Origin of the sequence: Flavobacterium suaedae (assembly GCF_014642915.1) — a bacterium.
Taxonomy (GTDB): Bacteria; Bacteroidota; Bacteroidia; order Flavobacteriales; family Flavobacteriaceae; genus Flavobacterium; species Flavobacterium suaedae.
Genome location: NZ_BMJE01000002.1, coordinates 230,687 through 288,357 on the forward strand (window position 1 = coordinate 230,687; position 57,671 = coordinate 288,357).

54 protein-coding genes and 1 tRNA gene (2 of these 55 running past the window's edge) are annotated in these 57,671 nt (G+C 35.3%); 24 read left to right on the top strand and 31 right to left on the bottom strand.

What is annotated here, in order from left to right; genetic code table 11:
• Positions 1-162 carry the end of a hypothetical protein gene (locus tag IEW45_RS04000; RefSeq protein WP_188619940.1) on the top strand. The gene continues 696 nt to the left of window position 1, outside the view, so 162 of the gene's 858 nt are visible here — the last part of the coding sequence; the start codon falls outside the window, past its left edge; it ends in the stop codon at positions 160-162.
• 45 nt (positions 163-207) lie between these two features.
• On the top strand, positions 208-522 hold the full coding sequence (locus IEW45_RS04005; RefSeq protein ID WP_188619941.1) for a hypothetical protein: 315 nt from the start codon (positions 208-210) through the stop codon (positions 520-522).
• Positions 523-1,140: 618 nt separating this feature from the next.
• On the opposite strand, the gene IEW45_RS04010 is transcribed toward IEW45_RS04005, so the two are convergent.
• Positions 1,141-1,213 (bottom strand) — tRNA-Phe (locus tag IEW45_RS04010).
• A gap of 119 nt (positions 1,214-1,332) precedes the next feature.
• On the opposite strand from IEW45_RS04010, the gene IEW45_RS04015 reads away from it, so the two are divergent.
• The 7 genes from IEW45_RS04015 to IEW45_RS04045 all read left to right on the top strand — a co-directional run bounded on the left by IEW45_RS04015 (position 1,333) and on the right by IEW45_RS04045 (position 8,960).
• On the top strand, positions 1,333-2,070 hold the full coding sequence (locus IEW45_RS04015) for a type III pantothenate kinase (protein WP_188619942.1): 738 nt from the start codon (positions 1,333-1,335) through the stop codon (positions 2,068-2,070).
• Positions 2,067-3,329 (top strand): BamG family beta-barrel-assembly machinery protein, encoded by a 1,263-nt coding sequence (bamG, locus tag IEW45_RS04020; protein ID WP_188619943.1) that lies wholly within the window; start codon positions 2,067-2,069, stop codon positions 3,327-3,329. Before IEW45_RS04015 ends, bamG begins: the two co-directional genes overlap by 4 nt.
• A gap of 11 nt (positions 3,330-3,340) precedes the next feature.
• A complete protein-coding gene (locus IEW45_RS04025; RefSeq protein ID WP_188619944.1) occupies positions 3,341-4,708 on the top strand; it encodes a hypothetical protein in 1,368 nt (455 codons plus the stop codon).
• Between the two features lie 2 nt (positions 4,709-4,710).
• The gene (gene lptC / locus IEW45_RS04030) at positions 4,711-5,259 is read left to right on the top strand and encodes an LPS export ABC transporter periplasmic protein LptC (protein WP_188619945.1); all 549 of its coding nucleotides are present in this window, start codon (positions 4,711-4,713) and stop codon (positions 5,257-5,259) included.
• 16 nt (positions 5,260-5,275) lie between these two features.
• Positions 5,276-5,467 carry a hypothetical protein gene (locus IEW45_RS04035; protein WP_188619946.1) on the top strand — a complete coding sequence of 64 codons (192 nt, stop codon included), beginning with the start codon at positions 5,276-5,278 and terminating at the stop codon, positions 5,465-5,467.
• 33 nt (positions 5,468-5,500) lie between these two features.
• Complete coding sequence (locus IEW45_RS04040) at positions 5,501-6,769, top strand: hemolysin family protein (protein ID WP_188619947.1); 1,269 nt, start codon at positions 5,501-5,503, stop codon at positions 6,767-6,769.
• A gap of 91 nt (positions 6,770-6,860) precedes the next feature.
• A complete protein-coding gene (locus IEW45_RS04045) occupies positions 6,861-8,960 on the top strand; it encodes a peptidylprolyl isomerase (RefSeq protein ID WP_188619948.1) in 2,100 nt (699 codons plus the stop codon).
• Between the two features lie 79 nt (positions 8,961-9,039).
• Here the strand turns inward: IEW45_RS04045 and IEW45_RS04050 are convergent, their stop codons facing one another.
• Together IEW45_RS04050 and IEW45_RS04055 are read right to left on the bottom strand one after the other, a co-directional pair.
• Positions 9,040-9,945: a GYDIA family GHMP kinase gene (locus IEW45_RS04050; RefSeq protein ID WP_188619949.1), complete on the bottom strand. Its 906-nt coding sequence runs from the start codon at positions 9,943-9,945 to the stop codon at positions 9,040-9,042.
• A complete protein-coding gene (locus tag IEW45_RS04055) occupies positions 9,946-11,289 on the bottom strand; it encodes a hydroxymethylglutaryl-CoA reductase, degradative (RefSeq protein WP_188619950.1) in 1,344 nt (447 codons plus the stop codon).
• A gap of 163 nt (positions 11,290-11,452) precedes the next feature.
• On the opposite strand from IEW45_RS04055, the gene IEW45_RS04060 reads away from it, so the two are divergent.
• From IEW45_RS04060 to IEW45_RS04075, 4 genes are read left to right on the top strand one after another with little or no spacing between them, the layout of a single operon-like run.
• Positions 11,453-13,624 (top strand): S9 family peptidase, encoded by a 2,172-nt coding sequence (locus IEW45_RS04060; protein WP_188619951.1) that lies wholly within the window; start codon positions 11,453-11,455, stop codon positions 13,622-13,624.
• 4 nt (positions 13,625-13,628) lie between these two features.
• Entirely contained in the window at positions 13,629-15,458 is a 1,830-nt protein-coding gene (locus IEW45_RS04065) for a peptide MFS transporter (protein ID WP_188619952.1), read from the top strand.
• Between the two features lie 26 nt (positions 15,459-15,484).
• Positions 15,485-17,242 (top strand): peptide MFS transporter, encoded by a 1,758-nt coding sequence (locus IEW45_RS04070; RefSeq protein WP_188619953.1) that lies wholly within the window; start codon positions 15,485-15,487, stop codon positions 17,240-17,242.
• A gap of 55 nt (positions 17,243-17,297) precedes the next feature.
• The gene (locus IEW45_RS04075) at positions 17,298-17,762 is read left to right on the top strand and encodes a thioredoxin family protein (RefSeq protein ID WP_188619954.1); all 465 of its coding nucleotides are present in this window, start codon (positions 17,298-17,300) and stop codon (positions 17,760-17,762) included.
• Positions 17,763-17,770: 8 nt separating this feature from the next.
• Here the strand turns inward: IEW45_RS04075 and IEW45_RS04080 are convergent, their stop codons facing one another.
• The 7 genes from IEW45_RS04080 to surE all read right to left on the bottom strand — a co-directional run bounded on the left by IEW45_RS04080 (position 17,771) and on the right by surE (position 24,535).
• A complete protein-coding gene (locus IEW45_RS04080; protein ID WP_188619955.1) occupies positions 17,771-19,783 on the bottom strand; it encodes a ComEC/Rec2 family competence protein in 2,013 nt (670 codons plus the stop codon).
• A gap of 61 nt (positions 19,784-19,844) precedes the next feature.
• Entirely contained in the window at positions 19,845-20,453 is a 609-nt protein-coding gene (locus IEW45_RS04085) for a hypothetical protein (protein WP_188619956.1), read from the bottom strand.
• Between the two features lie 30 nt (positions 20,454-20,483).
• Entirely contained in the window at positions 20,484-21,155 is a 672-nt protein-coding gene (locus IEW45_RS14805) for a C40 family peptidase (protein ID WP_229665889.1), read from the bottom strand.
• Between the two features lie 61 nt (positions 21,156-21,216).
• Entirely contained in the window at positions 21,217-22,332 is a 1,116-nt protein-coding gene (lpxB, locus tag IEW45_RS04095; RefSeq protein ID WP_188619957.1) for a lipid-A-disaccharide synthase, read from the bottom strand.
• A 118-nt stretch (positions 22,333-22,450) separates the two neighbouring features.
• On the bottom strand, positions 22,451-22,987 hold the full coding sequence (locus IEW45_RS04100) for a DUF5004 domain-containing protein (RefSeq protein ID WP_188619958.1): 537 nt from the start codon (positions 22,985-22,987) through the stop codon (positions 22,451-22,453).
• Between the two features lie 164 nt (positions 22,988-23,151).
• Complete coding sequence (locus IEW45_RS04105) at positions 23,152-23,679, bottom strand: lipocalin family protein (RefSeq protein WP_188619959.1); 528 nt, start codon at positions 23,677-23,679, stop codon at positions 23,152-23,154.
• A 79-nt stretch (positions 23,680-23,758) separates the two neighbouring features.
• Complete coding sequence (gene surE, locus IEW45_RS04110) at positions 23,759-24,535, bottom strand: 5'/3'-nucleotidase SurE (RefSeq protein WP_188619960.1); 777 nt, start codon at positions 24,533-24,535, stop codon at positions 23,759-23,761.
• Between the two features lie 135 nt (positions 24,536-24,670).
• Here surE and IEW45_RS04115 point away from each other — a divergent pair, with 135 nt between their 5' ends.
• From IEW45_RS04115 to IEW45_RS04125, 3 genes are read left to right on the top strand one after another with little or no spacing between them, the layout of a single operon-like run.
• Positions 24,671-26,887 carry a carboxy terminal-processing peptidase gene (locus tag IEW45_RS04115; RefSeq protein WP_188619961.1) on the top strand — a complete coding sequence of 739 codons (2,217 nt, stop codon included), beginning with the start codon at positions 24,671-24,673 and terminating at the stop codon, positions 26,885-26,887.
• A gap of 4 nt (positions 26,888-26,891) precedes the next feature.
• A complete protein-coding gene (locus IEW45_RS04120; RefSeq protein WP_188619962.1) occupies positions 26,892-28,004 on the top strand; it encodes an ABC transporter permease in 1,113 nt (370 codons plus the stop codon).
• 19 nt (positions 28,005-28,023) lie between these two features.
• Positions 28,024-28,488: a hypothetical protein gene (locus IEW45_RS04125; RefSeq protein ID WP_188619963.1), complete on the top strand. Its 465-nt coding sequence runs from the start codon at positions 28,024-28,026 to the stop codon at positions 28,486-28,488.
• A gap of 1 nt (position 28,489) precedes the next feature.
• Here the strand turns inward: IEW45_RS04125 and rodA are convergent, their stop codons facing one another.
• The 6 genes from rodA to purH are packed head-to-tail and all read right to left on the bottom strand — an operon-like array spanning position 28,490 to position 35,553.
• On the bottom strand, positions 28,490-29,746 hold the full coding sequence (gene rodA / locus IEW45_RS04130; RefSeq protein WP_188619964.1) for a rod shape-determining protein RodA: 1,257 nt from the start codon (positions 29,744-29,746) through the stop codon (positions 28,490-28,492).
• Complete coding sequence (mrdA, locus tag IEW45_RS04135) at positions 29,747-31,606, bottom strand: penicillin-binding protein 2 (RefSeq protein WP_188619965.1); 1,860 nt, start codon at positions 31,604-31,606, stop codon at positions 29,747-29,749.
• Positions 31,603-32,109 (bottom strand): rod shape-determining protein MreD, encoded by a 507-nt coding sequence (mreD, locus tag IEW45_RS04140; protein WP_188619966.1) that lies wholly within the window; start codon positions 32,107-32,109, stop codon positions 31,603-31,605. The genes mrdA and mreD overlap by 4 nt, the downstream gene beginning before the upstream one ends.
• A complete protein-coding gene (mreC, locus tag IEW45_RS04145) occupies positions 32,102-32,929 on the bottom strand; it encodes a rod shape-determining protein MreC (RefSeq protein WP_188619967.1) in 828 nt (275 codons plus the stop codon). Before mreC ends, mreD begins: the two co-directional genes overlap by 8 nt.
• Positions 32,930-32,939: 10 nt before the next feature.
• A complete protein-coding gene (locus IEW45_RS04150) occupies positions 32,940-33,968 on the bottom strand; it encodes a rod shape-determining protein (RefSeq protein ID WP_188619968.1) in 1,029 nt (342 codons plus the stop codon).
• 58 nt (positions 33,969-34,026) lie between these two features.
• Positions 34,027-35,553 carry a bifunctional phosphoribosylaminoimidazolecarboxamide formyltransferase/IMP cyclohydrolase gene (purH, locus tag IEW45_RS04155; RefSeq protein ID WP_188619969.1) on the bottom strand — a complete coding sequence of 509 codons (1,527 nt, stop codon included), beginning with the start codon at positions 35,551-35,553 and terminating at the stop codon, positions 34,027-34,029.
• Positions 35,554-35,732: 179 nt separating this feature from the next.
• Here purH and IEW45_RS04160 point away from each other — a divergent pair, with 179 nt between their 5' ends.
• Entirely contained in the window at positions 35,733-36,986 is a 1,254-nt protein-coding gene (locus tag IEW45_RS04160; protein ID WP_188619970.1) for an ABC transporter permease, read from the top strand.
• Between the two features lie 76 nt (positions 36,987-37,062).
• On the opposite strand, the gene accD is transcribed toward IEW45_RS04160, so the two are convergent.
• From accD to tamL, 3 genes are all read right to left on the bottom strand, one after another.
• A complete protein-coding gene (gene accD, locus IEW45_RS04165) occupies positions 37,063-37,917 on the bottom strand; it encodes an acetyl-CoA carboxylase, carboxyltransferase subunit beta (RefSeq protein ID WP_188619971.1) in 855 nt (284 codons plus the stop codon).
• A 72-nt stretch (positions 37,918-37,989) separates the two neighbouring features.
• Positions 37,990-39,057, bottom strand: a complete 1,068-nt coding sequence (gene fbaA, locus IEW45_RS04170) for a class II fructose-bisphosphate aldolase (protein ID WP_188619972.1) — start codon at positions 39,055-39,057, stop codon at positions 37,990-37,992.
• 48 nt (positions 39,058-39,105) lie between these two features.
• A complete protein-coding gene (tamL, locus tag IEW45_RS04175) occupies positions 39,106-41,631 on the bottom strand; it encodes a translocation and assembly module lipoprotein TamL (protein WP_308421026.1) in 2,526 nt (841 codons plus the stop codon).
• 84 nt (positions 41,632-41,715) lie between these two features.
• On the opposite strand from tamL, the gene IEW45_RS04180 reads away from it, so the two are divergent.
• Complete coding sequence (locus IEW45_RS04180; RefSeq protein ID WP_188619974.1) at positions 41,716-42,453, top strand: TrmH family RNA methyltransferase; 738 nt, start codon at positions 41,716-41,718, stop codon at positions 42,451-42,453.
• Positions 42,454-42,483: 30 nt separating this feature from the next.
• On the opposite strand, the gene porT is transcribed toward IEW45_RS04180, so the two are convergent.
• The 12 genes from porT to IEW45_RS04240 all read right to left on the bottom strand — a co-directional run bounded on the left by porT (position 42,484) and on the right by IEW45_RS04240 (position 50,561).
• Complete coding sequence (gene porT / locus IEW45_RS04185; RefSeq protein WP_188619975.1) at positions 42,484-43,191, bottom strand: type IX secretion/gliding motility protein PorT/SprT; 708 nt, start codon at positions 43,189-43,191, stop codon at positions 42,484-42,486.
• Position 43,192: 1 nt separating this feature from the next.
• The gene (gene ubiE, locus IEW45_RS04190) at positions 43,193-43,924 is read right to left on the bottom strand and encodes a bifunctional demethylmenaquinone methyltransferase/2-methoxy-6-polyprenyl-1,4-benzoquinol methylase UbiE (protein WP_188619976.1); all 732 of its coding nucleotides are present in this window, start codon (positions 43,922-43,924) and stop codon (positions 43,193-43,195) included.
• Positions 43,925-44,005: 81 nt separating this feature from the next.
• Complete coding sequence (locus IEW45_RS04195) at positions 44,006-44,614, bottom strand: alpha-ketoglutarate-dependent dioxygenase AlkB family protein (RefSeq protein WP_188619977.1); 609 nt, start codon at positions 44,612-44,614, stop codon at positions 44,006-44,008.
• A gap of 4 nt (positions 44,615-44,618) precedes the next feature.
• On the bottom strand, positions 44,619-44,870 hold the full coding sequence (locus tag IEW45_RS04200; protein ID WP_188619978.1) for a DUF7660 family protein: 252 nt from the start codon (positions 44,868-44,870) through the stop codon (positions 44,619-44,621).
• Between the two features lie 3 nt (positions 44,871-44,873).
• Positions 44,874-45,581 (bottom strand): hypothetical protein, encoded by a 708-nt coding sequence (locus tag IEW45_RS04205; protein WP_188619979.1) that lies wholly within the window; start codon positions 45,579-45,581, stop codon positions 44,874-44,876.
• 43 nt (positions 45,582-45,624) lie between these two features.
• Complete coding sequence (locus IEW45_RS04210; RefSeq protein ID WP_188619980.1) at positions 45,625-46,236, bottom strand: hypothetical protein; 612 nt, start codon at positions 46,234-46,236, stop codon at positions 45,625-45,627.
• Positions 46,237-46,241: 5 nt separating this feature from the next.
• Positions 46,242-46,730: a dihydrofolate reductase gene (locus IEW45_RS04215; RefSeq protein WP_188619981.1), complete on the bottom strand. Its 489-nt coding sequence runs from the start codon at positions 46,728-46,730 to the stop codon at positions 46,242-46,244.
• The gene (locus IEW45_RS04220) at positions 46,727-47,095 is read right to left on the bottom strand and encodes a 2TM domain-containing protein (RefSeq protein ID WP_188619982.1); all 369 of its coding nucleotides are present in this window, start codon (positions 47,093-47,095) and stop codon (positions 46,727-46,729) included. The genes IEW45_RS04215 and IEW45_RS04220 overlap by 4 nt, the downstream gene beginning before the upstream one ends.
• Before the next feature lie 33 nt (positions 47,096-47,128).
• Positions 47,129-47,953, bottom strand: a complete 825-nt coding sequence (locus tag IEW45_RS04225) for a thymidylate synthase (protein ID WP_188619983.1) — start codon at positions 47,951-47,953, stop codon at positions 47,129-47,131.
• Positions 47,954-48,033: 80 nt separating this feature from the next.
• Entirely contained in the window at positions 48,034-48,654 is a 621-nt protein-coding gene (locus IEW45_RS04230) for a bifunctional nuclease family protein (RefSeq protein WP_188619984.1), read from the bottom strand.
• A gap of 97 nt (positions 48,655-48,751) precedes the next feature.
• On the bottom strand, positions 48,752-49,720 hold the full coding sequence (locus IEW45_RS04235) for an electron transfer flavoprotein subunit alpha/FixB family protein (RefSeq protein ID WP_188619985.1): 969 nt from the start codon (positions 49,718-49,720) through the stop codon (positions 48,752-48,754).
• 94 nt (positions 49,721-49,814) lie between these two features.
• Positions 49,815-50,561: an electron transfer flavoprotein subunit beta/FixA family protein gene (locus tag IEW45_RS04240; RefSeq protein ID WP_188619986.1), complete on the bottom strand. Its 747-nt coding sequence runs from the start codon at positions 50,559-50,561 to the stop codon at positions 49,815-49,817.
• Positions 50,562-50,894: 333 nt separating this feature from the next.
• Here IEW45_RS04240 and IEW45_RS04245 point away from each other — a divergent pair, with 333 nt between their 5' ends.
• From IEW45_RS04245 to IEW45_RS04270, 6 genes are all read left to right on the top strand, one after another.
• Positions 50,895-51,911: a pyruvate dehydrogenase complex E1 component subunit beta gene (locus IEW45_RS04245; RefSeq protein WP_262891427.1), complete on the top strand. Its 1,017-nt coding sequence runs from the start codon at positions 50,895-50,897 to the stop codon at positions 51,909-51,911.
• Positions 51,912-51,981: 70 nt separating this feature from the next.
• Positions 51,982-54,477, top strand: a complete 2,496-nt coding sequence (locus tag IEW45_RS04250) for a DUF5686 and carboxypeptidase-like regulatory domain-containing protein (RefSeq protein WP_188619988.1) — start codon at positions 51,982-51,984, stop codon at positions 54,475-54,477.
• A gap of 43 nt (positions 54,478-54,520) precedes the next feature.
• Positions 54,521-55,024, top strand: a complete 504-nt coding sequence (locus IEW45_RS04255; RefSeq protein ID WP_188619989.1) for a hypothetical protein — start codon at positions 54,521-54,523, stop codon at positions 55,022-55,024.
• Positions 55,025-55,122: 98 nt separating this feature from the next.
• Complete coding sequence (locus tag IEW45_RS04260) at positions 55,123-55,686, top strand: hypothetical protein (RefSeq protein WP_188619990.1); 564 nt, start codon at positions 55,123-55,125, stop codon at positions 55,684-55,686.
• A 239-nt stretch (positions 55,687-55,925) separates the two neighbouring features.
• Positions 55,926-56,456: an inorganic diphosphatase gene (locus tag IEW45_RS04265; protein ID WP_188619991.1), complete on the top strand. Its 531-nt coding sequence runs from the start codon at positions 55,926-55,928 to the stop codon at positions 56,454-56,456.
• 114 nt (positions 56,457-56,570) lie between these two features.
• Positions 56,571-57,671 carry the start of a sodium-translocating pyrophosphatase gene (locus tag IEW45_RS04270; RefSeq protein WP_188619992.1) on the top strand. The gene runs 1,326 nt beyond the window's last position, so only the first 1,101 of its 2,427 coding nucleotides appear in the window; the start codon lies at positions 56,571-56,573; its stop codon lies off the right edge, out of view.

Below are 57,671 nucleotides of genomic sequence, written 5' to 3' on the forward strand. Positions count from 1 at the left end.
ATTCAACTGAATAATCGATCTGTGAAATTAAGTATAGATAAAGATATTAAACAGTTGAGAATCTTATATAGCGCCTTGTTATGTACTCTTGAAAAATTTAAAGAAACAAAAGAACAATTAGATGAATTAATATCCAAGCAAATAGATTATGACAAGTATTAAATTTATGGTAAAGCTGGATTTATAGGGAAATCTTTTTTATATGATTTGGACAATGGAGCGTCAATTATAGACACCAGAACAGATATAGACACCAGAACAGAAGAAAGAGACTTTCAGGGAACGAGATTTGAAATTGGATGGACATATCAACTAAAGTCCTATAATTTCTTTGGAATAAATATATCAAAAGATTATACAGATAATTCTAGCTTATTAACGTCAACTACCTTCAAATTCAAGACAGTAGACGACACGGTAACGCCTAATTTAGAAACTTCCGACGAAATAACTGTTTTGGCAGATCCCCATGACCGTTATAATAAATACCAAATAAGTACTAAACTACAGAACTACTCATAGGCGAGACCATTGTATGCATTTTAAAATTCACTCACAATAGCAATATTTGAAATTTTTACAATCTAAAATGCAATTCAAAAATTAAAACTTAGCTATCTCAATTCTTCATTCTAACTGAAATACTAACTTTAGCATATGGTATTCAATGAAAGTACTTAAAAGAGTGTTTGAGGGGGGGGGACACGTAATTCTATCAGTATTGGAATTGGAAAAGATTGAGTGGGTAAACTATAAGAATTGAAACCTAAATCTATTCTACTGCTCAAGAAGCGCAAAAGGTAAATTACTGGTGACCTCATTCTGTATTTCCTTAAAACTCATGAGCATCATTTTCTTTTTCAAGCTTTTTGGTGATTCTTTTCTAAAAAAATCATAATAACAATGCCTGACCTTGGATAGGGGCAAGTATTTAGCTTTATACTGATTTGAGAGTTGAAAATGAAATAATACTAAGCTTATAAAAATATCTATTTACAAATGTCAAGCATGTTTTTTTAACAAAGTTAAATGAGTTCAAAATGAACCATTTAAGTCCAGTTTTTTGAAACGTATTTTCCGACGTAAAAAACAAAACCCTTTGATAACTTATTTGTTTTCAAAGGGTTATTTGAATTAAAGTGGTACCTCCAGGAATCGAACCAGGGACACATGGATTTTCAGTCCATTGCTCTACCAACTGAGCTAAGGTACCGTATAACTGGCAAGTGTTATGCCGTTATTGCGGGTGCAAATATAGAACCATTTTTATATTATCCAAAACAAAAAATAAAAAAAATCAATTCGTACTTTTGCAATTCTAATTGTTTATAAATGCTATTAGCTATTGATGTCGGCAATACAAAAATTAAACTTGCTGTTTTTGAGGGAGATGTCCTGATTTTAAAATCAGCATTTGAAAAAATAGAAGCCGAAAAAAAAATAAAAAAAATTTTTCAAGATTATCCCGAGGTTACTAATTCTGTACTTTCTTCAGTAGGGGAAGAGGATGTTCAGTTGTTACAATGGTTAGAAAACCATAGTAATTTGTCCGTCATAAACCATACATCACTATTTCCTTTTGTAAATAAATATGTTACCCCTGCTACTTTAGGTATAGACAGGATGGTGCTTGCTGCGGGTGCAGTATTGACTTACCCCAAACAAAGCCGATTAATTATTGACGCGGGAACTTGTGTTACGTATGATTTTGTTGATGCCGAAAACACCTATTTTGGAGGCGCTATATCGCCCGGATTACGCTTGCGTTATGAAAGTTTACATAATTTTACAGCAAATCTTCCGTTGTTATACCCTGAAACCCCTGAGCGTTTTATTGGTGACTCTACCAAAAGTTCAATACACTCGGGTGTGGTAAACGGTTTACTGTATGAAGTAGAAGGCTTTATAGCAACGTGTAAAGAGCAGTATCCTGATTTAAAAATAATATTAACAGGAGGTGATGCTGAATTTTTGGCTAAAAGTTTAAAAAGCACCATATTTGCCAATTGTAATTTTCTGTTAGAAAGTCTTAACAAACTATATTTATATACTATACAAAATCAAAAATGATTAAACGATTTATTGTAAGCATCTGTTTGCTTTTCTCTGTTGTACTATTTGCTCAAAAAAATAGCGCTTCTCCTTACTCTTATTACGGTATTGGCGATGTAACGTTTAAAGGAACTGTAGAAAACAGGTCTATGGCAGGTTTAGGAATAATTCCTGATAGTGTTCATATCAATCTACAAAACCCGGCATCATACAGTTCGCTTGTTTTTACAGCATTATCAATAGGGGGTAGTACATCTTCTACTACTTTAAAAACTTCAGCAGGTGAAGATGATGCCAGCAGAACAACATTGGATTACTTAGCGGTGGGTGTGCCTGTAAGCGATAAGTTTGGTGTAGCTGTTGGTCTTGTGCCATATAGTGCAGTAGGTTATAAAGTAGAAAGTACTACGGTTGAAGATGGTTTTGAGAAGTTTAGACAGTTTGAAGGAGATGGCGGTTTAAACAGGGTTTTTGCAGGTGTGGGTTATGATGTAAACTCTAAACTGAGTATTGGTGCAGATGTACAGTATAATTTTGGTAATATAGAAACAAAATCTATTACAGGGTTGCCAGGAATATCATTACAATATCCAACCAGAGAGTTAAATGCAGCTGATTACAGTGGTTTTTCATTCAACTTCGGGGCAACCTACCAAACAAAAATCAAGGAAAAGTATGATTGGTATACCAGCGCTACTTATACTCCTCAGGCTAATTTAAGCAGTACAATAGATAGAAATATTGCAATTGTAACATTTACCAATTCGGGTAGTGAGATTATAGTTGATCAGATAGACATTACGGGCGAAGACGGAGATGTTAAATTACCATCTAAATTTAGTGTGGGTACAGGTCTTGGTAAAAAAACAAGATGGTTTGTTGGTACAGAATATACTTTTCAGGAAAGTAATGAGTTGGGTAACAGGTTTGATAATGTAACGAATGTTGAGTACGAAGGTTCTCATAAAATGGCTTTAGGCGGTTATTTTACACCGCAGTACCGTTCTTACAATAGTTACTTTAAAAGAGTAACGTATAGGGCAGGTTTACGATATGAAAAAACAGGTTTGGTAATTAACGGAGAGTCTATTAATGATTATGCTTTATCATTAGGTTTTGGTTTCCCTGTTAACTATCTTTCTTCTAATATAAATCTCGGTATAGAATTTGGACAAAGAGGTACTACCAGTTCAGGTCTTGTTCAGGAAAACTACCTAAATTTCTCTGTAGGACTTTCATTAAATGACCGCTGGTTTGTGAAGAGGAGGTATAACTAAAAGTAAATACTATGAAAAAGATATTGGCTTTTTTAGCAATCGCAGCAAATGCTGTGCTTTATACAGCGAGCGCTCAAACGGACGAATGCGAACAGAAGTTTGAAGCATATGAACTTAATATAAAATCACGTTTGTATGATAATGCAGAAAGTCAATTAGAAAATTTAGTTAAACAGTGTGCTAAATACAGTCCTGAAATTTATACCTATGGCGAAGAGCTGTATTTATATAGAATAGAGTCTGCAAGAACTAAAGATGGTAAAAGTGAAAATATTACTGCGCTTTTACAGCTTTTTGATGATTACGAAAAAAACTTTCCTGGAAACGGTAGTGTGGTAAGGAAAGCTATGTTGCTTAAAAAGTATGACCTTGCTAAAGACGATGAGGTGTATAAAATGCTGGATGGTTTTTACAAAACACATAAAGATAAGTTTGTTGATTATGATGCGCTACAAACTTATTTCATGCTATATCTTGAAAAATATGAATCAGGAAAAGGTACTATTACTATCCAAGATTTTATTGAAAAATATGCAGGTATAGCAGCACAGGTTTCTTATGCAAAAACTAAACTTTTAGAAGAGAAAGCAATACTTTTACAAAAGCAGCAATCAGAAATACTTACTGATAAAGAAAAGCAAACAGTTGAAAAGGCTGATAGGGTTGCAGATGCTTTAGATGCTGTTGCAGATAATATCAAAATATTAGCTTCTAAATATTTTTCTTGCACTGCACTTTCAGAATATTACAGCAAGGACTTTGATAAAAATAAAGAGAATGTAGCATGGTTACAAGCTGCTGCAACAGTGCTTTATGATAATAAATGCTATGATAGCGGAGTACTATATAAAATAGCCTCTGCCGCTTATAAACTAAAACAAGGTGCAGAGCAGGCATACATGATGGGTATGCTTGAAGTGAAAAACGGTAAGATTGAAGAAAGTATTCCTCACTTTGAGAAATCAGCTGCTATGCAGGCAGATGAAAGAGTAAAGGCAGATGAATACTACCATCTTGCTACATTGCTTAAAAATACTGATAAGACAAGAGCCAAACAGTATGCTTTAAAAGCAGCCGAAACCAATAAAAATTTTGGTAAGCCTTATATACTGTTAGCGAATATGTATTCTTCAGTAATAAAAAACGAGTGTAACCTTAATGATTTTGAGCGTAAAGCACTTTTGTTCCTTGCAATAGAAACTTTAAATAAAGCGGAGGTAGCAGAACCGAAGTATAAAGCTACCGTAACCGCTTTAAAAGAAGAGTATAGCCAAAACCTGCCAAGTAAAGATGAAGCTAAGGCAGCAGGATATAAAAAAGGTAAAGAAATTAAATATGGTTGCTGGATAAACGAAACTGTAAAACTACCAAAGCTATAGTAATGAAACGATTGTTTACCGGTTGCGTACTTATATTTGCAATGCTTTCGGCATTATTAGCTTGCGATAGTAGTTTTAAAGATGTGCAGCGAATTAATACTGTAGCATTTGCACCAGTTTCCAGTGCTGAGGATATTAATTTAAAATATACTGATTCCGGAAGGGTAAAGGCTATTTTAGTAAGCCCGCTAATGAAAGATTTTAGTAATCTGGAATATGGGTTTAACGAATTTCCTGACGGTATAAATGTTACACTTATTGATGATGACGGTAAAAAGAGTTATATTGTAGCAGATTATGCTATTACTTACGCTGAAACTGATATAATTGATTTGCAGGGGAATGTTAAGATAACGTCTGATAACGGGACGGTATTAGAAACAAGCCAGTTATATTACGACCAAAAAAATGAGTGGTTTTATACTGAAGAATATTTTAAATTAACCGATCCTGAAGGCGGTTATATTGAAGGTCCGGGCGTCGATTTCAGTAAAGATTTCAGTATTGTAAATGCACAGCAAAATACCGGAGAGATTAATAATGTAGAGTAGGAGAAATAAAATAAAAATGAAATACTTTAAAATAACAGCATACCTATACTTAATAGCTTCTGCATTTTTTGTTTACAGAGGTGTTGAAACTTTAATGGCAGAAGAAGAATGGCAAAAATCTATTATTTGGTTTTTAATAGCGGGTTTAAGTTTATTCTCATTCTTTTTTAGGTTAAACAGAGCTAAAAAGTTTGGCGATAAAAAATAAGCTGTAAAAAAGTAACACTACACATATCACACTATGGAAGTTGCGATAATTATAATCTGTCTTCTGCTTTCGGCTTTTTTTTCCGGTATGGAGATAGCTTATGTATCCTCAAATAAAGTCTATTTGGGTGTAGAGCGCCAGCAAACAGCCTTAACTTCCAAAATACTTTCAAAACTTACCGAAAACCCTGTGCAATTTGTTACCTCCATGCTTATAGGTAACAGTATAGTTTTGGTTATATACAGTTATTACATGAGTAATGTTGTAATGCGGTATATAGCCTATTTAGGGTGGAGTATTCCTTCTTTTTACAATACGCTGTTGCAAATAGTAATATCATTATTCGTAATACTTATAACAGCCAAGTTTCTTCCTAAAGTTTTTTTTCAGGTATATGCCAATACACTAATTAAGTTTTTTGCTATTCCTGCATACATTTTTCATTTCATTTTTTACTGGGTTTCCTATTTTGTAATAGCGATTACTGATTTTATTTTAGTAAAAGTACTTCGTACAAAAGGCGGTTCAGAACAGCCATATTTTACAAGGGGTGAGCTAGGTAACTATATCACGGAGCAAATGGATGGTATAGACAGTCAGGAAGAGATGGATTCTGAAATACAGATATTTCAAAATGCGTTAGAATTCTCTGATTTGAAAGCCCGAGAAGTTATGACACCGCGTACCGAAATAGCTGCGGTAGATTTAAATGATACTATAGAAGAGCTTAAAGAACTTTTTGTAGAAACAGGTTATTCTAAAATTATAGTATATAAAGAAACATTAGACAATGTTATCGGTTATGTGCATTCTTTCGAGCTTTTTAAAAGGTCAGGTAGTACTATAAAAGAAATGATGCTGCCTATTGAGTATGCGCCTGAAACCATTTACATAAAAGAATTACTTAATATTTTAACCCGAAAGCATAAAAGTATAGCAGTAATATTAGATGAGTACGGAGGGACTTCGGGTATTATAACAGTTGAAGATATAATAGAAGAGCTTTTCGGAGAGATAGAAGATGAACATGACGACGAAGGAGAACTTGTAGAGAAGGATTTAGGTGATTGTAAATACCTTTTTTCAGCAAGATTGGATGTAGAATATGTAAATGAAAAATACGGATTAAACCTACCCGAGAGTGATTCTTATGCTACACTTGGCGGGTTTGTGGTTCATAATACGAAAGAAATACCAAAGCAAGGCGGTAAGATAAAAGCCGAGGGGTATGAAATTACCATTGAGGAAGCATCTAACAAAAAAATTGAAATTATAAAAATTACACCCTTGCAGGAGAAGTAAAAAAACTTTAGAAAATATAACACACTACTTTTATTATTAAAGAGATAATTGTATTTTCGCCCACTGAAATGAAATTTTAACAACAAAAAAAATGGCGGTTTTATCGAAAATTAGGCAGCGTTCATTACTACTGATACTTGTTATCGGGTTCTGTTTACTTGCATTTATAATAGGTGATATTATAAATAGCGGAGGCTTTGGAGTAACTAAAAACATAGGTAGTGTAAATGGTACCGATATACCTGCAAGAGAATTCTTAGAGAAAGTAAGTAATGCTCAGCAAAGACAACAACGATTAACGCCTACACAGGCTGCTAATATTATTTGGAACCAGGAAGTAGAGAGGATTCTGTACGAAGAGCATATTGAAGATACAGGATTAAGAGTGGGAGAAAACCATGTGTACAACATGTATGGACAAAGCCCTCAGTTCCAAAACGAACTTGGTCAGTTTGACAGAGCAAAACTTAATAAGTTTTTTGTAGATACTAAAAACAATGACCCTGCACTATGGCAGCAAATTCAAAATAATATACCTGCTGTAGAAGATGCTGCTAAAAAGCAACTTTATATTACAATGGTAAAAGCAGGTTTTGTAGCTACAGAGTTTGATGGAGAGTCAAAATATAAGCTAGAGAACGATAAAGTTTCTTTTGATTATGTTTATGTACCATATACTACAGTAAATGATGATGAGGTTGAAGTTTCTGACGAGGAAATTAAATCATACATGCAAAAGCACGAAGATGAGTACAAAGCAGACGCATCTCGTGATATTGAGTATGTTCTTGTAGAAAACAAAGCATCAAAAGAAGATGAAGCTAACATCAGAGAAGATGTTAACCAAATGCTTTCTTCAAGAGTTGTGTATAATGAGCAGACAAAAGCTAACGATACTTTACCTGGTTTTAAAGGGGTAAGTAAAGAGAAAATCAAAAGTTTTGTAGACAATAATTCAGAAATTGCTTTTGATACTACTTATGTAGTTAAAAAGAATCTTCCTGTAGATTATGCAGAGCAAATATTTAATTTGCAAGAAGGAGAAGTATTTGGTCCTTACAAAGACGGTGAGTACTACAAGTTAACAAGAGTAGTAAACAGAAGACCGGGTGCAAATGCAAAAGTGAGTCATATACTTATTGCTTATGACGGAAGCCAGACACCAAAAGAGGTAAACAGAACTAAGGAAGAAGCAGAAGCGAAAGCTAATGAATTACTTAAAAAAGTAAACGCTAACCCTGATTCTTTTGCTGATTTAGCTAAAGAAAACAGTGATGATACAGGTTCTGTAAACAACGGTGGCGTGTATGATGATGTTTACAAAGGGCAAATGGTTCCTGAGTTTGATAAATTTGTATTTGATAATCCTGTAGGTAAAACAGGAGTTGTAGAAACTGATTACGGTTTCCACGTAATAAAAGTTCTTGATAAGTACGAAGGTGTACAGGTTGCTACTATAGCTAAAAAGATACAGCCATCTGAAGATACAGTAGATGATTTATTTACTAAAGCGACTAAGCTGGAAATGGATGCCGGTTCTGAAACTGAAAAATCTTTTGAAGACTTAGCTAAAGAAGCTGATTTAGAAATTGCGGTTGCTGAAAACTTAGGCAAGAATGAAGAAAACATTCGTGGTTTAGGAGCGCAAAGAACAATTGTAAAATGGGCTTTTGCTGAAGATACTGAAGTAGGAGATGTTAAGAAATATGACGTTTCTCAAGGATATGTAATAGCAAGATTAAAAGCTAAGAGTGAAGACGGATTTATGTCTGTTGAATCTGCAAAAGATAAAGTGCTTCCTATCTTAAGAAATGAAAAGAAAGCAGCTAAGATTAAAGAGAAAATGCAAGGTGATACACTTGAAGCTGTTGCTCAAAAAGCAGGTTCAAGCATCGCTAAAGCACAAGATATAGCATTAGCACGTCCTTTAGTACCAAAAGTTGGTAACGAGGCTAAAGTGGTAGGTAGAGCATTTGCATTAGGAGAAGGTAATACTTCAGGCCTTATAGAAGGCAATACAGGTGTGTTTATGATTAAAACTACAGGTATTACTAAAGCAAAAGAATTACCTAACTATAATGCAATGGTAGCAAGTATTCGTTCTAAAGACAGAGCGGGTGTTCAAAACAGACTTACTACAGCGCTTAAAGAAGATGCTGATATAGAAGATAACAGATCTGAGTTTAACTAATCAGTTGCTGTACAGATAAAAAAAGACCTGCTAAACAGCAGGTCTTTTTTTATGCTTATTTTTTTTATGATAAAGAATATTATAATATCATTTCGCTATACGGTACTATAGTAGTGTAACCTTTGTCTTTAAAGTATTGTATTGGGTTACTTTCTGTAACTGCCATTATAAAGTCGCCACCCCAAGCACCAAGACTTTTTAGTGTGCCTTCAAAGTCAGGGAAAAGCCGCTCTTTTACAGTTGGTGTGTCTAATACTGACGACATTAAAGCCTCATGCTGTCCTAACAGTTCTCTGAAACTGTTTAAGTTGTTAGCAGTGATAATAGCTTTTGTTATACTGCTTATTTCAGCAATAAAAGAACCCTCATTTTTTGCTTTTTGCCTGTATGTTTCAATAGCACTACGGCTGTTTTGCTTTTCATTTAAATAAACAAAATATAATTTACCAGTAAATGCAGGGTTGAAGTTTATAGATTTAACTATGGGTTTTTTATCTTCTATGTGGTATAAAATAGGAGTATTGTTTTGCGCGCAGGCAATATCATAACCACTACCGCCAAAGCTATCCCATAGTAGTTGGAAAGCATCAATTTTAAACCATTGGGCAATATTGTTTATTAATGTTGAAGAGGTACCTAACCCCCAGTTGCGGGGAAAAGTAAGTGTAGTGGTAACCTTATACCCTTGTTTTAATAGTTCAGGGTTTGCTGTATGGGCAGTATGCAGTATTTCAACAAGTTTTTTGGTTATAGCATTATCTCCAATATAGTTGTTGTTTTTTATTTGCGCTATTGCTATGGTATCTTCAAACCAAATGCTTTCATCAGCATCAAAACTTGTCCAGTGTAGTATTTCTTCTTCCGAAGTCTCTACATGCAAATATTGTCCTGTTTTTGTAGGTAATGCAAAACTTTTTGCACCATCAAGAACAGCATATTCTCCGGTTATTAATAGCTTTCCGTTACTGTAAAAACACTTCTTCAACTATTGTACTGTTTGTTTTTCGGAATTCTCTTTTCTAAGCTCTTCTATATAGTTTACCGCAGCAGCATGACTTACCGTGTTGGTCTCAAAATGCTTAACGGCTTTAAGTTTTTCTGTTTCTGTAGCTTTTAGCTGATTCAGGATGTTCATCAGGTGCATTTTCATGTGTCCCTTTTGTATTCCTGTAGTAGTAAGCGAGCGTAGTGCTGCGAAGTTTTGTGCCAGTCCGGCTACTGCAACAATCTGCATTAATTCTTTCGCTGATGGCTTTCCTAACATTTCCAGTGATAGTTTAACCATAGGGTGTAAAGAGGTAAGTCCGCCAACTGTACCCAATGCGAGTGGCACGTCTATCCAAAACCTGAAAATGCCATTTTCTACAGTAGCATGCGACAGGCTGGAATAACTTCCGTCTTTCGAAGCATAGGCATGAACACCTGCTTCTACAGCACGGAAATCGTTACCCGTAGCAATCACTACGGCATCAATACCATTCATTATACCCTTGTTGTGGGTAACGGCTCTGTAGGGCTCCTTTTCGGCTATGGTAACCGCTGTTATAAATTTTTCAGCAAAATCTTCCGGTGAGATATTTTTATCTTCATTCAAATCTTCAACAGGGCAGGATACTTCGGCTCTAACAATACAATTTGGTACGTAGTTAGAAAGTATACTCATTACTACCTGTATTTGCTTTTCTTCTTCTGTAAAAGCAGTATGTTGCTCGGCTTCGCTTTTTAATATCTCAGCAAACTTTTCCAAGCAGGAGTTTATAAAGTTAGCCCCCATACTGTCTATAGTATTAAAGGTGGCATGAAGCTGATAGTAATTGTCTAAAGCATCGGTTTTGTCACGTAAAACTATATCACGAATACCCCCGCCACGTTTTTCCATGTTTTGGGTAAGGGTTGATACCCCTTCAATAAGTTTGTTTTTTACAGCAGTAAAAAAGCTTTCAAGTTTACTTTTGTCACCTTTGTAAATAAAGTGTACCTGTCCTATTTTTTCAGTATCAAGTACTGTAGTTTTAAAACCGCCACGTGCTGACCAAAACTTTGCTGCTTTTGATGCCGCAGCTACAACAGAACTTTCTTCTATTGCCATTGGTATAGTAAAATTCTTACCGTTAATGTTGAAGTTTGGTGCTATACCCAGCGGTAAATAGAAGTTCGTGATGGTATTTTCAATAAACTCATCATGCAGTTTTTGTAAATCTGCATCAGAATTCCAATATTTCTTAATCAGGTTTGTGGCTTCTTCGGGGTTAGCGAAGTATTCTTTGGCAATCCATTCAATCTTTTCTTGTTTGTTTAATTTGGAAAACCCCGCGACTGCTTTACTCATTTTCAGAATATTAATATAGTAGTGCTGCAAAGATAGCGCATTACGCCTGTATTTACTAAAAATAATGCATCAGTACTTTAACAGGATAATTTCATTTAACAAAAAAAACACCCGATAATTCATAAATTTTTATTAAAATTGGGGGTTTTTTACCTTATACGAAATGATTAGCATTAAAAGAGTACTTTTTTTATTATTACTTATAGCCACGCCGGCTTTAGCACAACGAAATATTACACTTGAAGAAATATGGAGTGGAGCTTTCCGCACTCAGGGAATGTATGAATTGCATTCTATGGAAAACTCTAATCAATATACCGTACTCGATGTAAATTGGGCTACAGGAAATTCTAGCGTGGATTTATACGATTTTAAAACGCTGGAGAAAGTAAGTACACTGATTAGTTCTAAAGATTTTGCTGAACTTAATTCGATTGATGCATTTACATTTAGCCCTGATGAAAAGAAAATGCTTATCGCTACGAATACTCAGCCGATATACCGTCATTCTTTTTTTGCAGAATATTATATTTACGATATTGCAACAAAATCATTAAAAAGTGTAGCTGATATTCCAATTCAGGAGCCTGTGTTTTCAGCAGATAATTCAAAGGTTGCTTATGCTCATGCTAACAACTTATACTACTATGATGTAGCAACAGGTAACACCCAAGCTATAACAAAGGACGGAGAACGTAATGCTATTATAAATGGTATAACCGACTGGGTTTACGAAGAGGAATTTGCTTTTGTGAGAGCTTTTGACTGGAATAAAGCAGGCGATAAAATAGCCTACATTCGTTTTGATGAGCGCGAAGTGCCTGAGTTTACCATGGAGTATTATAATATGGGGCTATACCCATATCCGTACACTTTTAAGTACCCTAAGGCAGGTGAAAATAACTCGAAAGTTTCATTACATATTTACGATGTAAAAACAGGAACTACTAAACAAATAGCACTTAACAGCTTTAACCCGTATTACATTCCGCGTATAAAATGGACTAATGATGCACAGACTTTAAGTGTGCAGTTAATGAACAGACACCAAAATAATTTAGACTTAGTATTTGTAGATGCAAATACTGGTAAAACAACAGGCGTACTTAACGAAACAGACAAAGCGTATATTAATATAACCGATAACCTTACTTTTTTAAAGGATAATAGCTTTATATGGACAAGTGAGAAAGATGGATATAATCACATATACCACTATAACGAAAAAGGTAAACTGATAAAGCAAATAACAGAGGGCAACTGGGAAGTAACAGCGTTTTACGGTTTTGATGACAGAACAGGAAATGTATTTTACCAGTCCGTAGAAAATGGTTCTATAAACAGAGATGTTTACAGTATTAATATTAACGGAAAACGAAAAACCCGCCTAACACCAAATGAGGGAACTAATGAAGCTACTTTCAGCCCTGATTTTGATTACTTCATAAATTCATATTCCAGTGCAACTACACCTCCGGTTTATACACTTCATGAATCGAAAAAAGGAAAACTGGTAAAAACTATAAAAAATAATCAAGGTCTTGCTAATAAATTAGATAAATATAACCTGCCTAAAAAAAAGTTTACGGTTATAACTACACCAAAAGGGCATGAATTAAATGCATGGATGATTAAGCCTGCTGACTTTGACCCGAATAAAAAATATCCGGTATTTATGTATCAATACAGTGGTCCGGGTTCTCAGGAGGTAAGTAACCAATGGCATAGCTATAATGACTATTGGTTTATGATGCTGGCGCAGCAAGGTTATATAGTAGCATGTGTAGACGGTAGGGGTACAGGTTTTAAAGGCGCTGCATTTAAAAAAGTAACTTACAAGGAACTTGGAAAATATGAAGTAGAAGACCAAATAGACGCTGCGAAAGTAATTGGTGGATATGATTATGTTGATGAATCGCGAATTGGTATCTTTGGCTGGAGTTTCGGAGGCTTTATGTCATCTAACTGTATATTGAAAGGTAACGACGTGTTTAAAATGGCTATTGCTGTAGCTCCTGTAACCAACTGGCGTTTTTATGACACTGTTTATACAGAGCGTTATATGCAAACACCGCAGGAGAATGCATCAGGTTATGATGAAAACTCACCAATAAACCATGTAAAAAAGCTAAAAGGTGATTACTTGTTAGTGCATGGTTCTGCCGATGATAACGTACATTTACAAAATACAATGCTAATGGTAGAAGCATTAGTACAGGCAAACAAACAATTTGACTGGGCTATTTACCCTGATAAAAACCATGGAATATATGGCGGAGCTACAAGGCTGCAACTATATACTAAAATGACAAACTTTATAAAAGAGAAGCTATAATTATATGTCTACAATTACAAAACAACCACATCAAAAAGAACTTTTCGGACATCCTGCGGGATTATTTATATTATTTTTTACCGAAATGTGGGAGCGTTTTTCCTACTACGGAATGCGTGGTATATTAACCCTTTATATTGCTACTTCCGCTACTGCTGTAGATCCTGGATTAGGCTGGACTAACAAAGATGCACTTTGGCTTTACGGCTGGTATACTATGCTGGTTTATGTTGCATCGATACCCGGAGGGTGGATTGCAGATAAGTTTTTAGGACAGAAAAAAACCGTAATGCTTGGCGGTATCCTTTTATGTATTGGTCATGGGGTGCTTGCAATACCGGAAAGTTGGGCGTTTTTTACAGGTCTGCTTCTTATTATTTTAGGTGTTGGGGGCTTAAAACCCAATATTTCTACTATGGTAGGAGGCTTATATAAAGAGGGTGATATTCGCAGGGATAACGGTTTTACTATTTTTTATATAGGTATTAATATTGGGGCATTTTTGGCAAGTATATCAGTTGGACTGGTTGCTTATAAATATGGCTGGCATTACGGCTTTGGGCTTGCCGGTATTGGTATGCTATTAGGGCAAATTGTATATATATGGGGTCTTCGCTACTTAAAAGGTGTTGGTGAATTTTCCGGAGGTGCAGAAGTTTCTGAAGCTGAACGTGAAGCTGCTAAACGTCCGTTAAGTAAAATAGAGAAGGACAGAATAGTGGTATTACTAATATCATTCCTTATAGTAGTAGTATTTTGGGGTGCTTTTGAACAGGCAGGAGGGTTAATGAACCTTTATACTGATGCTAAAGTTAACCGTACTATTGGTTTGAGTTGGCTGGAAGAAATTCCCGCCGCAGTATTCCAGTCACTTAATGCAGGTTACATCATTATTTTCGGAACTGTAGTAGGTGGTTTTTGGTTATGGATGAAGAAGAAAGGTAAAGAAGCTTCATCTTTATATAAAATGGCTATAGGTACTATAATTATGGGGCTTGGTTATGTGTTTATGATGTTTGCCTCTAAAGAAGCCAGTGCTGAAGTATTTGGTAAGGCAGCTATGGGTTGGGTGTTTTTAGCTTATCTTTTCCATACTATAGGAGAGCTTTGTACTTCTCCTGTAGCATTATCATTTATAACTAAATTGGCACCGTTAAAATATGCTTCTATTATGATGGGGGTTTATTTTGCTGCTACAGGATTTGGTAACAAGTTAGCAGGAAGTATTGGTGAATCTTCGCAGTTAGAGCCTTTTGGAGGTAAAATGGTAGTTTCTAAGCAAGAGGTAATACCATTTATGAGTAAAGACTCTATTCCGGTAAAAAACGCTAAAAAAGAGATTGATACTATCTATGACTATCCTATTAACTTAGATAAAAACTTTAGTATTAAGAGTGAGGTTTACCTTGCAGATAGTAAAATAGAATTTGACAGAATTGATACCGGTGAGAATCTAAATAATTTATTTCAACTATCCCAAGGAGAAGATTCTAATACTGCTGAACTTAAAAAAGTACTAGAAGAAAACAATGTGACTAAAAATAACCCTTATCATGCAAGATTAGTATTTGAGAAAGACAAAGATGCTGCTCAAAAAACAGAGAATATGGGAGATGGTGAAAATTACGGTGTTTCATTTGTTTTGGAAGAGCAACAAAGTGAACAGGAGTATAAAACTTTTATGTGGCTTACTGTATTTACGGTTGCCTTTGGTCTTTTACTACTGTTGTTCCTTAAAAAGCTTAAGAAGCTTACACATGGAGCTGAAGATAAAGAGCGCGAACTGACACTAGAGGATAATAAAGGACCTGAACTTGAAAAATTTCAGGAGTAATAATAAATTATAGAAACTAATACATAATGGCTACAACAGCATCGAACGACTTTTTTAAATCTAATGTTTTAGGACATCCTGCAGGTTTATTTGTTTTATTTTTTACAGAAATGTGGGAGCGCTTTTCGTTTTACGGAATGCGAGTATTATTAGTAAACTTTTTAACATTTTCTATAATAGGGGATAATCCCGGTTGGGGTTGGCCAACAGAAAATGCTACAGCACTATATGGTACCTATGCTATGTTATTATACATAACACCAATTTTTGGTGGTATTTTAGCTGATAGATATATTGGTTATCGTTGGGCAGTTGTTATAGGTTCTATTATAATGACGCTGGGGCATGCCAGCATGGCAATTGAAACACCACTTTTCCTTTATATTGGCTTGGCTTTGCTTGTTATCGGGACAGGTTTCTTTAAGCCAAATATGACATCTATACTTTCTGAAATGTATAAGGATCGCCCAGAGAAAAAAGATGGTGCTTACACTATTTTCTACATGGGTGTAAATGCAGGTGCTTTCTTTGGAATGATGCTTTGTGGTTACTTGGCTGAATTTGTTGGCTGGAGTTATGGTTTTGGTCTTGCAGGTGTATTTATGCTTTTAGGAACTTTACAATTTTGGTTTGCTAAACCATTATTTGGGAAAATAGGAGAAGTGCCAAATAAAGCAGAGAGACTGGCCGCTGAAGAGGCTGCTAAAGTTTCTAAAAATGAAGAAGAGAAGAGGAATCCTTTTACTCTTGTTGATAAGATTTTAATAGTTGTTACTACTGTAGTTGGCTTAATGTATGCCTTTAACGACCCTCTTTCTAAAATAGGGGATATAAATATTTTCCCTTTTGAAGTTAATGGAGTGGCTGGTCAAAATGTAGTTGTACTAGGTGCATTAATATTGTTTTTAATATTAGTGATATCTCGTATTGTACGTTATACCAAAGTTATCAGAGACAGAATGATAGCGGTTGTTATTTTTGCTTTCTTTACTGTTTTCTTCTGGATGTCTTTTGAACAGGGAGCATCATCTTTAGTGCTTTTTGCCAGAGATAATGTAGATAGAAGCTTAGAAGGTGATTCACTTACCATTTTTAATATTGTCAATACTATATTAACGGTTGTACCGCTAATAATAATAACTTATGTTTTAATATTATTGGCCAAGCAAACATGGAAAAAAATATCTGCATCTAATGTTGTTTTAGCCGTTTGTTTCTTGGGAGTATGGGCATTAGTTATCTGGATGCTATATCAGTATTTTACAGCAGATGAATCAGAAATAACAGTATCTTGGTTTAGTATATTAAATTCATTCTTTATAATTGCTTTTGCATCTTCTGTATCAAAAGTATGGGATAGTAAATATAATCCAAGTGCTGCCGTTAAATATGGTTTAGGACTTATAATTATGGCAATAGGTTTTGGTTTACTTGCTTTTGGTTCTCACGGTGTTGTAGAAGGAGTAAAAGTAAGTATGGTATGGCTGGTACTGGCTTACTTGTTCCATACACTTGGTGAATTGTGCTTATCACCTGTAGGTCTTTCATATGTTTCTAAACTGGTTCCTGCAAGGATGATAGCCTTTATGTTTGGGATGTGGTATTTAGCAATTGCTATAGGTAATAAACTTGCAGCTATTTTAGGAGGAGAAATAGAGAATATTACAAAAGAGTATTCATTATCAACGTTTTTCCTTATTTTTACTATTGTACCTACGGCAGCCGGAATTGTAGTAATGCTCTTAAATCCATTGCTTAAAAAGTTAATGCATGGGGTAAGATAATTTTTCGGCATTGTTTTTGAAAAACAGGTTAACACTAATATTTTAATATATGAATATGAAAAAAATACTATTAACACTACTTATAGCTTTTAGTGCAGTAGCAGTACAGGCTCAGGAAATAAAGTGGATGACTCTTGATGAGGCATTAGAAGCACAGCAAAAAAATCCTAAGCCTATTTTTATGGATGTATATACTGATTGGTGCGGACCTTGTAAAATGCTTGACAAAAACACCTTTCATGATAAAGATGTAGTTGACTACATTAGTAAAAACTTTTATGCTGTAAAATTTAATGCAGAAGGTAATGAAAGTGTTACATATAAGGGGAAGAAATATTCTAATCCTAACTATGTGGCAAACAGGAGAGGTAGAAACTCGGTACACGAGTTTACATATTTCCTTAAAGTGAGAGCTTATCCTTCAATGATGATTTTTGACAGTAAGGGCAATGTGAAAGAACCTATTATTGGCTACCATAAACCTGAGGAGTTACTTGCAGCTCTTAAATCTAAAGTATAAAGAATTTTTTATTCAACTTTATAGAATCCCTTTTCGGCAGTAGCATGAAAAGGGATTCTCTTTTTTCTGCAAGTAGCTTTCCATCGCTGTACATAGCTTTTGTAGTTAGAAGCGTCAGCTATTACTGCTTTTGGTTTTAGCTCGTTCATAACTAAATCTAAATTTATTTTAGGAGAATGAGTTAGTAGCAGAATATCAGGACGCATCGTTTTACTGTAAGCCCCCAAACTATCAATTATTAGTATTTTCTTCTGGTTGTACCAAAGCATATTCTTTAGAGGAGCTAAAGTAGTACTATCAATAAAACTACTTTTACTATATGTGCTGATATTATAGTTTTTTTCCGGAGCACTATCATTGGTGTAAAATATAACCCTATTACTATTTTTATATGCTATAAGGTTACTATTCCAATCGTTAAAAACTATAAACTCACTTTTAGATTTGGTATACCATTTAGTGCCGATGTAAACACACTGAAATAGAATAACGCTCCCTAATAGCGCCATACTTTGCTTATAGTTCTTTTTAAACAACCAAAGTATAGTTGTTATAATAATCAGGTAAAGGGAAACCATAAGCGGGGCAGTAAAAGAAATTTCTTTAACTACAAAATCTTGAAAAGAAGCTACCCACTTAATAAAGTTATTCATTATACCGATAATAAGCTTTAGTATGTGTCCTGTTAATAGGGCTAAGTCAGTATAAACGAAATTTAAAACTAATGTTAGTATACCCATAATTAGTAATACTGTTACCAGTGGTATTACCACAATATTAGCAATCGGGAATAGTAGCGGGAACTGATTAAAATAGTATAGGCTTAACGGTAATACGCCAAGTTGTGCTACAAATGATATTGCAACAATATCGATAAAATAATTTACTGCTTTATATTTAGAGATTCTTATTTTTTTGTAGAGCGGTTGCATCCATACTATTGCAAAAACGGCTGCATAACTAAGTTGAAAACCTACATCGAAAAGAAAGTTAGGCTTAGCAAGTAATAGCACTAGCATAGAAACAGCTATGGTATTAAATATATTGGTGTTCCTGTTAAAGTACAGCCCAATACTAACAAAGCTAAGCATTACAACAGCCCTAACGGTGGAAGCAGCTAACCCTGTTATAATAGCAAAACTCCAGAGAAAGACAATTGTAATTAATAATTGTAATAACTTTCCTTTCTTCTTTAATCTGTTTAAAGGCTTTAAAATAATGCTGAGGAAGTAAAATAATATACCAATATGCAATCCTGATATCGCCAGTATATGTATTACACCTGCATCTATATAATTTGTTCTGAGTTCTTCGTTTATATCCTGACGTTGCCCTAATAATAATGCCTTTATAATATTCATAGTTTCTGCACTGAAACCATGTTTGCCAAAACTCCTGATAAGGGAACGCCGCAACTCACCTTTATAAAAGTCAAAGTTTTTAATTTGCTCTAACTTTACATAATTACCTTTTAATTTAACTTGATGAAAAACATTCTGCTTAGCCATATAGGTAGCATAATCAAACTGATTAGGGTTTAGTGCTTTTGTAACCGGTTTTGGTTTTTCAATTAAAGCTAATGCATCACCAGGATATAGCAAACTGTTATCATCATCCAGTGCTATTGTAAGTAATAGCTTGCCCGTAGCAGGTTCGCTATTTACAGTTTGTATTTTAAAGAAGTACTTTTCGTTATAATCGTTAGGTTTTAACCTCTCTGAAATATACCCTTTAATAACCGGGATACTATCATTTTTAGCTAGTAAATACGAGTAATGGCTAGGGTTGTTTGGTGCATAGTGTAGCGAAAAAGAGAGCATGCCTAAGCAGAATGCAAATAACCATGATAGTATAGCAAAAAATGGTTTTTGTACTAATGATTTAAGTGAAAAGAAATAGCTGGCCACAGTAAAAATAAAAGCAAAAATTGTAAGCCCTACAACCAATGGCTGATTTAGCATAGAGTGATACGCTATACAAATGCCGAGCACAAAAAATAGCGTAATTCGTATTATAATCATTAGCTATAGTTGGATGTTTGCTATAGCCAAATATAATAACCGTTATATTAAGATAGTATTATTATTCGCCTTCTGTTCTGCTGAAGCTTAAGTCCAGAATAACAACTTTATTGATATCGTTTAAGTTTAATACTGATAATGTCCGCTTTCTTAACTTTTTCCCTAAAAAAGTAGCGTATGAGATATAGATGTCATACTTTTTAGAGTTGGTGTTGTCTACATTGTTAGAGTGTATTAATGCTGCTTGCTCATCATTATTTATAAAGTTTTGAAACGCTATAAGTTCAGTGTCATTTTTTAATACTACATAATCTTCAACTGTACCATTCTTAATTTCATTCACATTGGCTTCAGTATCTTCAAAACAGTCTAAATCATATACAACACCATTTTCTCTGTTTTTAATAAAAGTGCGCGGTACAGAAAATTCATTGATAGCTTTTTGGGCAGTTTCAATAGAATTTTCTCCTGTATTTTTAATAACAAAGACCTCGATAGGGTATTTGTCCGATTCTAAAAAAGGTTCATAGTACTTTAATACTTCAGTAGTGTCACGTACTTTTATTTCCCCTTTCCCAATGCCATAATACATTCGTGCTAATGTTTGGCATGAATTGAAGCAAAGAAGAATAGCTATTAGCAGTGATGCTAAATAAAATAGTTTTTTCATGCAGAAATTATTAGTTGGAGTGGGTGAGGGTTAGTTAGTAACAACCCTGTTAGCTTGCACAAAGCTCTTTCTGTAATAAGGTTCGTTAAGGGAAGATATTGTAACGCCAAGCTGTAGTGAAGCATGAATAAACTTAATGTCACCTTCAGGGCTTACTTCAGTAACCAGCCCTACATGATTTATTCGTCTTCTTCTCGGGTTGTTATCAAAAAACAGTAAATCGCCTTCCTGAACTTCACTAAGTTTTATTTTTTTACCTGCTTTAGCCATTTCGTAAGATGTTCGGGGTAGCGTTATATCACAGGCTTTAAAACTGGTATATACCAGCCCGCTACAGTCCATTCCTTTTTTAGTGGTACCACCTGTTTTATACTTAACACCCTCATACTTCATAGCTTTATTTACTACCTCAGTATTAAAGCCGCTATTACTAAAATCAGAAACGTAATCATTATCATTACCGTAATCTACACCTTCAATTTCAATTATTTCATCTCCTATAATACGGTCGCCCGGAGCATCATCGTCATATTCCTCATAGCTCACTTCAATATCTTTTTGTTCCTCAAAAGAGCTTTCTTTTGAATAGGAGTAGGTGCCGTTTTCTATAGCCTCTTTTTTAGAGGTTACAATTGCAGATTTTTTTGATGAGCAGGATGCTAATGTAAATACAGCAAGAAATATATATATAAACTTTTGCAAAGTGATAAGTGTTTTCAGTTCAATAAAAGCAAATATAAATATTTTTAAAATCCGATATAATTTACGTTGTTAAATGTTTAATTATTAACTGAGCAGTTTTAGCACTTGCACCTTCGCCACCCAATTTACTTTCAAGTAAAGTATATTCTTTAATTAGGTTTTCTCGGTGTTTAATGTCTAGTATTTTTTGTAGCTCTTTTTTAAGGTTCTTATAGTTAAGTTCGCCTTGTATAAGTTCCTTAACTACCTCTTTATCCATAATAAGGTTAACGAGCGAGATGTATTTAAGTGTAATAATACGCTTAGCAATTTGGTAAGAAATCCAGCTGCCTTTATAACAAACAACTTCCGGTACTTTAAACAGTGCTGTTTCCAGTGTGGCAGTTCCTGAGGTTACAAGCGCTGCGTGAGCAATACTTAAAAGGTCGTATGTTTTATTACTTACAAAATGAACATTCTTTTTATCGAGAAAAGTTTCGTAAAACTCATATTCCTGACTTGGTGCACCGGCAATGACAAACTGATAATCAGGAAAATCATCTACTACCGAAAGCATTATAGACAGCATTTTAGTAATTTCCTGTTTACGGCTTCCCGGTAGTAAAGCTATAACAGGTTTGCTGTCAAGGTTATTCTCTTTTTTGAAAAGCTCTTTGTCAGTTTCAGGCCTGTTATGTATGGCATCAATTAGCGGGTGACCAACAAATTCTACCGGGTATAGGTGTTTTTTTTCGTAGAACTCTTTTTCAAAAGGCAGTATAATATACATTTTGTCAACATCCCGTTTTATAGCCTTAATACGGTTTTCTTTCCATGCCCAAATTTGTGGAGAGATGTAGTAATGCGTTTTAATACCTTGTTCTTTAGCCCATTTGGCAATGCGCATATTAAAACCGGGATAGTCAATAAAAATTATAGCATCAGGTTTAAACGAAAGTATGTCCTGCTTACAAAACTTAATATTATTAAGTATAGTGCGCAGGTTTTGTACTACCTCCGCAAACCCCATAAAGGCTAAGTCACGGTAATGTTTTACTAATTTCCCGCCGGCTTGTTGCATAAGGTCGCCACCCCAAAAGCGAATTTCAGCCTGTGGGTCTTGTTTGTAAAGTTCCTTCATTAGGTTAGAACCATGCAAATCGCCAGATGCTTCACCTGCTATAATGTAATACTTCATACCATTTAATTATTACCCAAAAATAGTGTTTATTTTTCGTTGTATATAAAAAGAAAAGCCTGCACAATTTTGTGCAGGCTTTTTTTAACTATTATTTATTTTCAGATATGAACTGAAATTATTGTTTTGTGAAAACAAGGCTTGCTCCTACAAAAGAATAAGTAACCTCACCATTTTCTTCAACAGGTACATCAACAAATTCAGGTAGTGTTAATGTAAGTGTATTGTTTGATAATGCTAACGGAATACTTTCGGTACCTCCTTCGCCGTCGCTTCCTGTTATTGTAACGGTATTTCCTGATACAGCGTAAGTCCCTACTTCAGGAGTTGCTTCTACACAGTCAATACTGTATTCGTAAGAATCTTCAGTACCTATTACTAAATCCAAATCAATTTCAAGTTCTTCAATATTAATAGTTGCTACATTATTAGAGCTAAACACAAAGCTGGAATTACTATAGCATCCGCTTTCTGAAATCATGTCAGTAGAAACTGTGCCATCATTGTTAAGGTCTGCTCCTTCGTTTAAAGTAAATGCTGTAAGTTTCCAGGTTCCTTCAATTGATGCAGAACCTCCGTTAGTTTCGCTACTGTCGTCATCTGAACAAGAAATGCCCATTAAAGCTACAGCAGCAAGTGCAATAAATTTTTTCATAATGATAAATTAAAATGTTATTTATGTTAGTTAAATGTAAAACTAATGTAAAATTTCAATTAAAAAAACATTCTTGCAACTATGTTGTTAGTTTTTAACTGAATAAAAAAATCCTGTACTATATAGTACAGGATTTATAAATTATGATTATTCTTAGGTCTTAATTACTGTTTTGTAAAAACAAGTGTTGCTCCTACAAATGAGTACGCTATATCATCGTCATTATCTGAGATAGGTAAGTCAGAAAGTTCAGGGACAACCACTGTTAAAGTGTTGCCTGATATTGTAAAGTCAAGCGTTTCTGTACTGCCGTCTTCATATTGAAAAGTTAAAGAGGTATTGTCGCCCGAAACAGTATAAATGGTTTCCTGGGCTGTAGACCCAAGGCACTCTACTGTAATATCATAATCGTTAGTACCTTCAATTTGCTCTATCTCAATGTCAATTTCCTCAAAGTTAACAGTCGCAGTATCATCATTGTTAAATGTTATAGTAGAGTTACCAAAACATTCAGATTCAGCAATCATGTCAGTTGTTGCTTCACCATCGCCATTAATATCAAGTCCCTGATTTAATTCAAAAGAAGTAAGCATCCATGTGCCTTCTACAGAAGTAGTTACTTCATTAGTATCATCATCAGAACAGGAAAAAACCAACATGGCTAGTGCAGCCATAGCAATAAACTTTTTCATAAGCATTTTTATTTTTTGTTTAACTCAAATATAATCAAAAAATAACAAATTTAAAATGTTAGGCTTTATCGCAAGGTTTCTAACTGTTAAGTTTCCAAGAGTTTAATTGTTGCATAGCGTGGTAAGCAGTAAGGTCATACTGTACCGGTACTACAGATACATACCCATGCGCAAGAGCCCACTCATCAGTATCTTCACCATCGTCCATATTAACAAATTCACCTGTCAGCCAGTAATATTCTCTTCCGTGTGGGTTAGTGCGTTTGTCAAAACGTTCTTCCCACATAGCATTTGCCTGTCGGCATATTTTTATTCCTTTTATATCTTTTTCTGGTAGTTTAGGCAGGTTTACGTTTAGTATTACACCTTTTGGTAAACCTTGTTCCAGTACTTGTTTTGCAATTTTTTTAATAAAAGGTTTGCTTGGTTCAAAGTCTGCATTCCAATCATAATCCAGTAAGGAGAAACCAATAGCAGGTATACCTTCCATTCCGGCTTCTACAGCAGCACTCATAGTACCTGAATATATTACATTAATTGATGAATTAGAACCATGGTTAACCCCGGATACACATAAATCAGGTTTACGCTTCAAAATTTCCTTAACTGCAAACTTTACGCTGTCTACAGGTGTGCCGGAGCAGCTATATTCCTGTTCAACATCATCATCTATATTAACCTTGTTTATGTAAAGAGTATTATATATAGTTATAGAATGTCCTGTTGCAGATTGAGGACTATCAGGAGCTACAACAACTACATCGCCTATTTCTTTCATTACGCTTATTAAAGCACGTATTCCGGGAGCTGATATACCGTCGTCATTGGTTACCAGTATAAGTGGTTTTTTCTTCATGTAATAGTTATTTCAAAATAAGTATTGTAAATTTACATTTGCTAAAATACACAAATCCTGATTCCTTACGTTAATAAGAGGTAAGTACAGTGTTAAAGAACAATTTTTGGCACAGTTTTTTATACAAACAACTACATGAATGCTATTCTAAGATTTATGAAAAGAAACTATAAAATATTAATGTTAGTCACTGTGTTGGCAGTGGCACTGTGGAGTTTTATACCAAAAACACAGTCGGCAGAGTCAGACCCGGAAAAAGATAAATTACTAGTTGAACTTATAGCTTTTGTTATTGAAAAAGGACATTACAGTCCTGCCGATATAGATGATGAGTTTTCAAAAGGTGTTTATAAAAGTTATTTAGAAAGTTTAGATCCTTCTAAAAGATTCTTTACAAAATCGGATATTGAAGAATTTTCTAAATATGAGGATAAAATAGACGACATGATTTTAAACAAAGATCTGTCATTCTTTGATTTAACTCATGAAAGGTTAATGGAAAGAATAAAGGAGTCTGAAGGCTTTTACAAAGAACTGCTTTCAGAGCCTTTTGATTTTACAGTAAACGAGCAGTTTAATACAGATTACGAGCATAAAGATTATCCTCTTGATGACGCTGACCTTAAAAAGCGCTGGGAAAAGCAATTAAAACTTTCAGTACTTTCTTCAGTTATTGATAAGCAAAAGTTGCAGGACTCTGATAAGAAAGAGGAAGACAAAAAAACGGAAGCTAAGAAAGAGGAGAAAAAGACCTTTGAAGAACTTGAAAAAGAAGCACGTGAAGCAACTAAAAGTTCACTGGATGAGTATTTTGAGTTTATAGAAGACCTTGAGCGTGATGAATGGTTTACTATATATCTTAATGCAATAGCAGAACGTTTTGACCCACATACTTTTTATTTTGCCCCTGATGATAAGGATAAGTTTGACAGTAGCATGCGTGGTTCTATAGAAGGAATAGGTGCAAGACTGCAAAAGAAAAGTGATTATGTAGAAATATCTGAACTTATACCGGGAGGTCCTGCATGGAGAGGTAAAGAACTGGAACCGGGCGATATTATTATGAAAGTAGCACAAGGTGATGAGCAACCTGTTGATATAGCCGGTATGCGCCTTACCAATGTGGTTAAAAAAATAAAAGGACCAAAGGGGACAGAGGTTCGCCTTACAGTTAAAAAAGTAGATGGTACTATTGATGTTATCTCAATAATTCGTGAGGTAGTTGAAATTGAAGAAACATACGCAAAATCAAGTATAGTAAATAAAAACGGTAAGAAATACGGTATTATTAACTTGCCTAAATTCTACATAGATTTTGAAAATAAAGACAACCGTAACGCTGCAAGCGATGTAGAAAAAGAAGTTGAAAGACTAAAAGAGCAAGGCGTTGAAGGTATTATAATAGACCTTAGAAATAACGGTGGTGGTTCTTTACGAACTGTTGTAGATATGACAGGACTGTTTATTAAAAAAGGACCGGTTGTACAGGTACGTTCTCGTGCTAACAGCATGAGCAGAGAGGGCAGAGTAGAGGTGCTTAGTGATACAGACTCAAAAGTACAGTGGGAAGGACCACTTGTAGTATTAATAAATAACTTCTCCGCTTCTGCTTCCGAGATATTTGCTGCGGCAATTCAGGATTATAACAGAGGGTTAATATTGGGCAGTAAGCACAGTTACGGTAAGGGTACGGTACAAAACGTTATAGACCTTAACCAGTTTGTAAGAAGTAATTCTTTAGGTGACTTGGGTGCGCTTAAAACTACTACACAGAAGTTTTACCGAATAAATGGAGGTTCAACACAGCGCGAAGGTGTAACCAGTGATGTTATAATGCCGGATAAATATTCATATATAGATATAGGCGAAAGAGATATAGATAATGCGATGCCTTGGGATAAAATAGAGCAGGCAGACTATAAAGTTTTTGATTATGACTTTAAGCCTGTTGTAGAAAGAAGTAACAACAGAATAGCAAACAACAAAGAATTTAAGCTGATAGATGAGAATGCTAAATGGATAGATGAGCAGCAGGATGATAACGTATTTGAACTTAACATTGACAGATTCAAGGCAGAGTTAAATAAAAACGAAGAGGTAACCAAGAAGTTTAAAGCTCTTAAAGATTACCAGAACGATTACAAGTTTGAACCACTTCCTTATGAGAAGAAAATTTTTGAAAAAGATCCTTCACTGGCAGAGAAAAAAGAAAGATGGTTTGAAAGCCTTTCTAAAGATGTTTATGTGGAAGAGGCACTTAATATACTTGATGATATGCAGGGAGTAATGGGCGATAACAGCAAGCGTTCTGCAAATCTTGATAAAAAGGGAAAAGTTATTAAAACAAAATAATTGAATGGATAGCTCCAATCAATCACTTACAGGCTTAGCGCTCCAAAAGTTTAAAAAGAACTTTTGGGGCGTTTTAAGTTTCTGGTTTATTGTATTGCTTATAGTTATAGCCATATTTGCTTATGTTTTTACCCCTGATAAAACTAAAAATGCAAATTGGGGAGACCTTGCGTTAAGTTCTAAGCCCCCCGGTTTTGAAGTCACCATGCTAACACTCCCTAATACTATGGAGGTAAAATCTGATTGGACAGATTATTTTACAGGGAAAGAATATACAACTCCTAAAGTGCCAATATTGTCTTATAGAGTAACCAAAGACAGTATTACTTACAGTGAATATAACGATGAGCCTTCTATGGCGGTTAGTAAAACCATACCACTGTCAGCATATAAGGATAGCACTATAAACAAGCAGATAATAGAGAGTAACTATATAAAACAGCAATGTTTTATTTTAGGAACGGATAGTCAGGGGCGCGATATGCTAAGCAGACTTATTGTTGGTTCAAGGGTTTCCTTATCTATTGGTTTTGTAGCGGTATTTATTTCATTAGTAGTTGGAATATTCCTTGGTGCAATAGCGGGATATTTCGGCGGAAAAGTAGATGCTTTTGTAATGTGGTTGGTAAATATTGTTTGGTCTATACCTACGCTGTTATTAGTTATCGCCATCACCTTAGCTTTGCAAAAAGGCTTTTGGCAGGTGTTTGTTGCGGTAGGTTTAACTATGTGGGTAGAAGTAGCCCGTGTAGTAAGAGGACAGGTAAAAAGCCTGAAACAAATGCAGTTTGTTACAGCAACAAAAGCATTAGGGTATAGCAATGCCCGAATAATATTCAATCATATATTACCTAATATAATGGCGCCTGTTATTGTAATTTCGGCAGCTAATTTTGCTTCTGCAATATTGGTAGAAAGCGGGCTTAGTTTTCTGGGCTTAGGGGCGCAACCACCCGTACCCAGTTGGGGAGGAATGATAAAAGACCATTATAACTATATAATATTGGGTAAGCCGTATTTAGCTATTGTTCCCGGTATTGCAATGCTGTTATTGGTTATGGCTTTTATGATGGTCGGTAATGCGCTACGCGATGCACTTGATGTAAAAGCTACTTAATGTTATATAAAAATAATTTATGAGACTTCTTATTGTTTTTCTTTTGCTTTTTAAGGTGGGTGATAATTCCAGATTAATAAATGGAAAAGGTTTTTCGGGTTATATTTTTAATAAAGACCATTTTATCTTGATGAATATTGAGAATGAAAAAGGGAGGTATACTCCTTCAGATGATGATATATATTTAGTTGAAAACATTATAAAGAATAGTATTGAAAAAGCTAATGTAGATCTTTTAAATCAAGGAGAGGGTTGTCCAATAATACATAAAAGACTTAAAAAGTATACCAGACAGTACTTTGGATTTGAAAACACAAAAGGAGAAAAGATTATTTATGTAAACTTTGTTTGGAAAGATAAAAAAGATGAACGTTTAAGTAAAGATATAGTTATAGTTAAAGATGGTTGCAGTTACTATTGGAGCATAAAAGTTAATATTAGTCAAGCTATTTTATATGACTTACAAATTAACGGTAGAGCCTAACTTACCAAACATTTACTTTATTAGCATCCAGTTTTACAAAAATAAACAAGAGTATTGTAAATGCGAATAAACTGGAACCACCGTATGAAAAGAAGGGAAGCGGTACACCAATAGTAGGGAACAGTTTAATAAGCATAGTTATATTTACAAAAAAGTGCATGAATAATATGGCAGCCACACAGTAACCGTATATCCTGCTAAAAATAGATCTTTGGCGTTCTGCTAAGTATAAAATGCGTAATAATAATAAGACAAAGATTATAATTACTGTTGCAGCACCAAGAAAACCCCATTCTTCACCTACTGTAGTAAAAATATAATCAGTATGTTGCTCGGGTACAAAGCCGCCTTTTGTTTGTGTACCTTCTAAGTAGCCTTTTCCTGTCCACCCACCCGAGCCTATTGCAATAAGTGACTGGTTTAGGTTATAACCCTCTGCCTGTTGATTTACTTCGTCATTAAAAAGAACATCAATTCTTTCTTTTTGGTGCGGTTGTAAAATATTGTCATACACAAAACTTGTAGAGTAGGTAAAAGCCGAAATAGCGGTAAAAATCAGGATGTAATTTATATATTTTCGCTTTCTGGGATTACTTAGTAAAAAGTGAATAAGCATAGATACAAAAACAATTAATACAACTATTTCCCAGTTTATAACTCTTGAGGCAATAAAAACAGCGATAGCTATAAAGCCTGCTCCTAAATACCATCCGGGAAGTCCTTCGCGGTACATTACAAAAAGTAGTACAGCAAATATCATAGCACTACCGGCATCAGGCTGCATTAAAATAAGTAATACAGGTAAGCCTATAATACCAAAGGCAGTAACCTGTTTTTGAATGCCGTTGAGGTCTGTTTGTATATCGCTTATGTATTTAGCAAGCAGTAATGAGGTAGCTATTTTAGCAAACTCCGAAGGTTGCAAACCAAAGCTGCCGAAGGAGTACCAGTTGGTTTGTCCTTTAATAGTCTTACCAAATACAAAAAGTCCTGCAAGGAGTAGTATTGCCAGTATGTAAAATATTAAAGCATATTTTTCGTAAAATTTAGCATCTACAGCTATAACCATAAAAATTAATGGTATACATACTATTATAAATAATAATTGCTTACCATATATCTGGTTTAAATCCAGGAAAGAAGTGGTTTCTTCCGGTAACGAAGCAGAGTAAATAGTCATCCATCCCAGTATTACTAATACAGCATACAGTAATATGGTTATCCAGTCTATATGACTACTTACGTCTTGCGCTCTCATTTATTGGTTTATGCTAAATGGTTTACCACTTATAACTTTATCGTATTCTTCTTTAAGTCCTTTAGTAAGCATTCTTACTTCAAGGTCTTTTCGGCTTATAGTTCCTTTAAGGTATTTTTCAATCATTAAGCTGGCAATAGGTCCTGCAAAACGCGCACCCCAGTATCCGTTTTCAACAAAAACAGCAATAGCTATTTTAGGATTGTCTTTGGGGGCAAACGCCACAAATATAGAGTGGTCTGTAAGCTGTGTTTGTTTACCGTTAATTTTGGTAAAGTTTTCAGCAGTACCGGTTTTTCCGCAAATATCTATACCTTCTACTTGTAACGATCTTGCTGTACCTTCTTTATATACACTATGAAGTCCTTCAATTATAGGCCCGAAATACTTTTCTTTAATAGTGGTATAGTGCTTCGTAGTGAATTTTTTATCTATTTCCTCTCCCTCTATATTTTTAATAACATGCGGAGTGTAATAATAACCTTTGTTTGCCACGGTAGAAATCATACTGGCTAACTGTATAGGTGTCATCAATATTTCTCCCTGACCTATCGCGTTTGATATAATAGTACTACTGCGCCACCCGCCGTTAGGATAATATCTTTTATAAAACTCAGGGGTAGGTATAAGCCCTCTGCGCCCCGGAGGTAAATCATACCCAAGGAAGTCGCCTAAACCAAAACTTTTCAGGTGGTCACTCCAAACCCGTAAGCCTTTTTGAGGGTCATTAAATTTATCAATACTAAGCCTGAAAGTGCTTGCGAAATAAGTGTTACATGATTTTGTTATGGCTTCATGTAAATTATTAATACCTGAATCGTGACACCTCATAAATGCACCACGCCCATAACTAAAACCATGACGACAAACAAAAGTGCTTTGTTGGTCAATAACATCTTCCTGTAACCCTATAAGCCCTGTAAGAATTTTAAACGGAGACCCGGGAGGGTACTCGGCTAAAAGACTTCTGTCATATAACGGTATGCCCAGTGTATCGCTTTCCAGCATACGGTAGTTTTTAGACCTGTCGCGCCCTACTAAAATGGATGGGTCGTAGCTTGGAGCAGTTATCAAAGCCAGTATTTCTCCTGTTTGAGGTTCCAGTGCTACTATGCCGCCACGCTTTTCAAACATTAAAGCCTCTCCGTACTGCTGTAACTCTGCATCAATTGTAAGGGTTATGTCTTTACCCTGTACAGGTATAGTGTCGTAAATTCCCCCTTTAAAAGGACCTATGTCTCTACCGAAACGGTCTTTTTGTATGTAGCTTACACCTTTTACACCGCGTAGTACATCCTCATATACTTTTTCTACTCCTTGTCGCCCGATGAGGTCACCACTTTGGTAATACGGGTTTTCTTTTATAGTAGCCTCGTTAACCTGTGCTATATAGCCAAATACATTGGCAGCAGCGTTTATCTGGTAATCCCGAAGGGAACGTTTTACAATATCAAAACCTTTAAATCGGCGAGCTTTTTCCTGAAAGGCTGCAAATTCCTTTTTGTTTAATTGCGGTAAAAATACTGATGGTACCCTGGGGCTGTAAACCCTTGCTTTTTCCAGTCGGTTAATAAAATACTCTTTGGTAACATTAAGCAGCCTGCATATCTCCATAGTGTCGATATCCTTGGCTACATCTTTTGGTGTTACCATAATATCATACGAAGGTTGATTGGCAACCATAAGTGTGCCGTCTCTGTCATAAATATATCCGCGTTCAGGATATTCGTATTTTATTTTATAAGCGTTGTTGTCACTTTTTTTAATCCAGGAATCATCCAGTATTTGCAGGTAGTAAAGCCTTCCTAAAATCAATATAGCTGCTGCAATAATAAATGCCGGCAGTAAAACCTTTCTCATCTCTTCACAGGCTTAGTTAAGTGGATTATTACAATACAAAATATAAGTGTTAGTACAGTTGATAGTAATGTTCTTATTAAAACATCTGCTATTAAGCTGAACCTGAATATTTCCAAAAGATATAAAATTATATGGTGTATTACAACCGATGTGAGTATAAATGAAAACCTTTCGGTAGTTAGTTTTCCGGCTATAGATATGGTTTGGTATTCGTAGCTTACACCAAAGCTGATTTTAAAAATATAAGGTCTTAAATAGGCAAGTGTAATACAAGCAGCAGCATGCGCCCCGCCGGTGTTTAAAAACATATCATTAAACAACCCGATAAAGAAAGCAGAGAGTAATAATAATGCTCTGTTACCATTTACAGGAAATAACAAAATAAACAGAATATAAGGGTAGGGGTCTGCCACACCAAATAAATCAATCCTGTTAAAAACTACAACTTGTAATAGCAACAGAATAATAAAACGGGCGATATTTACTACTATAGTGCTATTCATTCTTTTTAGTAGTTTTTTCCAGTTCTGTTATTTCCTCTTTGTCTTTATTAGCTATTATGTACACGTGGCTTAGACTTGTCATGTCATTAAATAGCCTTACGTTTAGCGTATAGTAATTTGTCTGGTCATCAATAAATATTTTATCAATTTTTCCTACAGGTATATTTTCAGGGAATATTACCGAACGTCCGCCTGTAACAATAGTGTCACCTGTTTTTAGTTTAGCAAGCCTTGGTATATCTATAAGCTGCATATAGCCCGCATTCTTGCCATCCCAAACTAAAAAGCCGTAATGGTTACTGCCTTTTACTTTTGCTGATAGTTTAAACTTTAAGTTAAGCATGCTTATAACAGTGGCGTAATTAGCCGAAGTGTTATCTACTATACCTACCACTCCTCTGTTGCTTACTACACCCATGTCAGGATTTACACCTTTTTTATTACCTGTATTTATAGTAAGATAATTTTCATGAACGTTATAAGAATTAGATATAACTTTTGATTGTATTACATCAAAATTACCTCCGGTATCAGGAAAATTAATATTAGGTTTAAGTAATGTATCTTTTTTATTATACAATAACTCCTTTAAGCGGGCATTTTCGGTAGCCAGCTTTTCATTTTGTTTTTTTAAGCTGAAATAATCCTCGGCATCACTAATGTTTTGATAGGTATAACCGCTTACGGCATTAGCAGAGTTTATAAACTTACTTTTGTGGTAGGAATGCGATTGTATAGTAAGCGATAGCGATATGCCTAAAAGCAGCAAAAACAGTAATAAAATACTGTTTTTAAATATAAAATTTAATATTTGCTGCATGAATTATTCTTTATTTTATAAGTATGCTTTTAAATCTTCCTATATTTTTAAGAGCCATTCCTGTACCTCTTACTACTGCGCGTAGTGGGTCTTCGGCAATGTAAACAGGTAAGTCTGTTTTTTGTGAAATCCTTTTGTCCAGCCCTCTTAGCATAGAACCTCCACCTGCAAGGTAAATACCGGTGTTGTATATATCGGCAGCAAGCTCCGGAGGCGTTTGCGATAGTGTTTCCATAACCGCATCTTCAATACGTTGTATAGACTTATCCAGTGCTTTGGCAATTTCACGATACGAAATATCTACCTGTTTCGGTTTACCGGTTAAAAGGTCACGCCCTTGTACAGACATTTCTTCCGGTGGCGTCTCTAAATCTTCTAACGCTGCACCTATTTGTATTTTTATTTTTTCGGCAGTGCTTTCACCAACAAATAAGTTATGCTGTGTACGCATGTAGTACACTATATCGTTGGTGAAAACATCACCTGCAATTTTAACTGATTTATCGCACACTATACCGCCCAGTGCAATAACTGCAATTTCGGTAGTACCACCACCTATATCTACAATCATGTTACCTTTTGGCTGCATAATGTCTACACCAATACCTATAGCAGCAGCCATAGGCTCGTGAATTAAGTAAACTTCTTTACCATTTACCCTTTCTGCTGATTCTTTTACCGCACGCATCTCAACCTCTGTAATGCCTGATGGTATACAAATAACCATGCGAAGTGCCGGTTTAAAAAGTTTCTTTTTTAATGCCGGTATGCTTTTTATAAACATTGTAAGCATTTTCTCCGATGCATCAAAATCAGCAATAACCCCATCTTTTAGTGGGCGTATGGTTTTAATGTTTTCGTGCGTTTTACCCTGCATCATGTTGGCTTCCCTACCTACAGCAATTATTTTACCCGACATTCGGTCGCGCGCTACTATAGAGGGGCTGTCTATTACAACTTTATCGTTGTGTATTATCAGGGTATTCGCGGTACCAAGGTCTATCGCTATATCCTCGGTCATGAAATCAAAAAATCCCATACTGTTTATTGAGGGTTTATTTATTTATAATAATTGTAAGCCTACAAAAATAACAAAATTAATGTTTAAAATGTCTTGTTCCTGTAAATACCATTGCAACATTATTTTCGTTACAATAATCTATGCTTAATTCATCTTTTATTGAGCCTCCCGGTTGTATTACAGCAGTAATACCTGCATTTTTAGCAAGCTCTACACAATCAGGAAACGGAAAGAAGGCATCACTCGCCATAACAGCACCGCTTAAATCAAAATTAAATGATTGTGCTTTTTCTACAGCTTGGCGTAATGCATCAACACGAGATGTTTGCCCCGTGCCGGAAGCAAAAAGCTGTTTGTTTTTAGCAAAAACAATGGTGTTAGATTTTGTGTGCTTGCATATTTTAGAAGCAAATAGCAAGTCTTCTGTTTCCTGCTCGGTAGGAGCTGTAACCGTAACGGTTTTCAGGTGCTCTTTATTGTCTGTAATGTTGTCTTTATCCTGAACTAATAATCCGTTTAAACAAGTACGTACTTGTTTTTGCGGAAGTTCAACATCATTTTGTATTAGTAGTATTCTGTTTTTCTTAGCCTGTAGTATAGTTTTAGCCTCTTCGTCAAACTCAGGAGCTATAACAACCTCGCAGAAAAGTTTGTTTATTTCTTCTGCTGTGCCCGCATCAATTTTAGTGTTTGATATTAAAACACCGCCAAATGCTGAGGTAGGGTCGCCTGCAAGTGCATCAAGGTACGCTTCTTTTACAGTAGCTCTGGTAGCAAGTCCACAGGCATTGTTATGTTTTAGTATTGCAAAAGTAGGGTCATCATTTTTAAATTCCTGCATTAAATTTACCGCTGCATCTACATCCAGCAGGTTGTTGTATGATAATTCTTTGCCATGCAGTTTTGTAAACATTGCATCAAAATCGCCAAAGAAGAAACCTTTTTGGTGTGGGTTCTCTCCGTAACGAAGCGTTTTACCATGAGAAATACTTTCTTTATAGTAAGTGTCTTCTGTATTGAAATAATTAAAAATAGCAGTATCGTAGTTTGAAGATACGTGGAATGCTTTAGTGGCAAAATATTTACGCTCTTCCACTGTTGTAGCACAGTTGTTTTTTGTTATAGTTTCTAAAAACAGGCTGTAATCATCAACAGATGGTACAATAACAGTATCTTTAAAATTTTTAGCAGCAGCACGAATTAACGAAATACCACCTATATCAATTTTTTCGATGATATCTGCCTCCGAAGCACCTGATGCTACAGTTTTTTCAAACGGGTATAAGTCTACAATTACCAAATCAATTTGCGGAATATTATATTCCTCCATTTGCTGAACATCCTGTTCGTTATCCTGACGGTTTAATATACCGCCAAATACTTTCGGGTGAAGTGTTTTAACTCTTCCGCCAAGTATTGAAGGGTAAGATGTCACATCTTCTACAGCTACTACAGGTATACCTAAATCTTTAATAAAAGTTTCAGTTCCTCCCGTAGAGTAAATAGTTACATTATGCTCGTGTAGTTTGCGAACAATTGGTTCAAGCCCATCTTTGCTAAATACTGATATAAGTGCAGATGAAATGGTTTTGTGTGTGCTCATTTTGTATAGTTGTGTTTAAAAGTGCAAAAGTAGTTAATGCGGGCTTAACATTCAAAAATCAAAAGGTTATAATTTGCTGTTTTTTATTTAATTATTTTGTGTTTTTAGGTTTTTGAAAAAAAAATACAGAATTTTACAGAAGCCAAGAAAGTACTTGACAAAATAATAGAAAGAATAGTATGTTTTTATACCTGAGATTACTTAAAGAAAGCCTTTCGTTTGCCCTTAATGCCTTAACCAATAATAAATTGAGGACGTTTCTTTCATTACTGGGGGTAACCATTGGTATCTTCTCTATTATTGCGGTACTGGCTGCGGTAGACTCTTTAGACAGGAAAATTAAGGAAGATCTTAGCGCTGTAGACAAAAATACTATGTACTTAAAACGTTTCTCATTTGGTCCTTCGGATATACCAAGATGGAAGCGTGAGCAGTTTCCTGATGTTACCTATGATGAATACCAATACTTAAAAGGAGCCGTATCATCTGCCGAACATATGGCATATCAGATTTTTACTAAAAGTGAAACAGCAAAATATGAGGAGGAATCAGTTAGTAATGTAAACGTAGTCCCGGTATCCTATGAGTTTGAAGATATACAAAGCCTTAAAATTGCAGAAGGACGCTTTTATAATGAGTCGGAATCAAATTCAGGAAGTGCTGTTGCTGTAATTGGTTATGAAATAGCAAAGGCGCTTTTTGGAGAACAACAAAGCCCTGTAGGTAAGAAAATACGAATGTATGGGCAGCGTTTTACAGTTATAGGCGTTTTAGAAAAGCAGGGTGAAGGTATGTTTGGGCAAAGTAATGATACAGGTATTATTATACCTGTTAACTTTATACGCCACAGGTATGGTGACCATAACAATTTTATGACGCCTATAATAATTATTAAACCACAAAAGGGAGCTGACGCCGATGCTGTAAAAGCTGATATTACTCAAAAATTGCGTTCCTACAGAGGGATAAAAGCAGGAGACATTAATAACTTTATAATTGATATTCTTGCCGGTTTTACTGATATGATTGATGATATTATAGGACAGATGAATATTATAGGGTGGATTATCAGTGGCTTCTCACTTTTAGTAGGCGGTTTTGGTATTGCCAATATCATGTTTGTATCGGTTAAAGAGCGTACCAACCTGATAGGGATACAGAAAGCGCTTGGTGCTAAAAACCGTTTTATATTGTTTCAGTTCCTTTTTGAGGCGGTTATACTTTCTGTAATAGGGGGTATAGTAGGAATGCTCTTAGTATGGGGTATAGCTAAAATACTAACAGAAGTTGTAGAGTTTGAGTTTATACTCGGCTTCTGGAATATTGTTATTGGTACCGGTCTTGCAGCGGGTATAGGTTTACTATCAGGTATTCTTCCTGCTATATCGGCATCTAAATTAGATCCTGTGGAGGCAATAAGAACGGGAATGTAGGTTTCAATACTTATGTATACTGAATTTATTTTTAAAATATAAAACAAAAAACCAGCTTTAAAGCTGGTTTTTTGTTTTATCGTACTTCTTGATTTTGTATCAAATCAATATATAAGTTTATTTTGTCTTTAAGCTCCTTACGAGGACTAATAAAATCAAGGAAACCATGTTCCATTACAAATTCCGATGTTTGGAAACCTTCAGGTAAATCTTTACCTGTAGTATCTTTCACTACACGAGGTCCTGCAAAACCAATAAGCGCTCCAGGCTCAGAAATATTTATATCGCCCAACATAGCATATGATGCCGTTGTACCACCCGTAGTAGGATCAGTACAAAGTGAGATATAAGGTAGTTTAGCGTCAGCAAGTTGTGTAAGCTTTGCAGATGTTTTTGCTAACTGCATTAACGACATTGCAGCTTCCATCATCCTTGCACCACCTGATTTTGAAATCATTACAAAAGGTAGTTTGTGTTTAATAGCGTAGTCAATAGCACGAGTTATTTTTTCCCCTACTACCGAACCCATAGAACCACCAATAAAAGCAAAGTCCATACAAGATACTACTATTTCTTTACCTTTTGACTTCCCTACAGCCGACCTTACCGCATCTTTAAGTTTCGTCTTTTCGGTAGCGTCTTTTAAACGGTCGCTGTATTTTTTAGTATCTACAAACTTCAAAGGGTCTTTTGAAGTTAAGTTTGCATCAAGTTCTTTAAACTCGTTGTTATCAAAAAGGATAGAGAAATACTCTTTACTTCCTATTCTAACATGATAACCGTCTTCAGGGCTTACATAAAAGTTTTTTGCCAGCTCCTCAGCATCTACAATTTTACCTGTAGGCGACTTGTACCATAAACCTTTAGGTACATCTTTTTTGTTTTCGGTTGGCGTCTGTATTCCTTTCTCCGTTCTCTTAAACCAAGCCATAGCTAATAAATTTAATTAATAACAAAGGGCTTAAAGCAATGCTCTAAGCCCGGTTGTTTCTTTATAATTTTCTTATAGTGTGTTTACGTTGTTAAGATCTTCAAATGCTTTTTCAAGTCTTTTGATGAAAGTAAGTTCTCCTTCACGAACCCATTTTCTTGGGTCGTAATATTTCTTGTTTGGTAATTCTTCTCCTTCAGGGTTACCAATTTGTGTTTTTAGGTAATCAATTTTATCTGTTACATAATCACGAACCCCTTCAGTGTATGCAAACTGTAAATCAGTATCAATGTTCATTTTTATAACACCGTAGCCAATAGCCTCTCTTATTTCTTCCAGTGTAGAACCTGAACCTCCGTGGAAAACAAAGTCTACAGGGTTAACTCCTGTATTGAATTTTTCCTGTACATACTCCTGAGAGTTTTTAAGGATTTTCGGAGTAAGTTTTACGTTACCCGGTTTGTACACACCGTGAACATTACCAAATGCCGCAGCAATAGTAAACTTATCAGAAACTTTGCTTAGCTCTTCATAAGCATAAGCTACTTCTTCCGGTTGTGTGTATAATTTAGAGCTGTCAACATCAGTATTATCAACCCCGTCTTCTTCTCCACCTGTTATACCAAGTTCTATTTCAAGGGTCATCCCCATTTTACTCATTCTTTCAAGATATTTTTTACATATCTCAATGTTCTCTTCAATAGGTTCCTCCGAAAGATCTATCATGTGAGAACTATATAATGGCTTACCGTGCTGCTTGTAATGCTCCTCACTTGCATCCAGTAAACCGTCTATCCAAGGTAAAAGTTTTTTAGCACAGTGGTCTGTATGTAAAATTACTGTAGCACCGTATGCTTCAGCAAGTGTGTGTACGTGTTTTGCACCTGATATTCCTCCTAATATTGCAGCTTTTTCTCCTTCGTTAGAAAGACCTTTACCGGCATTGAAAGAAGCACCGCCATTAGAGAACTGTATAATTACAGGTGAGTTTAATTTAGCAGCAGTTTCTAGTACACCGTTTACAGTGCTTGAACTTGTTACGTTTACAGCCGGAAGGGCATAACCGTTTTCTTTAGCGTGTTTAAATATCTCCTGTACCTGATCTCCGGTGGCTACACCGGGTTTAATATTATGAGCCATTATTTTTTTGATTTTAGAGTTCGATTTACAAAAATAGTATTTTTAAATTTAGAATGGATAATTAATTCCCACATTATAAACCGCTTTAGAAAAGTTGTATTCTTTAAACCATCTCTCGTTTACAGGTCTGCCGGGGTTGTAGGTTTTAAAACCAAGATCCAGCCTTACTACAAAAAAGTTAAAATCGTACCTGAAACCAAAGCCTGTACCCAGTGCTAAATCTCTCAAAGAACTAAAACCATTAAATGTATAAGCAGGGTCATCCTGACTGTCGAAGATATTCCAGATGTTACCAACATCGCCAAATATAGCACCGTTTAACTGACCGAATAAATTAAAGCGAAGTTCTGTACTATACGTCATTTTAAAGTTAGCTTCGTTAAAATCATTAAGGCCACCACTACGTCCGGGACCCAGGCTGTACGACTGCCATGCCCTGTTATCGTTACTTCCTCCCGCAAAGTAACTGCGTGTAAAAGGTATAGAATTAGAGTTTCCATAGGGTACAGCTAACCCTAAGAAGGCACGCATTGCCAGTACTTTTCCTCTTCTTAAATCGAAGTGTTTAATAAAGTCCAGCTCACCTTTTACATATTGTGCATATTCTACATCAAGTATTGTTTTATTACCACTGTCACTACGCTGCCCTTTGTCTGTAAGCGATGATATTAGCGAAAGCGTATTACCTGCTGTTTCCAGCTTTGTTTTAAATATAAAAAAGGAATTATCAGTAAGGTTATCTCGGGTGCTGGTGGTATAAGTAAAGTTGGTAGATGATATAAGGTTATTTTCTATAAGTCTTTCTCTACGCTCATTAATACTTCGTATATTTTGTTTGTCTACAGATGAAACTACAATGTTATTATTATCAACATCTTCAATAAAACCATTAGTACCCTCTTCAATAGCCAGTTGTTTACTGCCTGCCGGAGCATCACTGTCTAAAAAATAATTAGGATCTATTTGGTCGGCGTAGTCATTGGCAATATCGTTAAGCCTGTCGTATGAGGAGCGGTATACATTAAAGTAGTTTGTAGGGTTTACGTTTCGTATATATTGTATATTAAACAAGTCAAGCTTTGCAGTAACATTTCTTTTAGGGGTCCAGTTATAACTTAGTATTCCTGTAAAGTTTTCTTTATCAAGCCCTATGTTTTTTTGTCGGCTTATACCAAAACTCAATAAGGTAGAAGGTATCATTTCCTTTGGTATAATCCGTTCTGTTTTTAGCGGGAAAAATATGCGCGGAAAGTTCAGTTTTGCATCAGCACCATATTCAAGAATATTAAAGAAACTTCTGTCCTTAATAGCAGGGTCGCTTGAAGAACCTATGTTTCCTCTTATGGAGAGGTCAAGTATTTCTGCACCCCTGAAAAGGTTACGTATGGATACCCCCATACTTCCCTGTATACCCATGTCCTGAATATTAGAGTGGGTAAGGTCTACCGAAGCTAAATATTTAAACTTATCCCTTGGGGCTAAATAGATATTTGTGATTAATGATGTGCCTGATGCATCAGTACTGTCTACCACAAAATTTATATTAGGGTAGTTAAATACCCTTAAGTTATTTACATATCTGTATGTAAGCACCCGCCTGAATTCAGCAAAAGTAGAGCCTGGTGTTATAAAAACAGGGTCAGTAAGAGCTTTTGGCCTGTAGTTTAATTTACCGCTACTAAAAATATTAAAGCCTTTATAAGTAGTGCTGTCTATAGCCTGGCTTTCATCACCGAGGTTTTTAGTATAAATATTTACCTGACTTATTTTATATAATTTGAAAGGTTGCGTGTAGGTAGAGTCTTCGGTTCTTATGGTTTCATTATCAATAATAAGGTCAACATTTGCTTTGTGCCCTGTATTTACTGTATCAATTACATAAGAAATATAGTTCTGCTGAAATTTATAAGCACCTCGGTTACGAAAGTAACTTGTAATACGTTCACGTTCTTCAATAAAGTCAGATTCAAGATATTGCTTTCCTTTTTTTATTAAAGATTCTTTTTTTGTTTGTTGGTAAAGGCTGTCCAGTACAGGAGTTTCTATATAAGTATCTAAAGAGTCTACTATATACGGTTTGCCTGTAGTTACAGTGTAATTAACTTCTGCTTTTTTACCGCTTATAGTATCAATACTAAAGCCTACCTTAGTGCGGAAATATCCTCTTTTATAATAATACGACAGGAGGCGGTTAGCTGATTTTTTTACCCTGTTATGATCTACCAGTACAGGTGCTTCACCAACTTTTTTAAGAAAAGAACTTACTCCTGCTACAGCAAAAGATTGTCCTAACCTTTGTACCTGCTTTTCCGAAAGTAGTTTTCTTAAGCGTTCATGCCGGTTTGGTTTTCTTTCCAGCCACGCCTGATACGAAGAATCTGCATCAGGTTTTGCAATATTATATAAGTGCAGCCTTAAGTGATACCCTAATATACTTGTATTGGGTTGCTGATAAAGCTGATCGGTAAGTTCCTCGTTTTTTTTAGGTTCGCCATTAACAACTATTTTGTTCTCTTCAAGCAAGTGTTCTCCATCAGGAACCCTCTTTACAAGCGAACAAGAATATAAAAACAAACCCGATAAGAGAATTAGTGCTATTTTTGTTATTTTATTTCTCAACGTCGTAGTACCAAATAGTAATTCAAAAATACATTTTTTATGGTTAGTAAAAACCAAATTAAGTTAATAACGGGTTTGCAGCAAAAAAAATACCGAAAACAGCATAAATTGTTTTTTGCCGAAGGCATAAAGGTAGTGCAGGAGCTGCTTAATTCCTATTTTGAATTACACGAACTTTATACTACCGAAAGTACTAAGGATAGTTTTAATACAGTGAGTGATGCTAAAAAGCAACTTATTACTGAAGCTGAGTTAAAAAAAATAAGCGCCTTAACCACTCCCAACAGTTGTTTGGCACTATTTAAAATTCCTGAAAATCAACCTGTAAGTCAATCAGGTCTAATTGTAGCTCTTGATGCTGTGCGCGACCCTGGTAATTTGGGTACGATAATACGACTGTGCGATTGGTTTGGTATTGAGCATTTAGTATGCTCTGAAAATTGTGTTGATGTATACAACCCTAAAGTAGTGCAGGCTACTATGGGGAGTATAACAAGGGTAAATGTTGTTTATACTAACTTGGAAGAATATTTAACAGAAACAGGGTTACCCGTTTTTGGTACTTTTATGGATGGTGAAAATATTTACACGCAGCAATTGCCTAAAGATGGAGTAATAGTAATGGGTAATGAAGCAAACGGAATATCAGCAGCTATTGAAAGATACGTAACGCACAGAATAGCAATACCAAGATTTGGTAAACTGCAGGAAACAGAAAGCCTTAATGTGGCAACTGCTACCGCAATAACATTAAGTGAGTTTAAGCGAAACTTTTAACGAATAGTGGTATTGGTATTTGAGATAATTTTAGTGGAATGTAAAGTTTACCAAAATAGCTCTTGTTTTCATTGAAGCTACATTTCCTGTAAAAGGACTGTTAGGGTCGTTATCTCGAACCAATTCATCTTTTAAACCAAATACACCACGTATTGAAGGTGAGAATTTAAAATATTCAAAGTATAAATCTACACCGAAACCAATTTCCCAGTTATTCGTCATTTTCTTCATTCGGAAAATTCTCGAAAGGTTGTCATCCTGTGCATCTTCATTACTGGAAAGGTTTAATGTTCGGGAAAAGCCACCTACTAAATAAGGGCGTACATTTCCTGTTCTTTTTGCTGAAAATTTAAGCAATAACGGGAAATGTAAGTATGTAGATTTTACCTCTCTTAAACGGTCAAATTCATCAGCAACCTCAGGAAAGCTAAGGTTACGTTGTGTATAATACAGTCCCGGTTCAAACCTTAAGTCTAAGTGTTCAAAAAGGCGTAAGTTACCCACCAGCCCTACATTAAAACCTGTAGTTTGCTTAACCTCTATATCTACTCCCGGGTCATTTATATAATCAAATTTAAAACCATAACTGTTAAACCCTAAAAAATAACCCCAGTGAACCCTTTGTTTATCAAAGTTTTCTAAGTTGATAATAGGGTCTTTTGAAAATACATTAGTGCCAAACTGTGCATTGCAGCATAGTCCTGTAAACAGCGCTATATATAGAAAAAGCTTTTTCATATTATTTTTTTGAAGCCGAATAAATTGTAGCCACACCCATAGTTTGCGGCATATTCTTCACCTCTATAAACCCAATTTTTCGTAAAATATTGTTTAACGCTTCACCATGTGGAAAAACAGAGGCTGACTCGCTAAGGTATGCGTAAGCCGATTTATCTTTTGAGAAGAGTTTGCCAATGGCAGGGAGTATGTATTTGGAGTAAAAACGATATCCTTGTTTAAACGGAAATTTAGTAGGTACAGAAGTTTCCAGTATAACAAAAATACCACCCGGTTTTAAAACGCGTAATATTTCGCTAAGTCCTTTTTCAAGGTTTTCAAAGTTACGTACCCCGAAGGCTACTGTTATAGCATCAAAATGGTTGTCTTTAAAAGGGAGGTTTTCACTATCGCCCAGTACCATTTCAATTTTATTATCCAGTTTGCGCTCTGCTATTTTTTTACGCCCAACTTCCAGCATTCCTGCGGAAATATCGGCTCCTATAATTTCTTTAGCTGAGGTGTTAGACATTAGTATAGCTAAATCACCTGTACCGGTTGCAATATCTAAAATAGTATCCGGCTTGGTATCAGCTACCATTTTTAAAACTTTCTTTCTCCACTTAATATCAATACCAAAGGAAATAACGCGGTTAAGCCCGTCATACTTTCCCGAAATGGTGTCAAACATTTGGGCAACCTGTTCTTTTTTGCCCAGTTCAGAATCTTTATATGGAGTTACGTTTTTTGGCATTTCTTTATTTTGGGCAAAGATAACAGAAGTTTTAATAATAAAATGTTATAATCCCGTTTAAGAATTACGACTATGGTAAATTTACCTGACTATTGTCCTGAAAGTAAGGTTAACACGTGGTGTTTTTACCAATTTAGTAGGAGGGAGGCGATGCAGCCAATGGGTTTGTGTAGTGCCTTTCATCACCAGCAGGCTACCGTGTTCCAGTACTACCGATGTAGTTTCTTTGGTTTGTTTGTGCTTAAACGCAAATTTACGTGTTGCCCCAAAACTAAGCGAACCAATAGCGCCGTTTTTCTTTAAGTCTTTTTCAGCGTCGCTGTGCCAAGCCATACCCTCGCTGCCATCGTGATATAAGTTTAACAGGCAGGAGTTATACGTTTCACCTGTATGCTGTTCGGTAATGGCTTTTAGTGCTAAAAGTTCTTTTGTAAAAGGTAAGGCACGTTTGGTAATGTTACTGTAGGTATATTCATAGGGTTCTTCGGCATACCATGCTACTTTACGCTTGGTGGTTATCAGTTTACCGAAAATAACCGCCTCATCATTTTTCCACTCAATAGTGTTGAGTAACCGCTCTAAGTAGTAGTCAGCCTCTTCTTTACTAAAAACACTTCCGTAATAATTTACGGTGCCATCATAGGGTAATAGATTGTTTTCTTGTGGTGATGAGATGTTGAAAAGGTTCATTAATTTATTCGTAAATTTTAGCTCCCATTAATATGTCAGCAAAAACTTGCCAAGAGGCTTTATTTGCATCGATATTTTGATTTGTATTGTCATAATAACCTTGAATATCTTCTGCATAAGCTGCCATTGCTTCTAAAAATAATTCAAGAGTATTGTTTTCCCAATTTTCAGGTTGACTTTTGAAGTCTTTATATAGTTCACATACAAATCTTATAAAGTCTTGTTTGCTATCTATAGAATACTTATTGTTGCTCATTGTCTATTTTTTCTGAGTTTTTAAATTAGAGCCCCATTTATATTTTTCCTTTTTTAAATCATATATTATTACAAAAGGCTCGTCAGAAAGCGGGAGAAAAAGAAAACTTGTTTTTTGGGAAATCGGAATGTAAGATATAATCTCTGCTCCGTTATTGATACATTTTTCATTACAATTGGACTCGTCTTTACAATATTTGATTTTCTGTATAGATATATTATATACGTTAGGGTGCATTGCACTTCGGCAATAGGGAGAAAGTTCTAAATCTGAATCTGAGAGAATGACCGCAGCATCATCAAGTACTCCTAAATAAGTGTTTTCTTTTTCCTTACCTGTAACAGAAAATTTAACCTTCCCTGTAATGTTACCCGAGGTGTTTTGGGTATTAAAACCACCGCAGCAAGGGTTATATAAAAACCTGAAATTATCAGCTTTATTTATATTACAAACAAGAGTATGCCATTTTGAATTTTTGTCTTGCCTGTAAAAAATGGTATCAATTTTATTATCTACGCCTACTTTTAAAGGCTTGGAGCCATAGTGAAGAGTCTTACCCTTTATTTTCCATTCAGCTTGGAGAACCCTATTGTAAACTTCTTTTCTCATACCTGTCATGTCATACAGGTCTGTTGAGTCTGCATAAAATGTAGCTGTTTGGGTATAGCAAATTATGGGTAATAAGAGTGAGATTAAATACTTTAGAAACATATTGTTTTGTTTAATAGTTGTCTAGTAAGCTAAGTTAAAATATTTAGCTTATCCATTCGTTTAAAGAAACTATCAATACCCAGCCATTATCAGTTTTTCTATAAATATACGTTCCTCCTGCTCCACATAGTATTCCACAGTATATACTTGTGTTTACAATTGCAATTTTTCTGTTACAAGAGAAAAGAGGTAGGCTAACAAAACATATAGCTCCATTTTCGTCGAGTAATTCATGTAAATACTTATTTCTTATTTCCCAATCATTATTGAAAACTTTATTGGTGTCAAGAGAAACTAAATTTTTATTTTCAGGTATTCTGTTTTCGTTTAATTCAAAATAATAAGTGTATTTTTCTTGCTTAAAAATAAACTCAATATCTTTTTTGCTGAAAATACTGTCCATTTTGATAATACTTAATGAATCGATATTTGTTTCAGAAGAAACAAAATAATTAGCTTTTCTTGCATATGTTTTACACCCGTGTTTACTTGAGTCAGAAAAAGTGCAACTATTTAGAAATTCATAAATGGTTTCATCATCAACTAATTGTTCAGGTGTAGAGTTTTTAACAGAAGTAGTTAATTCTGAGTTTTCATGTTTTTTACAGGAATATAAAAATAGTAGAGCAAGGATGATATACAGTAATTGTCTCATAACAATTATTTTTTTATCCAAGTTTTATATGTAAAATCAAACTTATGCTTTTCGTCTTTTGGGTGGTATTCCTCTTCGGTAAGGTGCCATTTTTCCTTATCAATTTCAGGAAAAAAAGTATCGGCATCATCAATAGTAGTATGTACTCGGGTAAGCTCTATTTTGTCTGCTATATCTAAAGCTTGTTTATAAATTTCACCTCCACCGATAACAAAAACCTCTTCATTTTGCGGGCAGGCTTTAAGTGCTTCTTCTAAACTGTGTACTATAGTGCAACCTTGGTAAGTATAATCTTCTTTACGGGTTATAACAATGTTGGTACGGTTGGGTAGCGGGCCATTCATACTTTCCAGCGTTTTACGCCCCATTATAATATGGTGCCCCGAAGTAAGTTTTTTAAAGCGTTTAAAATCATCGGGCAAATGCCACACCAGTTGATTGTCTTTACCTAAGGCGTTATTTTCGGCTGCGGCGGCAATCAGGGTAATTGTCATAATGTAGTAGTATCTTCAGGTTGATTGTTTGCGGTATTGTTGTTTTCTTTTTCCAGTTTCTTTTCCAGTTGTTCTATACGACGTTCCTGGCGGGCAACCAGTTTTTCTATTTGCTCCTGTTCCCATTTTTTATTAATGAAACTCTCGGTGACAAATACTTTTATAAAGTGTAAGACGAATAAAAATCCCCATGCAGTAATTGCCCATAAATACCAGTCATATTCCTCTTGAACATTCAGCCATTTGTTAATTATGAATAGAAATATACTACCTATAAAAAAGAATATAAAATGGGTATATACACGCTTTTTTTGCTTTACCCTTTTTCTGGCATATTCGTATAATTCCTGCTGATTTTTTTCCATGTTCTTGGTTTTATCTAAAGATACTAAAAAATCTTATACAGCAACTGCACCTTTTATATGCGGGTGTGGGTCATAGTTTTCGAGTGTAAAGTCTTCAAACTTAAACTCAAAAATATCTTTTATCTCAGGGTTTAATACCATTTTAGGTAATGGTTTTGGCTCGCGACTAAGCTGTAAATTTAACTGCTCAATATGGTTATTGTAAATATGCGCATCGCCAAAAGTGTGTATAAAATCACCAGGTTGTAAGTCGCAAACCTGTGCTACCATCATGGTAAATAAAGCGTATGATGCTATATTAAACGGTACACCCAAAAATATATCGGCACTACGCTGGTATAACTGGCATGATAGTTTACCATCATTCACATAAAATTGGAAAAACGCATGGCAGGGTGGAAGTGCAGCTTTACCTTCGGCTACATTATCAGAGAATGATTTTGAAGTATCAGGCATTACGCTTGGGTTCCATGCCGAAACCAGCATACGGCGACTGTTAGGGTTGGTTTTAAGTGTTTCAATCAGTTCTTTAATCTGATCTATCTCTTCACCGTTCCAGTTACGCCATTGGTGTCCGTAAACAGGACCAAGGTTACCTTCTTCGTCAGCCCACTCGTTCCATATTCTAACACCGTTATCAGTTAAATACTTTATATTGGTATCACCTTTTAAAAACCAAAGTAATTCGTGTATTATTGATTTAAGGTGTAGTTTTTTTGTAGTAACTAATGGGAAACCTTCGCTAAGGTCAAAACGCATTTGATAACCAAAAACACTTATAGTTCCTGTTCCTGTTCTGTCGCCTTTTTGGTTTCCGTTTTCTAAAACGTGCTTTACTAAATCGTGGTACTGCTTCATCTTCCCTATATATTTGTGAATTTGGTCTTTTTATTATTTGATTTTAAAGTATCAAATAACAGGATTAACACATAACCAAATTAGCTTTCTCTTTTTGATATTTCGTCGCGAATTTTAGCTGCTTTTTCGTAGTCTTCATTTTGTACAGCACCTTCAAGCATTTCATTTAACTCTTGTAGGCTGTACTGAGAGTAGCCTTCTCCTGAAACTGATTCGGTTGAGCCAAATGTTTGCGGAGGTGTAAGTACATCGTCAGGCTCCTCATCTTCATTTTCAGACTCAGGGTTTATTTTTAAGTAAATGCCTGCTTTGTCTAAAATATTTTTGTAAGTGAAAATAGGGGCATTAAAACGCAGTGCCAGTGCTATCGCATCAGATGTTCTGGCATCTATAATTTCCTCTATTTTATCTCTCTCGCATATAATGCTGGAGAAGAAAACACCATCTACAAGTTTATGTATAATAACCTGTTTTACCGCAATATCAAATCGGTCTGCAAAGTTCTTAAAAAGGTCGTGTGTTAAGGGTCTTGGCGGTTTTATTTCTTTCTCAAGGGCAATTGCTATAGATTGTGCTTCAAAAGCCCCGATAACTATAGGTAGTTTTCGCTCTCCATCTACTTCATTAAGAATTAATGCATAAGCTCCATTCTGCGTTTGACTGTAAGAAATTCCTTTAATCGTTAGTTTTACTAAGCTCATAATAATCGTCCACTATACTACATAAAAAAGGGCTATCCCACAAAGATAAACCATCCTGTATGGGATAGCCCTTTTACGGGCACAATTTATAATAAAATTATGAGTTATTAGCCTTAAACTCTTTTAATTTTTCGGTTAGCTTTGGTACTATTTCAAAAGCATCACCTACTACACCGTAGTCAGCTACTTTAAAGAAAGGAGCTTCAGGGTCTGAGTTTATAACTACCTTAACCTTAGATGCGTTAATACCTGCAATGTGTTGTATTGCTCCTGAAATACCAACTGCAATATATAGGTTTGATGCTACAGGTTTACCTGTTTGCCCAACGTGCTCACTGTGAGGCCTCCAACCTAAATCAGATACCGGTTTAGAACATGCAGTTGCTGCACCAAGTACACCTGCAAGCTCCTCTATCATACCCCAGTTTTCAGGACCTTTAAGACCACGACCACCTGATACTACAATTTCAGCATCAGCAATCGTTACTTTACCTGTAACTTTTTCTACGTTTTCTACGCTTATAGTAAAATCATTATCGTTTAATGATGGTGAAAACTCTTCTACTGCTGCATCAGCTTGTGCTTCTTCAAGACCGAAAGAGTTTTTACCTATAGCGATAACTTTTACGTCAGTACTTATTTCTGTTATGTTGAATGCTTTGTTGGAGAAAGCCGTTCTTTTTACTGTAAATGGCGAAAGGCTTTCCGGTAGTGCTACTACATTTGAAGCAAAACCTGCCTCAAGTTCTACCGCTACAAGCGGAGCTGTGTAAAGGCTGTCTGTAGTTGAAGTGAATACTACAATTTTAGAACCTTCTTTTTCTGCTGCCTGCTTTATTACGTCAGAGTATGCTTTTGCGTTAAACGCTTTTAGTTTATCTGATTTTACTGATAGTACTTTATCTACACCATACTGCCCAAGTGCTGATTCGTCTTCAGCGTTTACAGTTACGGCTGTTAATGTTGTACCTGCTTCTGTAGCTATTTTTTTTGCATAAGAAGCTAATTCGAAAGTTGTTTTTTTAAACTTGCCTTCTACTGATTCGGCATATATTAGAATTGACATTTTTCTGATTTTTTAATGGTTTAATATAAAAATGTACCAATTGTATTTCTACGCTCTTCAATTGTTACATTAAACGAATTGATTAATTGTTATATTAAATTACTTTAGCTTCGTTATGTAATAAGTTTACTAACTCGTCTAGGTTATCTGCGTCAACAAGTTTTACTGCTGATTTTGGTGCAGGCTTTTCAAACTTAACTGCTTTGGTAGTATTATCTGCTGATACAGGTTCCATTACATTAAGTTTTTTCTGTCTAGCCATCATAATACCTCTCATGTTAGGTATTTTAAGGTCTTTTTCTTCCACAAGCCCTTTTTGTCCTCCTATTACTAAAGGTAGCTTAGTAGAAAGTGTTTCTTTACCACCATCTATTTCTCTTACCGCTTTAGCTTGGTCACCATCAACATCAAGACTAATGCAAGAGTTTACAAAATCGAAATCAAGTAATGCAGCAAGCATGCCCGGAACCATACCACCATTATAGTCAAGAGATTCTTTACCTGCTATAATAAGGTCATAATTTCCTTGTTTTGCTACTTCAGCTAATTGTTTAGCCACAAAAAAGCCATCAGTAGGGTTAGCGTTAACTCTTATTGCTTCATCTGCACCAATAGCCAGTGCTTTACGCAATGTAGCTTCAGCGTCAGGACCACCTACGTTAACCACAGTAACATTAGCGCCCTGTTTTTCTTTAAACCAAATTGCTCTTGTTAAACCAAACTCATCGTTAGGGTTAATTACAAATTGAACTCCGTTAGTATCAAACTCGCTATCGCCGTTTGTAAAGTTAATTTTTGAAGTAGTATCAGGTACGTGACTGATGCAGACTAATATTTTCATTTCTATCCGTTTATATATGTTGATTTTTACTTTGTTACGAAGTTAATAAAATTATTTGTACATAAAACTATGCGTGCATATTAATTTAACTAAATTCAGTAATATAGTTTTAAAATTTTCAAATTTTTACAAAAATAGCTTTTTAACCGATGTATTTTATGAAATTGAAAATTTTTTTGCGCTCGCTTTTTCAATTTATAGTGCTGTATAAAATGGTAAACAAGATTTTAGTAGTTATGAAATTAAGAGGAGATTGAGTGATAATATCTGTCAACTATAACGTTTTCTTTTATTATTGGTTATAAAGAGGCTTGAAGTAATTGAAAAAGTTTTATTTTTGTCACTCACTTTAATAAGGAAAAAGTACATATGAGAACGATACAATTCAGGGAAGCTGTTTGCGAAGCGATGAGCGAAGAAATGCGTCGCGACGAATCAATATATCTAATGGGTGAAGAAGTTGCGGAATATAACGGAGCTTATAAAGCATCAAAAGGTATGCTTGATGAATTTGGTCCTAAGAGAGTTATTGATACTCCTATTGCCGAACTTGGTTTTGCAGGTATAGGTGTAGGTTCTGCCATGAATGGTAATAGACCTATTATAGAGTTTATGACGTTTAACTTCTCTCTTGTAGGTATAGACCAAATTATAAACAATGCTGCAAAAATGCGTCAAATGTCAGGCGGACAGTTTAATATTCCTATTGTATTTCGTGGTCCTACAGCGTCTGCAGGGCAGTTAGGAGCAACACACTCACAAGCTTTCGAAAACTGGTATGCTAATACACCGGGGCTTAAAGTGGTAGTACCTTCTACTCCTTATGATGCAAAAGGCTTACTTAAATCAGCTATCCGTGATGATGACCCTGTTATTTTTATGGAGTCTGAGCAGATGTATGGTGATAAAGGAGAAGTGCCTGAAGGTGAATACACAATTCCATTAGGAGTTGCTGATATAAAAAGAGAAGGTAAAGATGTTACTATAGTATCTTTCGGTAAAATAATTAAAGAAGCACATAAAGCTGCTGAAGAATTAGAGAAAGAAGGTATTAGCTGTGAAATAATAGATTTAAGAACGGTTCGCCCAATGGATCATGATGCTATTATAAAATCAGTTAAAAAGACTAACAGACTTGTAGTTCTTGAGGAAGCTTGGCCATTTGGCAGTGTTTCATCTGAAATTACATATATTATACAGGAAAGAGCATTTGATTACCTTGATGCTCCTATACAACGTATAACAACAGCAGATACACCTGCCCCATATTCGCCTGAATTGTTAAAAGAGTGGTTGCCAAATGCTGATGATGTTATAAAAGCTGTTAAGAAGGTTACTTATAAAAAATAAGTAAAATAAAAACTACTATATTTGGAACTTCATCATAATTTTATGGTGAAGTTTTTGTTTATATACCTATATGAAGAAGAAAAAATTACTGTTTCTTGGGCTTTTCTTTTTGTTAACCCTATGTGCTGTTGCACAAACGAAGGTTAGCGGATTGGTACTTGATGAAACTGACCAGCCCTTACCATTTGCAAATGTATATTTTAAAAACTCCAGCGAAGGGGTAATAACTGATGAGAACGGTAAGTTCTACCTGGAATCTAAAAATACATATAGTGCAATAGTGGTATCTTTTGTAGGTTTTTCGGCTAATGAAATTCCTTTGGAAAAAACAGCAACTTATGATTTAAGAATCGTGCTGAAAGAAGCACAGGAACTTAAAGAGGTTGTTTTATATTCTGGCAAAACATCAAAAAAAAATAATCCCGCTATAGATATTTTACGCAAAATTTGGGAGCGTCGCCGTCAAAACGGTTTAAATATGTTCGATCAATACCAGTATGACAAATATGAAAAACTGGAATTTGATATGAATAATATAGACAGTGCCTTTATGGAGAGTAAAATATTCAGGGGTATGGAGTTTATATTTAAACATGTGGATACCTCCACTGTTACAGGAAAATCATACCTGCCGATATTTATAAACGAAAGCCTTAGTGAAGTATATGGGGATAATACTACCAATAGCGAAAAGGAAATTTTACAGGCAAATAAAAACTCAGGCTTTAGTGACAACCAACAAGTAATAGCTTTTGTAAAAGACCTGTATGCAGAGTATGATATTTACAATAATTACCTCAAGTTTTTTGATAAAGATTTTGTAAGCCCGCTGTCGCGTACCGGTATTAATGTGTATAGTTATGTACTTGCCGATAGTACTTACATAGAAGATAAATGGTGTTATAACATTGTATTTTACCCACGCCGTAAAGGAGAACTAACCTTTAAAGGAAACTTTTGGGTAAACGATACTACCTATGCCATAAAAAAAATAAGTATGGCGGCCAGTAAAGGTGCAAACATTAACTGGGTAAAGGATATGTATATAGAACAGGAATTTGAAGTACTTAACGACTCGGTATTCCTGCTAACCAGAGACCACTTAATGACCGATTTTGCGCTGCGCAAAAAAGACGAATCAAAAGGGGTTTACGGTAAGCGAACAACCTTGTTCCGTAATTATGTATTCGATGAAAAAAAGCCGGATGATTTCTATAAAAAAGAAGTAAATTATTATAACGAAGAGGTACATAATCGCTCTGATGAATATTGGGCGGATAATCGCTTTGAGTCTTTAAATAAAGACGAAAGGGCAGTATATAAAATGCTCGATACATTAAAAACAGTACCTAAGTTTAAGCGTATGTACACTTTAGTAGCTACACTGGGTAGTGGCTATTACCAAATGGGGAATTTTGACTACGGTCCTATATTTTCTTCTTTCGGGTATAATGATATAGAAGGAGTGAGACTTCGCGCAGGTGGACGTACTTATTTCAGTCAAAATGATAAATGGAGATTGGAAGGCTATACTGCCTATGGTTTTAAAGACAACCAGTTTAAATATGGTATATCCGGTAAATGGATGGTAGAACCTAAAAAACGAGTTATAATAGGTGGGGGTAACAGGCGTGATATTGAACAAATAGGGGTGAGCCTTACCGCTTCACCTGATGTGTTAGGGCGTAGTTTTGCCTCCTCTTCACTATTTGCGAGCGGTGATAACAGCAAACTTACATCTATTAACTATACTAACTTTTTTGCAGAAATAGAGCCGCTTAAAAATGTGGTGTTCAGGACAAGTTTTTCCTATAAAACATTAAAATCAGCATCACCAACATTTAGCTTAGATTATTATGTAGATCCTAATAATCCGGCTTTGGGGGTTGAAAGCTCACTTCAGCAATATGAGTATAACTTTTTAATAGATTATACACCGGGTAGACGTACTATTGGTTATGGGGTAGAGCGTTCGGATGTTGATGATAACGATTACCCCAGGATATACCTGAACTTTACACAAGGTATTGAAGGTATATTTAATAGTGACTTTGATTATCAAAAACTACAGGTTTACTACAAACAACCTATACTTATAGGTGGTTTTGGTCGTTTTTTCTCTACACTTGAGGCGGGTAAAATATTTGGAGCCGTGCCGCTTGGTTTAATGGGAGTAATTCCGGGTAACCAGTCCTACTTTATTATTGACAATACCTACAACCTGATGAACTATTATGAGTTTGTAGCTGATGAGTATGTTTCATTACACTTAGAGCATAATTTCAACGGGCGCATTTTTGCCAGAATACCGTTGCTAAGAGATTTAAACTTAAGGGAAATTGTAGGTATAAAAGGGGTGTACGGAACAGTGTCTGACAGAAATAGAAGGATAAACGCATCAACAATAGAATACCGTGCTCCCGAAGATATTTACTGGGAGTACCATGCAGGAGTCGGAAACATTTTTAAAGTTTTCAGGATAGATTTTGCATGGAGGGGAAGCTACTTAAACCTGCCTGATGCGAATAGATTTACAGTTAAAGGGGTATTTGGTTTCCACTTTTAGAAATTATTGTATTTTAGTAAAAATTAAGAAATTACTTTTTTATATGATTAAGTATATAGTTGCATCTGTTTTTATGGTGTTTTTGTTTGTTTCTTGTAATAGTGAAAAGAAACAAAAAGGAACTCACCCTGATATGGGTTTAATAGTAGGTAAGGTTGAGGGAAACAGTTTTGAACTGATGAACACAAAACTTGTTGAAAAAGAATGGTCTGAAAGGGTTTCTCCGAAAGGTGAGGTTATGGCTTTTAAAGGCTTTGAAATCATAAAAGGGACAACGCAGGGGGATAGTGAGAAGGATTTTTATATGCTTTTTGCCAGAACTGATGACGGCACTACTCATGTTGCAGCTTTACTTACTTTAGTAGACGGAGAGTTTTATTTTCAAAAAAACGAAACCGAAACAGGAAGCGTATATACAGTAATACAATGTAACGGCGAGTGTAATGAAGGTTGCCTCCCCATAGTGATTAATAAAGGCGAGGGCAACTATTTAAGTTGCTCACCTTGCGACAATTGCCTGAAAACAGAAAAAAGTATAATCCAATAGTTACGTTTAATTAGTATATAATTAACGTAGCATCAGTTAGTTGAGGTTGTCTTTTTTTAGTAACTTTGGTTATATATACCTAACTAAAATATTTTGCAATGAAAAAAGACACCTTAAAACAAGTACAGCTATTACTCTTATTGCTGTTAGTTACCGTATCCTGTAGTACAGAAGATACAACGATCTCCTCTGGCGAAAGAAACTTGAAAAATAATGATGTTGCAACTGCTGCCGCAGAGCAATCTTCATATTGGGATGGCGCTATAGCAGAGGTAAAAAACGGAGATTATACTTTTGTTGTAGACACACTACTTATAAAAAACGATTTGGAAGTAGTGTTAAATGACATGGGATTTCAAACCAATCTGCAAGAATTAGCTATAATAGACAAAGTAGCTACTAATGATTCGTCAAGTATAACCCCGTTTTTAATAGGAAAAGACAATAATGGAATTACCATTGCAAGAGTGCTTGAAAAAAGAGGAGCTACATTATATGTAGAAAGGACTGATTCAGGGTTTATGGTAAATATAACCTGTACAGGGTGTATTGATGGTTGTAATATAGACTACCTTAATATAAATGGTAAATCAGTACCATACTGTAACGAAAACGGTTGTTCAAAATATGATTGTTCAGAAACCCGTTCTGATTCAAAGTAAACAATATTGATTATTTACAATAAAAAGCCTCTGTTATAACAGAGGCTTTTTATATTATGTTACCTGTGTAATAAACTTATATGATATAATTATTTAAAAAAGTACTAAAAACCATATTCGTATTATTTTTCCGTAAAAATTATCATAATTGCAGTATCTATTAGGCTTATATAAACTTGCATTACACTATTTTTGTACTACTTTTGCAATCGCTTAATAAAGAAAATAATTATAGAAATATGTCTGCAGCAAACTTAAAAACATTTGACGTTCTTATAGAAATCCCAAAAGGAAGCAGGAACAAGTATGAGTATGATTTTGAATTAAAAAAAATACGTTATGACAGGATGCTTTTCTCTTCAATGATGTATCCTGCTGATTACGGATTTATTCCTGAAACATTGGCATTAGACGGAGACCCGCTTGATGTTTTAGTTTTAGTAACGGAGCCTACTTTCCCTGGTTGTGTAATGGAGGTTAAACCAATTGGTGTATTCCACATGGCAGATGAAAAAGGACCGGATGAAAAAATAGTTTGTGTTCCTGTATCAGACCCAATTTGGAACAGACTTGAAGACCTAAGTGATATGAACCCTCACTTATTGAAAGAGATTGAGCACTTCTTCCAGGTATATAAAGACCTTGAGCAAAAGAAAGTAGATGTAGGAGGATGGGGTGACGCTGCTGAAGCTCGCGAAATCATAGATAAGTGTGTAGATCGTTTCGAAAATCTTGAGGACAGACCTGAATCACTTTTCAGTATAGCATAAGTATTTACTAATAAATACGTAGTAGAAAAGCAATATTCTTAAAAAGAGTATTGCTTTTTTTGTTTTTGTTTTGTTACATTTACAATAACTTAACAATCAACTAAAGCTATTTTTATGGATTCTATTATGATTTACATTCCGGTCATCATGGCCGTTTTGGGACTTTTATTTATGGCAGTAAAACGTTCTTGGGTTTTAAAACAAGATGCAGGAGACGGTAAAATGAAAGAGATTTCAGATCATATATACGAAGGAGCCCTTGCTTTCCTTAATGCAGAATATAAATTACTTACCATATTTGTAATAATAGCCAGTATAGCACTGGCTATTATTGCTTATATAGTGCCCACAACCCATATGCTTATTATAGTAGCCTTTATTTTCGGGGCTATATTTTCAGCATTGGCAGGTAACATGGGTATGAAGATAGCCACCAAAACCAATGTACGTACCACTCAGGCAGCACGTTCCAGTTTGCCAAAAGCACTAAAAATATCTTTTGGTGGTGGTACTGTAATGGGGCTTGGCGTTGCAGGTTTGGCAGTACTGGGTTTAACAGTATTCTTTATTGTGTTCTTCCATTACTTTATGGGAGGAGTATGGACAAATACTATGGATATGACGGTAGTGCTGGAAACCCTTGCGGGTTTCTCACTTGGGGCAGAGTCTATAGCACTTTTTGCCCGTGTGGGTGGTGGTATTTATACCAAAGCTGCCGATGTAGGTGCAGACCTTGTGGGTAAAGTAGAAGCAGGAATACCTGAAGATGATCCGCGTAACCCTGCTACTATAGCTGATAACGTAGGGGATAATGTAGGAGATGTAGCAGGTATGGGTGCTGACCTTTTCGGGTCGTATGTAGCAACAGTACTGGCTGCAATGGTACTGGGCAATTATGTATTAAAAGATATACTGGCAAGTAACCCGACTTTTACCGATGCCTTCGGTGGGATAGGACCTATTTTGTTACCTGTAGTTATTGCAGGCTTTGGGATACTGTTTTCTATAATAGGAACAATGCTGGTAAAAATAAGCAGTAACGATGCTAAAGAAGCGCAAGTACAAAGCGCACTAAATATAGGAAACTGGGTTTCTATTATAATGGTAGCTGTAGCATCATACTTTTTAATAGATTATATGTTGCCTCCAACTATGAATATGGAATTCTATGGAGAAGGTGCAAAAGAAATAGCATCTATCCGAGTATTTTATGCA

Coding starts and splice junctions, on each gene's coding strand:
- fbaA (WP_188619972.1), bottom strand. CDS start 39,057: ATGGCTCATAATATTAAACCCGGTGTAGCCACCGGAGATCAGGTACAG.
- IEW45_RS04120 (WP_188619962.1), top strand. CDS start 26,892: ATGGATAGCTCCAATCAATCACTTACAGGCTTAGCGCTCCAAAAGTTT.
- IEW45_RS04065 (WP_188619952.1), top strand. CDS start 13,629: ATGTCTACAATTACAAAACAACCACATCAAAAAGAACTTTTCGGACAT.
- IEW45_RS04260 (WP_188619990.1), top strand. CDS start 55,123: ATGAAAAAAGACACCTTAAAACAAGTACAGCTATTACTCTTATTGCTG.
- IEW45_RS04220 (WP_188619982.1), bottom strand. CDS start 47,095: ATGGAAAAAAATCAGCAGGAATTATACGAATATGCCAGAAAAAGGGTA.
- rodA (WP_188619964.1), bottom strand. CDS start 29,746: ATGAGAGCGCAAGACGTAAGTAGTCATATAGACTGGATAACCATATTA.
- IEW45_RS04160 (WP_188619970.1), top strand. CDS start 35,733: ATGTTTTTATACCTGAGATTACTTAAAGAAAGCCTTTCGTTTGCCCTT.
- IEW45_RS04200 (WP_188619978.1), bottom strand. CDS start 44,870: ATGAGCAACAATAAGTATTCTATAGATAGCAAACAAGACTTTATAAGA.
- IEW45_RS04040 (WP_188619947.1), top strand. CDS start 5,501: ATGGAAGTTGCGATAATTATAATCTGTCTTCTGCTTTCGGCTTTTTTT.
- IEW45_RS04055 (WP_188619950.1), bottom strand. CDS start 11,289: ATGAGTAAAGCAGTCGCGGGGTTTTCCAAATTAAACAAACAAGAAAAG.
- IEW45_RS04225 (WP_188619983.1), bottom strand. CDS start 47,953: ATGAAGCAGTACCACGATTTAGTAAAGCACGTTTTAGAAAACGGAAAC.
- IEW45_RS04210 (WP_188619980.1), bottom strand. CDS start 46,236: ATGAGACAATTACTGTATATCATCCTTGCTCTACTATTTTTATATTCC.
- IEW45_RS04115 (WP_188619961.1), top strand. CDS start 24,671: ATGAATGCTATTCTAAGATTTATGAAAAGAAACTATAAAATATTAATG.
- accD (WP_188619971.1), bottom strand. CDS start 37,917: ATGGCTTGGTTTAAGAGAACGGAGAAAGGAATACAGACGCCAACCGAA.
- IEW45_RS04080 (WP_188619955.1), bottom strand. CDS start 19,783: ATGATTATAATACGAATTACGCTATTTTTTGTGCTCGGCATTTGTATA.
- IEW45_RS04105 (WP_188619959.1), bottom strand. CDS start 23,679: ATGAAAAAGTTTATTGCTATGGCTGCACTAGCCATGTTGGTTTTTTCC.
- lptC (WP_188619945.1), top strand. CDS start 4,711: ATGAAACGATTGTTTACCGGTTGCGTACTTATATTTGCAATGCTTTCG.
- ubiE (WP_188619976.1), bottom strand. CDS start 43,924: ATGCCAAAAAACGTAACTCCATATAAAGATTCTGAACTGGGCAAAAAA.
- IEW45_RS04230 (WP_188619984.1), bottom strand. CDS start 48,654: ATGAGCTTAGTAAAACTAACGATTAAAGGAATTTCTTACAGTCAAACG.
- IEW45_RS04195 (WP_188619977.1), bottom strand. CDS start 44,614: ATGAACCTTTTCAACATCTCATCACCACAAGAAAACAATCTATTACCC.
- IEW45_RS04240 (WP_188619986.1), bottom strand. CDS start 50,561: ATGAAAATATTAGTCTGCATCAGTCACGTACCTGATACTACTTCAAAA.
- IEW45_RS04180 (WP_188619974.1), top strand. CDS start 41,716: ATGGTTAGTAAAAACCAAATTAAGTTAATAACGGGTTTGCAGCAAAAA.
- porT (WP_188619975.1), bottom strand. CDS start 43,191: ATGAAAAAGCTTTTTCTATATATAGCGCTGTTTACAGGACTATGCTGC.
- mreC (WP_188619967.1), bottom strand. CDS start 32,929: ATGCAGCAAATATTAAATTTTATATTTAAAAACAGTATTTTATTACTG.
- IEW45_RS04215 (WP_188619981.1), bottom strand. CDS start 46,730: ATGACAATTACCCTGATTGCCGCCGCAGCCGAAAATAACGCCTTAGGT.
- IEW45_RS04015 (WP_188619942.1), top strand. CDS start 1,333: ATGCTATTAGCTATTGATGTCGGCAATACAAAAATTAAACTTGCTGTT.
- surE (WP_188619960.1), bottom strand. CDS start 24,535: ATGAAGAAAAAACCACTTATACTGGTAACCAATGACGACGGTATATCA.
- bamG (WP_188619943.1), top strand. CDS start 2,067: ATGATTAAACGATTTATTGTAAGCATCTGTTTGCTTTTCTCTGTTGTA.
- IEW45_RS04235 (WP_188619985.1), bottom strand. CDS start 49,720: ATGTCAATTCTAATATATGCCGAATCAGTAGAAGGCAAGTTTAAAAAA.
- mreD (WP_188619966.1), bottom strand. CDS start 32,109: ATGAATAGCACTATAGTAGTAAATATCGCCCGTTTTATTATTCTGTTG.
- IEW45_RS04150 (WP_188619968.1), bottom strand. CDS start 33,968: ATGGGATTTTTTGATTTCATGACCGAGGATATAGCGATAGACCTTGGT.
- IEW45_RS04045 (WP_188619948.1), top strand. CDS start 6,861: ATGGCGGTTTTATCGAAAATTAGGCAGCGTTCATTACTACTGATACTT.
- mrdA (WP_188619965.1), bottom strand. CDS start 31,606: ATGAGAAAGGTTTTACTGCCGGCATTTATTATTGCAGCAGCTATATTG.
- IEW45_RS04265 (WP_188619991.1), top strand. CDS start 55,926: ATGTCTGCAGCAAACTTAAAAACATTTGACGTTCTTATAGAAATCCCA.
- IEW45_RS04250 (WP_188619988.1), top strand. CDS start 51,982: ATGAAGAAGAAAAAATTACTGTTTCTTGGGCTTTTCTTTTTGTTAACC.
- purH (WP_188619969.1), bottom strand. CDS start 35,553: ATGAGCACACACAAAACCATTTCATCTGCACTTATATCAGTATTTAGC.
- IEW45_RS04035 (WP_188619946.1), top strand. CDS start 5,276: ATGAAATACTTTAAAATAACAGCATACCTATACTTAATAGCTTCTGCA.
- IEW45_RS04255 (WP_188619989.1), top strand. CDS start 54,521: ATGATTAAGTATATAGTTGCATCTGTTTTTATGGTGTTTTTGTTTGTT.
- lpxB (WP_188619957.1), bottom strand. CDS start 22,332: ATGAAGTATTACATTATAGCAGGTGAAGCATCTGGCGATTTGCATGGT.
- IEW45_RS04060 (WP_188619951.1), top strand. CDS start 11,453: ATGATTAGCATTAAAAGAGTACTTTTTTTATTATTACTTATAGCCACG.
- IEW45_RS04125 (WP_188619963.1), top strand. CDS start 28,024: ATGAGACTTCTTATTGTTTTTCTTTTGCTTTTTAAGGTGGGTGATAAT.
- IEW45_RS04085 (WP_188619956.1), bottom strand. CDS start 20,453: ATGAAAAAACTATTTTATTTAGCATCACTGCTAATAGCTATTCTTCTT.
- IEW45_RS04100 (WP_188619958.1), bottom strand. CDS start 22,987: ATGAAAAAATTTATTGCACTTGCTGCTGTAGCTTTAATGGGCATTTCT.
- IEW45_RS04075 (WP_188619954.1), top strand. CDS start 17,298: ATGAAAAAAATACTATTAACACTACTTATAGCTTTTAGTGCAGTAGCA.
- IEW45_RS04025 (WP_188619944.1), top strand. CDS start 3,341: ATGAAAAAGATATTGGCTTTTTTAGCAATCGCAGCAAATGCTGTGCTT.
- IEW45_RS04205 (WP_188619979.1), bottom strand. CDS start 45,581: ATGTTTCTAAAGTATTTAATCTCACTCTTATTACCCATAATTTGCTAT.
- IEW45_RS04070 (WP_188619953.1), top strand. CDS start 15,485: ATGGCTACAACAGCATCGAACGACTTTTTTAAATCTAATGTTTTAGGA.